This window comes from Nocardia neocaledoniensis (assembly GCF_029868625.1).
GTDB classification, from domain to species: Bacteria; Actinomycetota; Actinomycetes; order Mycobacteriales; family Mycobacteriaceae; genus Nocardia; species Nocardia neocaledoniensis_A.
In genome coordinates, this window is sequence record NZ_JARWOJ010000418.1 from 1 (window position 1) to 50,961 (window position 50,961).

The following is a 50,961-nucleotide window of genomic DNA, read 5'->3' on the forward strand; positions in this document are numbered from 1 at the left end:
CCCCGCCGCGCGAGTGCGGTCTCAGCAGGACACGTCGGCCGCCGGCATCGTGCCGTCGACCAGGAACGCGGTGGTCGCCGCCCGCCCGCACGCGTTGTCGTGATTGACGTAGGCGCCGTGGCCGCTCTGGTCCACGCTGACCAGCCTGGCTCGGTCACCGAACTTCGCCCGCAGCAGCTCCGCGTTGCGGTGCGGGGTCACCGGATCGCGCCGGTTCTGGACCAGCAGGACATTGCGCGGCCCCTTGTCCTCGACGCGTACCGACGGCTCGGCCGGTGCGCTGGGCCAGAAGGCGCAGGGCAGGACGTTGGCACTGGCCGCGCCGAAGAGCGGGTATTTCGGGCGGTCCTCGGCGACGGCGCGGCGGTAGGGCTCGGCGCCCTTCGGCCAGGCGACATCATTGCAGGTCACCGCGATAAACACCGACCAGTTGTTGTCGGCCGGGTGCGGTCCCTGAGCGGGCGGTACGGCCTCGGGCGTTTCGGCGGTGGGCTCGGCCAGCTCGCGCTGCAGTGCCGCGTCGTCGTTGTCGCGCACGGTCCGCCAGATGTCGCCGATCCAGTCGTACTGGCGGGGGCTGTAGAGCCCGAAGTAGGTGATGAACCGGAACGCGCGGCCGTCGAGGCTGGGCATCGGGGTCTCGTCGAGGCGCCGCGCCAGTGCGAGATAGGTCTCGCGCACCTGCTCGGGAGTCGCGCCGAGATGGTCTTCGCCGTCGCGTTCGGCGAGCCGCCGCGCGAGGTCGGGGAAGGTGTCCTCGGCGCCGAGGCCGAACCGGCGGATGCCGTCCTGGTCCAGGTGGGTGTCGGCGAGATTGCTGTCGAGCACGACCCGGTCGGCCCGGTCCGGGAACATCGACGTGTACGCGGCCCCCAGCGCTGAACCGTAGGACGCCCCGTAGAAGCCGGCCTTGTCCTCGCCGAGCGCGGCGCGGATGCGGTCCAGGTCGCGGGCCATGTTCGCCGTCGACAGATGCGGAATCAGGTCGTCGTTCGCGCAGCGCCGGGCGACGTCCTCGGCGATCGCGGCCTGTGCGGTGACGGCGGCGTCGTCCACCGCGTACGGCGGGATGTTGCCGGTGTAGTTCAGCTCGGTGGTGAAGCCGCAGCTGACCGGCGCCGAGTGGCCGATGCCGCGGGTGTCCATGCCGATCAGGTCGTAGCTCTCGGAGACCGCGGTCGGAAGCCCGTTCGCGACCAGGTCGGAGCCGAAGGTCAAGCCGGACCCGCCCGGGCCGCCTGGATTGAGCAGCAGGATCCCGCGCCGCTTGTCCGGGTTGGTCGCGGTCAGCCGCGACACCATCAGATCGATCGTGGGGCCGTCCGGCGCCGAGTAGTCGACGGGCACCGGCACGGTGGTGCACCGCAGCTCGGGTGCCGCCGCCTCGGCGACATCGGCGGGGCATGCGCCCCATCGAGGGTGCGGCACGTCCGCGGAAACCGGCGCTGCCGCAAGCGAACCCGCGAGCATCGCGGCGGCTAGCAACGCCGCGGCGCCGGTGGGGTGGCCGTTCGTGAGATTCCGGATCATGGGATTCCCTTTCGCCCGATCCGTATCGGATTCGCACGGACCCTCCGTGGGTCGTACCGTTCCAACACGCTGTACTAGAGCCGATGCCGCGAGACTAGCACAGTGTGCTAGTACACTGTGTTGGTGAAGGATGGGAGGATGGTGGAGATGCCGGAACGGGAGCTCGGTTCCAAAGAGAAGATCATCGTCGCGGCCGCCGAGATGCTCGGGGAGAACGCGGGCGCGAACCTGTCGGTGCGCGCGGTCGCGGCGCGGGCGGGGGTGAGCACCGGTTCGCTCCGGCACCACTTCCCGACCCAGCGCGATCTTCAGGACGCGGTGTTCACCACCATCTACGACGTCGTTCTGTCCGACGGCGAACTGATCCGCGATCGTTCGAAGCCGGCCCGTGAGCGGCTGGTGGAATGCCTGCGCCAGGTCCTCGCGCTGACCAGTGTCGGAGCGCAGGCGCGCCAGGCGTGGGGCAAGGTCTATGAATCGTTCATCGCGCCCGAGCCGACCGACGAGCTGCGCGCGTCGTATCTGGCCATCGAGCGGGAGGCGCGCCGCCGCACGGAATACTGGCTCGCGGTTCTCGTCGAGGAGGGCGCCCTGCCCAAGGGCGACAACACCCGGCGCGCCAGATTCCTGTGCACGGTCCTCAACGGCCTCGCGGTCGAACGCGCCCTCCCCGCCGAGGAATCGCTCCTGCACTCCGAAGCGCAGACCCTCGACGCCGCCGTCGACTGGGTCTTCCGCTCGGAAAGTGCTTGAGCGCGAACGCTTCCTGGTCTCGGCTTCGAGTCCCGGGGTCGTCGCTCAGGCGCTCGCGGTGTGCTGGGCGGCCGCGTCGGTGTTGTGGGAGACCCGGCGCAGCAGGTCGGCGAGGGTGCGGCGCTCCTGCTCGTCGAGTCCGTCGAGCAGGCGGTGGTCGCGTTCCGCGCGGCTCGGCAGTTCGACGTCGACGAGTTCGCGCCCGGCCGCGGTCAACCGCAGCAGCACCACTCGGCCGTCCCGCTCGAACGGGAGCCGTTCGATCAGGCCGATCTTCGTCAGCCGGTCGGCGTTCTTGGTGGTGGCGGCGCCGCTGGTCATGGTCCGCTCGGTCACCTCGCTGGCGCGGAGCGGACGGTCGGCGCGGGCCAGGGCGCACAGCACCTCGAACTCGCCGCGGGTGATACCCCGGGGCGCGAGCGCGCGGTCGAGCTGATGCAGCGCCAGCGCGCTGATCCGGTTGATGCGCCCGATCACCTCGACCGTGGAGGTGTCGACCTCGGGATACGCCCGAGCCCATTCGGCCCGAACGCCGTCGACGAAGTCGGGGGAGGTGTCGCCCATGGCTCCATCCTAGCGATCGGTTTCACACTATTTCAGATGTATTTTACTAGTGAAATATATCTAGGATGGAGAGGTGCCCACCGATCTGCTGAACCCACCCCGTGTCGCCACCGCCCGCCTGCGGCACTCCGGTGGCGCCCTGGCGCACTCGGTCTCCGCGTCGACGTGGCGGCGCGCGCTCGAGGTGCGACCCGCCGACGCGACCGTGGCCGCCTCGCTGCGCGTCGGCGCCGCCGCGGCGCTGGTGTTCGTCGGTTGCGGCCTGCTGGATCTACGGCAATACGTCGGCTTCGCGGTGCTCGGCGCGCTGGCCTCGGCGTTCGCCAGACACGAGCCGCTGGTTCGGGTCACGGCCAAGGTGTCGTTGGTCGGCGCGCTCGTCGTCGCCTTCGTCGCCGGTGGTGGCCTGCTCGCGCTCGCGCGGGTGCCGATGTGGGCCGAGGTCGCGCTCATGGCCGTCGGGGCCGCCGTCGCGGCGATGTCGGTGTCGGCGTTCCGGATCACCGGGCCAGGTCCGGTGATCCTCGTCTTCGCGGCGACCGCGGCGGTCGGCTCCGTCGCGGTGCCCGGCGATATCGTCCACGCCTGCGTCGCGGCGGCGATCGGAGCCGGGATCGGCCTGCTCGCGCAGCTGGTGCCCCTGCTGGTGCTGCCGCTCGGCCCGGCCCGCCTCGCCGTCGCGCGAGCGCTGTCGGCCGTCGCCGCGCTCGATGACGGCAGGCCCGTCGAACCGGCCCGCGCCGCCATCGCGCAGGCCCGAGAGAAGCTGGCGCTCAGCGCTGTTCGCGGTGCCGACTCGCACCACCACCGCGACCTCGTCGCCCTGCTCGACGAGGCGGAGGCCGCCGTCGACGACTGGGTGGCGGGCGACCCGGCCAGACTGCTCGACGTGGTCCGCCACGAAGCCGAACTGCGAAAGATCAAGCGGCGCAGCGTCATCTTCGACCGCGTCCCCGAAGTCTCCGCGCTGCCACGCCCCGAGGGCTTCGTGGCGATGGGCCTGTCCGGGCTGCGTTCGCGCCTGGTGCTCGGCAACGCCGCCCGCATCGCCCTCGCCGCGGCGTGCGCGGGCTGGTTCGCCGCGGCGGCCGGCCTGCACCACCCGCTCTGGGCGTCGATGGGCGCACTGGCCGCGATGCAGGGCGTCTCCTACGCGATGACCGTGCAGCGCGGCATCCAGCGACTGCTCGGCAATGTCGGCGGCGCCCTCGTCGGTGCCCTGCTGATCGGCGCGGGCCTCGGCTACTGGGCCACCGCTCTGGTCATCGTGGTCCTCCAGGTGACCGCCGAAATCATGGCCACCCGCAGCTACGCCCTCACCTCACTCGCGGTCACCCCGATGGCGCTGCTCATGGTCGGTCTCGGCACCCCCATCACCCCCGAGATCGGCGTCAGCCGCATCATGGACACCCTCATCGGCGTGGCCATGGGCGTGCTCATCGCGGCCTTGACCATCAGCCACACCGACCGCCACCACCTCCCGGAATCCGCCACGGCGTGAGGCTCACCGCCCGCGTTCGGCCGACCGCCGCATCGCCAGGAGCGTGAGCGCCAGGACGACAGTGGCCACAGTCGCCGCCAGGTAGCAGAGGACGGCCACGCCGCTGATCGTGTGGTAGACCTCGGCCTCCGCATTGGTCAACGTCCCCGAATCGCTGAACAGCGCCACGATCGGAACCCCGTTCTCATCCGCCACATCGGTGAAGTCGGGCATGGTCGCCGCCGCTGTCAACAACGCGGCATACACCGTGGCGAGCGCGACCCCGCACGCCACCCGCACCCGCGCCCCACCCTGCCGCATGACCGGCACCGTGACCGCGACAGCCAGCACCGACGGCGCGAACACCACAAGAAACCCACCGAAGAGAAAGATCACCAGCAGCCATCCGCCCGCCGAGAACCGCAGAGCGGTAACCGCGAGCATCACCAGCAGTTGCGCCCCGAGCGCTGCCCAGGTGATGGCTTTGGCGTCGATCCCGGCCGGATTCCGAGCTGTGATGGTGGATGTCATGCACCCATGCTCGCCGCCTCTGCCGCGCTGGAAATCCGTACGACTACTCAGCGGCACCCGGTAGTTCCGCGAACCGGAACACCGCGCGGTGCCCTGGCCGGCCCGCTGTCAGTTGACGCAGTTTCGTCGATCTGCCGGGTCCGGTTTCGTCGATCTGCCGACACCCCTTCCGTCGATCTGCCGAACCGGTGTCGGCTTCGGGTCGGCTGCTCTGAACGCGACAATCCGCGCAAGCTGGTCACGGTACGGACGTTCGAGTTCGTATCCAGTGCTCGCCTGGTGCGGAAGATCCGCCGAATGCAGCATTAGTATGCGTTAGGTTGGGTACAAGCCAACTGAATGCATAGTTATGGAGGGTACCGATGGCAGAGCATCGCAGCACCGTGCTGCCCAGCGACCTCTGGCGGGCACCGCTCCGAACGCTGCGGCCGAAGGACTTGGCCCACATCTACGCCCAGCCGCGGCCTGAGGTCGCTCGGCTCGTCGATCGAGGCGTGCTGCATCGTGTCGCTCGCGGCTACTACATCATCGTGGCGCCGGACCACATCGGTCGGACCTGGTTGCCCGGCCTGGAGGCGGCGGCCGCAGGTATCGCATCATCCATATTTGGGCCGGACCAGGCCGTAGTCATGGGTATCAGCGCGGCCCGCATGCTGGGAGCCGTACCCCGTGCGCTGGCGACGGCGATTGTCGCGGTTCCCCGTCAGCACCGGCCGATTGCGCTGACCGATCGTTCGGCGCACGTCCTGTTCGTCCGTCGCGACACCGAGGCGCTCGACGCGGAGCGTGTCACGACGCCGCTGGGCCCGGCGCTGGTCACGACGCCGGAGCAGACCGTTCTCGATCTCGCCCGACGCCCGGACCTCGGCAACGCGGAGGCGGAAGTTCGTCCGGCAATCGAAACGCTTTACCGCCGAAGCGATTCGAGCAGACTTGCGCAGCTCGCCGCGGACCAGCGCCTTGGCGCGGCACTTCGACGTGCGGAAGATTGGGTGGGGGCATGAGTATCGGCAACCGGGACAGCGTCGCCGCTCGATTCGGGGTTTCCCCGGAGCAGGTCGAGCGCGATCATCTGATCTCTCACCTGCTGGCGGCGATCGGCCGCGGGTTCCAGGATCGACTGCTGTTCATCGGCGGAACTGCTCTTGCTCGCACCCATCTGACGAGCGGCCGGCTCAGCGAAGACATCGACCTGGTCGCGCTGGGCAACCGGACCGCATTGGCGGCCGACCTCGACACGACATTGCCGCGATCTGTTGCGCGGAGCCACGGGCGGCTCGAGTGGGAAGCGTCGTTGAGCAGTGTCCCGGACACTGGAGCCGCTCTGCTTCGCTCCCCGTCGGGCGTGTCCCTCGAGATCCAGTTGCTGTCGGCCCGGGGCCGACCGGCATGGCCGACAGAACTCCGGAATCTCGATCAGCGCTACAGCGATGTGCCCCCGGCCGAACTTCTGGTGCCCACACTGGCTGCCTTTGTGGCGGGGAAGACAGCGACGTGGCACGACCGCCGCGCATCACGCGACCTGTGGGATCTCTGGGCGCTGAACAACATCGGCGCGATCGACAGCGCCGCTGGAGCGCTGTACCGCAGGTACGGCCCGACCAACCGTCTACCCACACCGCAATTGTTCGATCGCGCGCCGGACGAGGACGACTGGAACGCTCAACTGGCCGGGCAGACCCGATTGGAGATCAGCGCTGAGACCGCAATACGTGAGGTTCGGGATGCGTGGGCACGCATTGCCGAGTGATGACGTCGAAGCGATTCCAGATTCGGTCGCTGACTCTTTCACTGTCGCCACATTCAACGTCAACGGGATCCGCGCGGCACGGCGGCGTGGATTCGACCAGTGGTTGCGGGCGCGGTCGGTCGATGTGCTCGCGTTGCAGGAGCTGCGTTGTGCCGCAGCCGATGTGGGGACCTTTCCGGGCTATTCGGCGGCGATGGATGTCGGTTCCGTGGCCGGCCGTAACGGTGTGGCCGTACTGACGAGGGTTCCCGCCGCGGCCGTGCGGACGTGGGTGACCCACCCACCCAGGGCTCGCGGACTCGGTGAGTTCGCCGCACAGGGACGCTATATCGAGGTCGATCTGGCCGATCGCCCGGTGACGGTGGCCTGCCTCTATCTCCCCAAGGGCGGTCTGCCCGCGCACCTCCAGCGCCCGGGATCGATGCGCGAACAGCCCGACGGTGGGATCAAGTACGAACGGAAGCAGAGGTTCCTCGCGGCGTTCGCCCGCGAAGTGCATCGGAACCGGCTCGCGGCCCTGAGCGCGGGACGCGAGTTCGTCCTCACCGGGGACCTGAACATCGCGCACACCCAGCACGACGTGACCAACTGGCGCGCTGCCCGCACGATGGACGGCTTCCTGCCAACCGACCGCGAGTGGTTCAGTTCGCTACTCGGCACGCGCCGGCTCGTCGATGTGGTGCGACAGGTGCACGGCGAGCGGCCGGGCCCACTCACCTGGTGGAGCTGGGCCGGTCAATCGTTCACCAAGGATGTGGGTTGGCGAGTGGACCACCAACTCACGACACCGGGTCTCGCCCGCCTCGCCACTGCTGCCGTCGTGGACAAGGAACCGTCTCCCGCGGAGCGCCTCTCCGATCACGCCCCGCTCGTAGTGACCTACTCAGCGGGCGCGGTCGTGCTCCAGCCATAGGACCGGTCACGGCGCCTGCGGTACAGAGTTCCACTCGGACCGAGGCCGACACCGAGTCGCGCGGATCAGTATCAAGCGTGTCCATCGCCCTGTTGGAGTACTAGCCGGCGATGGATCGTGGATCCGCGTACGAGATGAGCATGTCGATTGCTCGGTCGAGGTCACGCTTTGCGCGATCGGGATCGGGATTCACCAGGTACTGGATGATGAGACCGTCCATCATGGCCAGACCCAAGCGGCCGAGGGTCGCGAAATCCACCGCGCATCGTTCGTCGGCGGCGCGGGCGGCCTGTTCCCAGAAATCGGCGACCAACGAGGTGTAGCGCTCGTACTGCAACTGCGCGAGTCCGCCGGGGCCCTCGCTGCGGACCGAGTACATGGCCAGTTCGTATTGCATGATCTGCAGTCCTGGCGCGTCTGCCACCAGGCCCCGCCACACACGTTCTACGCCGTGTCGAATCGCGTGTGCCAGGCCTCGGTCGAGTGCCGCGTCGGCCTGGAGGGCCGCCACGACATCGGCGGTCGTCGTGTGGATGACAGCACGGAGCATCGAGTCCTTGGAGGCGAACACGTAATGCAAAGTGCCGAGCGGGATTCCGGCTTCGGCGGCGACGGCGCGCAGGGTGGTCCCGGCGACGCCGACGGAACCGAGCACACGGACGGCGGCAGCGACGATGTCCTGTTCGCGCTGCGCTGCCTTCACGTAGGCCAACGTGCCCCTCCTCCAGCCGCGTTCCTCCCACGGCAAATCGAGTCGTACGTCCGTCCGACAAAAATGGTAGCCCACACGCCGCCGCTGTAGACAGTCAGGCCGCGTCCCTCTAGAAGGCGGCTTCGTCGAGTTCCATGATCGAGGAGTCGATCTCGGAGACGACCGCCCAGTCGGCACTCAGGCGGGGCAGTACCGTCCTGGCGAAGAACGCGGCGACCGCGACCTTGCCCTCGTAGAACGCGTGGTCGGTGCCACTGTCGGCGGAATCCAGTACGGTGACCGCGATTTCGGCGGCGACGAGCAGGCGCCATGCGATGAGCAGGTCGCCGACGGCGAACAGGAAGCGGACCGATTCCACGCCGATCTTGTTCAGCTCGGCGGGGGTCTGCCGGGCGGCGAGCAGGTGGCCGGTGAGTCGACCCGCCATGTCCTGCACGTCCTCCAGCGCGGTGGCCAGCAGGATCTTCTCGGTCTTCAGGCGGCCGTTGTCGACCGTGGTCTGCCTGACCTGTCCGGCGATGTGGGCCAGTGCGACGCCCTGGTCGCGGGCGATCTTGCGGAAGAAGAAGTCCTGCGCCTGGATGGCGGTGGTGCCCTCGTAGAGGGAGTCGATCCTGGCATCGCGGAGGTATTGCTCGACCGGGTAGTCCCGCAGGAAGCCCGAACCGCCGAAGCACTGCAGTGATTCGGTCAGGCATTGATACGCGCGTTCGGAACCGACACCCTTCACGATCGGCAGCAACAGACCGTTGACCCGTGCGGCCAGTTCGGCGTCGGCGCCCGAAACATGCTGGGCGACAATCGGATCCTGGTGGGCGGCGGTGTAGAGGTAGAGCGAACGAAGACCCTCGGCGTACGCCTTCTGCGTCATCAGCGAGCGACGCACATCCGGGTGATGGGCGATGGTGACCTTCGCGGCCGTCTTGTCGAAGACCTCGGTCAGCGCACTGCCCTGCACGCGTTGCTTGGCGTATTCCAGCGCATTGAGGTACCCGGTCGACAGGGTCGCGATCGCTTTGGTGCCGACCATCATCCGGGCTTCCTCGATGACCTGGAACATCTGGGCGATGCCGTCGTGCACGTCGCCGACGAGCCAGCCCTTCGCCGCAACGCCGTGGCCGCCGAAGGTCAGTTCACAGGTGGCCGAAGCGGTGAGGCCCATCTTGTGCTCGACGTTGGTGACGAACACGCCGTTTCGTTCGCCCGGTGCGCCGGTCTCGGCATCGAAGAGATACTTCGGCACCAGGAACAGACTCAGCCCCTTGGTCCCGGGCCGCGCGCCCTCGGGGCGGGCCAGGACCTGGTGGACGATGTTCTCGAACAGGTCGTCGGAGTCGGCGGAGGTGATGAACCGCTTGACACCTTCGATGTGCCAGGAGCCGTCCTGCTGCTCGATCGCCCTGGTTCGCATCGCCCCCACATCCGAACCGGCATCCGGCTCGGTCAGCACCATGGTGGCGCCCCAATCGCGTTGCACCGCAAGCGTTGCCCAGTGCCGCTGCTGCTCGGTGCCGATGCCTGCGACGATGTCGGCCATGGTCGGCCCCGTCAGATACATGTACGCGGCGGGCTGCGCACCGAGGACGAATTCACTGATCGCCCAGCTCAGCATCCGCGGGGCGGGGACACCGCCGATCGCCTCGGCTTTCCCGACCCGCCACCACTGGCCGTCGGACCAGGCACGCACCGAGCGTTTGAACGCCTCGGGCAGCCGCACCGTATGTGTCGCCAGATCGAACTCCGGCGGAGTGCGGTCGGCCTCGGCGAAGGATTCCGCGACCGGCCCCTCGGCCAGTCGCGCGGCCTCGGTCAGCATCGCCCGCACGGTATCGCCATCCAGATCACCGAACGCTCCGGTCCCCAGGATCGCCTCCAGGTCGAAGACCTCGAACAGATTGAACTCGAGATCACGCACATTGCTCTTGTAGTGGCCCACCGGCCGCCCTCCTCGGTGTCGGTCTTGACGATAGAATCTAAGTCGGTCAACCGTACGACAAATTGTAGGCCAGTGGTGACGGCGCTGTGCAAGTAGAAGTGCAGGTCTTGTGTATCGGGCGCACTCTGTGGCCTACTGGATGTCGGACGTACGTCCGACATATTTCCGCACCAGGATCACGCCGGGACAGGGGTCGCGCATGAGGCAGGAATCAGCAGACACAGCAGGGACGCCGGATGCGACCGTGCCGGTGGTGGTGGTCGGCGCCGGATTGTCGGGGCTCGTCGCCGCTCGTGAGCTGCGCCGACATGGTCTCGAAGTGGTGGTGCTCGAGGCGGACGACCGGTTGGGCGGGCGCGCGTTGAGCGAGACGACCGCGCTGGGCTCGCGGGTGGATCTGGGTGGGCAGTGGATCGGTCACGACCACCACCGCGTCACCGCGCTGGCCGCCGAGCTCGGTGCCGAGAAGTTCACGATGCACACCGGGTTGTTGCCCGCCGTGCTCGACGGGTCGCGGAAGCTGCCGCTCTGGTCGCCTTCGCTGCTGTTCACCGGCGTGGTGATCGCCGCCGTCGAGGTACTCGCCCGAGTGGGTGTTCCCCAGCGGTACAACACGATGACGCTCGCCGATGGGCTGGGCAAGCTGCCCGGGCGCACCTCGCGCCGACTGCTGGAGCTGGCCGCGCTCATCTCCTGGACCGCGGATCCGGATCAGTACTCGATCCATGCGATGACGAGGATGATCCGGCACCAAGATGGTCTGCGCACCTGCCTGGCCACCCGCGGCGGCGCCCAGGAAGCACTCCTGGTGGAGGGATTCGGCGCGATCGTCGACGGCCTCGCCGGCGAACTCGGGGACCGGGTGCGGTCGCGCCATCAGGTCACCTCGATCACCCAGGGCGAGGACGGGGTCACCGTGGACACGACCGCGGGGCAGGTGCGGGCCTCGAAGGTCATCGTCACCGTCCCCCCGCCGAACTTGCGACGCATCGACTTCGAACCCCCGCTGCCCGCCCACCGGGCGGCGCTCGCCCGCACCACCCTCATGGGTTCGGTCTACAAGGCGATCGCGGTCTACACCAGCCCGTTCTGGCGCGACCGCGGCAACGGGGAGTTCCTTGTGCTCGACGCGCCGGGCCGGGCGATCTTCGACACCAGCCCGCCGACGGGGCCGGGGCACCTGTGTGTCCTGGTGGGCGGACCGGAAGCGCGCGCACTCGACCACCTCGATCCCGCCGAACGGCGCGCGGCACTGCTCGGCGCACTGGCCGAACACCTCGGCCCCGAGGTGCTCGAACCGGTGAGCTGGCACGAAAAGGCCTGGCATCTGGACGAATACACCGGCGGCGGCTACCTGGCTCTGCCGAGTCCTGGGACCACGGAAGGGATCTTTCCGCTGGATACGACACCGAGCGGCGACATCCACTGGGCAGGCACCGAATCCGCGGGAGACCATGCCGGCTACTTCGAAGGCGCCATCGAATCCGGCACCCGCGCGGCGGCCGAGGTGGTCGCGACGCTGACCCGCCGGAACTGACGGAAGGACATCATGGCAGGCCTGGCGAATACACCGGCACAGACCGTCGACGAACCGCTGCGATCAGCGGTCGGGGCGGTGGTCACCGCGCGCGGAGTCTTCGACTCCGGCGCGACTCGGCCGCTGGATGCCCGCGTCCAGCGGCTGCGGGCGCTGCGCACGCTGCTCACCGACAACGAGGCGGCGTTCGAGGCGGCTCTGTGGGCCGATCTACGCAAGAATCGAGCCGAGGCACAGTTCACCGAGATCAGCGTGGTGATCGCCGAGATCGATCACACGCTGCGCCACCTGCGGCGCTGGGCACGGCCCGAGCGCGGTCCGGTCCCGGCGGCACTGTTGCCGGGGAAGGCGCGGGTGGTCTCCGAGCCGCTGGGCGTGATCCTGGTGATCGCGCCATGGAACTATCCGGTGCAACTCCTCCTCGACCCGCTGGTCGGCGTGCTGGCCGCGGGCAATACCGCGGTCCTCAAGCCGAGTGAGCTCGCCCCGGCCACCTCGTCGCTGATCACCCGGCTGGTGCCGACGTACTTTCCCGACGGCTCGGTGCGCGCGGTCGGCGGTGGTGTCCCCGAGACGACCGCGTTGCTCGAGCAGCGATTCGACCACATCGTGTTCACCGGCAGCGGCACGGTGGGTCGGATCGTGATGCGGGCGGCGGCCGAGCACCTGACGCCGGTCACCTTGGAGCTGGGCGGCAAATCACCGGTCTGGTTCGACGACGACGCCCACCTGCGGGCGGCCGCACGCAGACTGGCATGGGCGAAGTTCACCAACGCCGGCCAGACGTGCGTTGCCCCCGACTATGTGATGACCACCCCCGACCGGGTGCCCGCGCTGGTCGAGGCGCTGCGCGAGGCGATCACCGATATGTGGGGCACCGACCCGCGGGCCGGTCGCGACTACGGGCGCATCGTCAACGAAAGCCACTTCGACCGCCTCGTCGGCAGTCTCGACGGCGCGCGGATCCTCGTCGGCGGCGACCACGATCGCACCGACCGCTACCTCGCACCGACCGTGGTGACCCTGCCCGGGCACCATCCCGGTCTCGGACCGGGCGCCGCGCATCCGCTCATGCGTGCGGAGATCTTCGGCCCGATCCTGCCCATCGTGGCCGTCGACTCGCCGCATCGCGCGGTCGAGCTGATCAACAGCTGGGACAAGCCGCTGGCACTGTATGTGTTCTCCGACTCGGCCGACACCCGCCGCCTGTTCGAACGCCACACGTCCTCCGGCGCGGTGGTCCATGATGCGGGACTGATCCACGTCGCCGCCAACGGCCTGCCCTTCGGCGGAGTAGGAGCCAGCGGCATGGGCGCCTATCACGGCAGTTACTCCTGGCGCACCTTCTCTCACCACAAACCGATCCTGCGCAAGCCCTTGACTCCCGACACCCTGCGCCTGATCCAGCCGCCCTTCACCGGCCTCCGCCAGCGCCTTGCCACGCTGCTGATCCGCCACGGGTGAGTCGGTCGCGCCGCGACTCGACAGCACACCGTCCACTCCCACGAAAAGGACAACGATGACCGAATACGCCGCCGAACTCGCAGGTATGGGCCTGTTCACCGGCATCGCCCAGCACGAGAACTTCTGTCGGATGCACACCGTGGTTCCGTCCGCCCGCATGACCGCCTCGTCCGAACCCCAGCAGTGGCCGGTAGGTGACCCGATGGAACTTCCGGCAAGCTACGAATTCGCCGGCCGGTCGAAATCGTTCGAAGACTTCTTCGTCGAGACCGACACGGCAGCGCTCCTGGTTCTGCAAGGCGGGGTGATCCGGCACGAGCAGTACGCGCTGACCGGCGGTCCCGACGTACCGTGGATCTCGATGTCGGTCGCGAAGAGCGTGGTTTCCGCGCTGGTCGGAATCGCCGTCGCCGAGGGCCACATCCGAAGCATCGACGCACCGATCAGCGATTACGTACCGGTAGCGCCGGGCTCGGCTTACGACGGAGTCTCGATCAAGGATGTCCTCCAGATGTCCTCGGGAGCGCGGTGGAACGAGGACTACAGCGACGTCGACTCGGACGTGTTTCGCCTGAATGCCGCGATGGCCGGGCTCGGCACGCTCGACGAGTTCGTCGCTACCGTGGTGCGCGACAACGAACCTGGCGCGGTCTGCCGGTACAACTCCGGTGACACGCAGGTACTCGGCGCGTTGCTGGTGCGTGCCACCAAGCGGTCGATCACCGAGTACACACAGGAGAAGCTGTTCGAGCCGCTCGGCATGACCTCGCCCGGATACTGGCTGCTCGACAGCACCGGCATGGAGGTCGCGTTCGCCGGGCTGAACATGACGGCACGGGACTTCGCGAAATTCGGTGAACTCTACCGAAATTCGGGCAGGTGGCAGGGCAACCAGATCGTCCCTGAGGATTGGGTCCGTGCCTCCGTCACCCCGGATGCTCGGCACTTGCAGCCGGGTCGGCCGATCGTCGGGACCCACCGGTTCGACGACTACGGCTATGGCTATCAGTGGTGGGTCCCCGCGGGCGACCGGGGTGAGTTCAGCGCGATCGGCGTATACAACCAGTTCGTCTATGTCGATCCGACAGCGGACGCTGTCATCGTCAAGCTCTCCGCCAATCGGGCCTACGGAACCTCCGACGGAGAGTCGACCAACCGCGAGGCCGAGACACTCGCCTTCCTCCGGTCGATCACCAGCATGCTGCGTAGCTGACGGAGACTCCCCGGCCGGCAGGCGGGATACGACGGCACACTGCTGCACCGACACAACGTTCTGACTTGCGGCAACGGGTGTCGCAGGTGGTGCCCTCGGCAGGACACACAAAACATGGGCAACCGGAAAACGCCTGGTCATCGTGGATTCCTACACGGTCTAGCGACCCCGGTCCGCCTGTGCCGATCATATCGCGCGGTGAGTTAAGAGCTGACAACAGTGTGTCGCTCCGGCGCTGTCAGCTGCTCGGCAGCGCTTCGCCTACGGTGAGCGTGTGATCGACTTGCGTGCACGCCGCGACCTGCAGCGTTTGTTGCGGTGGCTACCGTTGATGTTGATCCCGATACTGTTGTTGGCCAGCACGTATCCGGGCCAGTACCGGGTGCCGACCTACTATTGGCTGCTGGCGTTGGCCGCCGCAGTGGTGTTCGTGGCGGTCGCGCGGTGGCCGTTGGTGGTCTCGGTTGTGCTGTCGTCGTTGGCGGTGCCGATGCTGCGTGCACCAGCGTGGGGTGTGTCGGGGCTGGTGCCCTATCTTGGTGCGGTTGCGCTGGTGGTCGTCATCGCCAGGACGCATCGATGGGCGACGGTGGTGGTCGCAGCTGCGGGTTGGGCGGCTGCGATCGTGCTCGGGCGGGTTGGTTTGCATGAGACTTCCATCGGGCGTGCCTATATCGCAGTCGAAGTAGCTGCCTATGCAGGAGTTCCGTTGTTGTTGGGCTTGTATCTGCGTGGTCAACGCGATCTTGCCGACAACTTGCGCAGGCAGGCCGCCGACGCCGAGGCGCGCACGCGCATCGATGAGCGCGCAGCCATGGCCAGAGAACTGCACGACGTGGTCGCTCATCACATGGCTTCGATCATTTTGCGGATCTCGGTCGCCGGACATGTTGTTCGTGGGGCGGATTCGCGCATCGTCGGGGTGCTCGACGATGTACGGGCAACCGCCGCCGACGCGCTGTCCGATATCCGCAGGCTCCTGACCGGGTTACGCGATCCAGCGCTGGGTGTGGTGGCCTTGGTTGACAGCGATGCGGTGGCCACCGAGATCGCCGCGGCCATTACCCGCGTCCGTAGTGCTGGATTCACCGTCGACGCGCAGATCGACGCCGAGCTCGGCGGGCTGGACGCGATCAATCGTCTGACGCTGTTGCGGTTGGTGCAGGAATCGCTCACTAACGTGATGAAGCACGCGGATCGCGACGTTCCGGTGATGTTTCGGATCAGCAGTGATGAGGGCGGTATCGCGATGGTCGTGCTCAACGGTGGGCGTGCCCACGGGGTGCCCCATGGGCACGGCCTCGTCGGAATGCGGGAACGTGCTGAACTCGCGGGTGGCGCACTGACCGTTGGCGCTGAGGACGATCATTGGGCCGTGCGCGCCCGGCTGTCGGTCAGCAAACGCGAAGACACCAACCTGTCGTGATCGCCGTGCTAATCAGCGGCGGCCGACGTTTCGGGTGCGCTTGTGTCGGATCGGATCCGGTGCCGGGTCGGTAGCCACCAGTTCCAGTCTCCGAGCAGTCGCATGAGGGCGGGGACGAGGACGAGGCGGATCAGGGCGGCGTCGAGGAAGACGGCGACGGCGAGGGCTAGTCCGAGTTGTTTGAGTTCGAGGATGTCGGCGGTGAGGAAGCTGGCGAAGATGGCGATCATGATCGCGGCGGCCGCGGTGATCGGGCGGGCGGTGTGGGTGAGCCCGGCGGCGACTGCGTGCTGGTTGTTGCCGGTGGCATCCCAGTATTCGCGCATGCGGCGGATGAGGAAGACCTCGTAGTCCATCGAGAGGCCGAACAGCAGGGCGAACACGACGGTGGGCAGGTAGACCTGGACGAAGCCGGGACTGGTGAAGTCGAGGAGGTTTTCGCCGAGGCCCCATTGGAATACCGCGACGGTGATGCCGAGGGCGGCGCCGGTGGCGAGCAGGTTCATCGCGATGGCCTTGACCGGCAGGGCGATGCTGCGGAACGCGGCGATGAGGAAAATCAGTGAGGCAGTCAGCACGAGGGCGACGACGAGCGGCAGTTTGGTGGTCATTTCGTCGGAGAGGTCGACGAATTCGGCGGTGCTGCCACCGATGCGGACCTCGACTCCGGCCGCGTCAGCCGCTGCGGTGCGAAGGTCGCGAATGAGGTTGGTGGCCTCCATGGAGTCGAACGCGACTGACGGGATCGCCATTGCCAGTACTCGTCCGTCGTTGAGTTGGGTGGGGAGAACGGTGGCGATGCGTTCGTCGCCGGCGATCTCGGTCAGGAATCGGTTGACCCGTTCGGGCGCGTCGCCGCTGAGTGGGGTGTCGCCAGGGCCGGTGGCGATGATTTCGACTGGTGAGAGTGCTCCGGCCGGGAAGTTGGTGGTCAGTGCGGTGGTGGCGCGTCCGGTGGGGGTGTCGTCGAGGGCGCTGGTGCCCATATCGAGGCCGTAGCGGATCCCGAATACCGGGAATGCAGCGATGACGAACACCGCTACTGCGGCCGTGCCGAACAGGACCGGTCGGCGCATGACTAGATACGCCCAGCGCGCCCAGCGACCCGGGCTGGCACCAGGAAGGTCGGTGACGCTGTCGGCGGGGCGCCAGCGGGCCGGGAGTGCGCCGCGGTTGACGGCAGGGCCCAGGACTGCGAGCAGGGCGGGAAGCAGGGTGACGGCGACGATGAGCATGCTGATGACAGCGGTGGCGACGCCGATGGCAATGCCACGGAAGATCGGTGCCTGGATGATGATCAATGCGCAGAGCGAGATCATCACCACCAGGCCCGAGACCAGAATCGTCTTGCCTGCTGTGGCCAGTGAGCGGCCGACCGCGGCCGCGATCGCGGCGTGGTCGGCGACCACGGGATGGGCGAGTTCTTCGCGGAAACGGCTGACGATGAACATCGCGTAGTCGATACCGACGCCCAGGCCGACCATGGTGGCCATGGCCACGGTCAGCGAATCGAACACGGTCACCGTGGTGAGACCGAACAACACCCCGACAGTGGTCAGCAATCCCGCGATGGCTACTCCGATCGGGACCGCCGCGGCGACCAGGGCGCCGAGCGCGAGGACGAGCAGGATGAGCGCGACCGGGATGCCGATCGCCTCGGCGCGAGTCAGATCGGCGTTCTGTAGTTCGGTGGCCGCGTTCTGCACCGCCGAATATCCGGTCAGTCCCACCTCGACGGAGTCGTCGCCCGTGGTGGCGATAGCGCCCTGCAGGTCGCGGGCGACCCTCGCGCGTTCTGCCATGTCGCCGCCGATACCGACCAGCGCGATCGCGACGTGCCCATCAGCCGAGATCTGGGATCCGGGCGGCCCGTCGTAGGGGCCGATGACATCGACCACGCCCGGCACCTCCTTGGCCGCGGTGACTGTGTGAGTCACCGCTGCACGGAAGTCGGAGTCGTCGGCGGTGAGGGCAGAGGATCTCAGCACAATGACCGCCTGCTCGGCGCCGAACTGTGGAAAGTGCTGGGCAACAAGACGATCGACCCCGGTGGACTCGGAGCCTTCGACGCCGAAGTCCATGGCACCGAGCCGGTTTTCGAGTAGTGGGTAGGCCACCGCACACACCGCCAGTAGTAGCGCCCAGATCGCCAAGACCGCGCGTCTGCGTCGGGCCATGAGAACGCCCCACCGATACAGCAGCCCTGGCGAGCCAGGTGGCAGTGGTTTCTGCCGCGACCTCTCGGTGACGGTGATCCGCTGCTGGTTCACGTGTTCTCCCTCCGTAACCGATCATCATTGATCGTCAAATGACGATGTGATCGTTGAAATGAGATTAATCACGCAAGCGGTCGATATCAATACCCTCTGCCGCTATCATCGTCGTATGGCGATTAATGAGGGCGAGGGTTGCCTCGTCGAGACGCAGGGCTTGGATCCGGCGGTGGCGTTGTTCCACAGCCTCTCGGATGGGACGCGGTTGGCGATTGTCCAGCGGTTGGCGTCCGGGGAAGCGCGGGTCGCGGATCTGATGGCCGGGCTCGGTCTGGCGCAGTCGACGGTGTCGGCGCATGTGGCGTGCCTGCGGGACTGTGGGCTGGTGGTGGGTCGTCCGCAGGGCAGGCAGGTGTTCTACAGCCTGGCCCGTCCTGAGCTGATGGATCTGCTCGCCTCGGCGGAGACCCTGCTCGCGGCGACCGGTAACGCGGTGGCGTTGTGCCCGAACTACGGCACCGACGCCACCTCCCCGACGACGGAGACCACTGCGGAGGTGCGAGCGTGAGCGACGCGTGCGGCTGCGGCCACGACGAACCCACCGCAGACGGCGAGACCGAGGAGCGGGAACCCGAAAAGCTCTGGGAGGTCAGTGAACTGCGCGCTGCCGCAGTTGCCGGTGTGCTGCTGGTGGCGGCACTGATCGTTGGCTGGACCGGCGGCCCACGCCCCGTGGAGTTGGGTTTGGAGATCGCCGCACTGCTGGTCGGTGCCTACACCTTTGTCCCGTCGACGTTCAAACGGTTGGCCAAGGGCAAGATCGGGGTCGGCACGCTGATGACGATCGCCGCGATCGGTGCGGTGATCCTGGGCGAGGTCGGCGAAGCCGCGATGCTGGCGTTCCTGTTCTCCATCAGCGAGGGCCTCGAGGAGTACGCGGTCGCCCGCACTCGCCGCGGTCTGCGCGCGCTGCTGAACCTGGTCCCCGACCGGGCCACCGTGCTGCGTGACGGCACTGAAACCGTGATCAGCCCGGCGGAGCTGCGGGTGGGGGACCGGATGCTGGTTCGCCCCGGCGAGCGTGTCGCCACCGACGGCGTGATCGTCGAAGGCCGTAGCGCGCTGGATGTTTCGGCGATCACCGGCGAATCGGTACCGGTGGAGGCAGGGCCGGGTGCGGAGGTGTTCGCGGGGTCTATCAACGGCACCGGCGTGCTGACCGTCGAGGTCACCACGACCGCTGAGGACAACTCTTTGGCGCGGATCGTACGGATCGTGGAGGCCGAGCAGGCCCGCAAGGGTGACGCCCAACGCTTGGCGGACAAGATCGCCAAACCGCTGGTGCCCGGCATCATGATCGCGGCCGCCGCGATCGCGGTGATCGGTGCGCTCTTCGGCGATCCGGTCACCTGGATCGAACGCGCGCTGGTCGTCTTGGTCGCGGCGTCACCGTGTGCGCTCGCGATCTCGGTACCGGTCACCGTGGTGGCCGCGATCGGTGCTGCGAGCAAGTTGGGTGTGCTGGTCAAGGGCGGCGCCGCGCTCGAGGCGATGGGTCGGGTGCGTGAGGTCGCGCTCGATAAGACCGGCACGCTGACCGCGAACAAGCCCGCTGTCGTCGAGATCTCGACGGTCACCGGCGTCGATCAGGAAACTGTGCTCGGTGTCGCCGCGGCGCTGGAATCGCGCAGTGAGCATCCCCTCGCTCGTGCCATCCTCGCCGCCGTCGACACCTTCGCTCCCGCGACCGACGTCGAGGCCGTCACCGGCGCCGGGTTGACCGGTCTGGTCGACGGCCGGGCGGCACGACTGGGCCGCCCGGGCTGGATAGAACCCGGTGCGCTGGCTGCCGATGTGGAGCGGATGCAGCACGCGGGGGCGACTGCGGTGCTGATCGAGCTCGACGGCCAGGTGATCGGTGCGATCGCTGTGCGCGATGAACTGCGTCCAGAGGCGGGTGAGGTCATCGACCGGTTGCATGCCCTGGGTATTCGCGTGTCGATGCTCACCGGCGACAACGCGCGCACTGCCGCCGCGCTGGCCGCCGAGGCCGGGATCGAAGACGTGCACGCGGACCTGCGCCCGGAAGACAAGGCCCGCATCGTGGCCGAACTGCGTACCGACCGGTTCACCGCGATGGTCGGCGACGGCGTCAACGACGCCCCCGCCCTGGCCACCGCCGACCTCGGTGTGGCGATGGGCGCGATGGGCACCGACGTCGCCATCGAGACCGCCGACGTGGCGCTGATGGGGGAGGACCTGCGGCACCTGCCGCGCGCGCTCGAGCACGCCCGCCGGGCCCGGCGGATCATGTTGCAGAACGTCGGCTTGTCGCTGGGGCTGATCACGATCCTGATCCCGCTGGCACTGTTCGGAATCCTCGGATTGGCGGCGGTGGTGCTGGTCCACGAGCTCGCCGAGATCGTCGTGATCGCCAACGGTGTCCGCGCAGGACGCACGAAGTCCCTGGCCTCGCTGCCCGATTCGACGGCAAAGCCCGCCCCGGCGCTGGCCGGAGCCTCCGCGTGATCGCCACCTCGTCGTCTGCTCCCACCGTTTCGCGGTGGGGGCGGCGACTGCGGTGGGCCGCAGCCGCAGCCGTGTTCGCCGGGATCGACCTCGCGCTCAAAGCATGGGCGCAGACCGCGCTGGACGGGTCGCCGATCGAGGCGGGGCCGGTGGATCTGCGGTTGGCGTTCAACCCCGGCGCCGCGTTCTCGATCGCCGCCGACGCACCGACCTGGGTGATGCTGTCGATCACCACGGTGATCACCACGGCGGTCGCGGTGGCCGGATGGGTTGTCGCACCGCGCGCGAACTTGTTCACCCGGGTCGCACTCGCCGCAATTTTGGGTGGTGCCGCTGCCAATGTCATTGACCGAGCCCCCGACGGGCTGGTCACCGACTATCTGCATACCGGCTGGTGGCCCACCTTCAACCTGGCCGACACCTTCATCGTGCTCGGCGCGACCGCCCTGATCATCACCACCCTGATCGGAAACTCCGATGAGCGAGAACAACTCTCACCCGATCGCCACACCGGCAATCGGGACTGAACCGAGCCCATCGCGTCGGTGGGCAGGGTTGGCGGCGCTGGTCGTGGCCCTGCTCACCGTGGGGCTGGACCTGATGGTCCTCAACGTCGCCCTGCCTACCCTGGCGCAAGACCTGGGCGCGAGCACCACCCAGCTGCAGTGGATCGTCAACGCCTACACGCTGGTCTTCGCCGCGCTGATGCTGCCCGCCGGTGGCTTCGGCGACCGCTACGGCCGCAAACGGCTGCTGCTGGTAGGTCTGGTCGCCTTTGTCGCCGCGTCGGCATGGGCCGCCTACAGCGGGTCCACCGGTTCGCTGATCGCCGCCCGCGCGGTCATGGGCATCGGAGCCGCGATCATCGTGCCGCTTTCACTCGGGATCCTGCCGACGCTGTTCGGTCCAGACCAGCGTCGTCGCGCGATCGCGGTGTGGGTGGGCGCACTGGGCGTCGGTTTGCCGCTGGGCCCGATCGTCGGAGGCTGGCTTTTGCAGCACTTCTGGTGGGGCTCGGTGTTTCTCATCAACGTCCCGGTCGGTGTCGCCGCTGTGGTTGCCTGCATGGTGTTGGTGCCCGAGTCGGCCGATCCGGACGCACCGCCGCTGGACTGGCTCGGGATCGTCACCGCCGTGCCCGGTACGGCGGCGGTGGTGTTCGCCGTCATCCAAGCACCCGAGTACGGGTGGGCCGACCCCATCGTGCTCGCCACTCTCACAGCCGGTGTGGTGCTGATCGTGGGATTTGTGATGTGGGAACGGCGGGCCCGCCACCCTCTGGTCGATCTGGCACTGTTCGCCGATCCCGCCTTCACCTGGCCCACCCTGGCCGCTACTGCGGGGACCTTCACCCTTGTCGGAGTGCTGTTCGTGCTGCCGCAATACTTGCAGATCCTGCGCCATCACGACGCCTTCGGCACCGGACTGCGCTTGGTTCCGTTGGTGCTGGCGATCATCGTCGCCGCGGCCGCGGTCGACAAGATCGTCACCCGCGTCGGCGCGAAAGTCCCGATCGTCACCGGAATGGTAATCGCGTCAGCTGGTTTCGTGCTCGCGTCCCGTATCACCGTTGACACCGGCTACGGCTATGTGGCGACGTGCCTCGCGGTTATCGGCTTGGGCGCAGGGCTGGCGTTGGCACCGGCGGTCGACGCGGTCATGGCGAGCTTGCCCGAACACCGCAGCGCCGCGGGAGCCGGTTTGCTGATGGCCATCCGACAGGTCGGGGCCGCGTTCAGCGTCGCCATCCTGGGCACCCTGCTCACCGTCGTCTACACCCGCGACCTCGACCCCCACCTGAACGGGCTACCCGAGGCCGTGGTCGGCGCGGCACGCGACAACATCGCTGGAGCACAACTGGTCGCGACCGGGCTTCCTGACCCAGCTGGTGCCGACCTTACCGCCACCAGCGCCCACGCCTACACCGAAGCTATATCTGCGGTGTTCCTGGCCAGCGCCGCTGTCAGCGCCCTGCTCGCCGCGGCCATCGCCGCCAAGCTCCCCAAACAGACACCCTCGCCGGGGCGAACATCACCGGCGCCCAGCCCGCGATGAGGTAGACAGTCGGTAGCCAGCCGCGAGGGTGCAGCCCGACAACGCACGTCCGCCCAATCACTGTGTGCTCCCCGAGAAAGGCCTCCACGCCAATGGTTACCACGATCTTGCAGGCCATCGGGCTCTTCCTGGTGACCAACATCGACGACATCATCGTGCTGTCCCTGTTCTTCGCCCGCGGCGCGGGGACTCGCGGAACCACCCTCGCCATCGCAACGGGGCAATATCTCGGTTTCGGCGCGATCCTCGCCGCGTCCATCCTCGTCGCGCTCGGTGTGACCGCGTTGCTGCCGGAACACGCTATCGCCTACTTCGGGCTGATACCGCTGCTGCTCGGTTTGCTCGCCGCATGGCGAGCGTGGCGAAACCACGACGACGACGATCGGGTCGAGGGCAAGAAGGTGGCGGTGTGGACGGTTGCCGCGGTGACCTTCGCCAACGGAGGCGACAACATCGGCGTCTATGTCCCTGTCTTCGCCACCGTGGGAACGGCGGCGATTTTCGCCTACTCGGTCGTGTTCCTGCTGTTGGTCGGGGTGTTGGTGCTCGCCGCGAAGTTCCTCACCACCCGCAAGGGCATTGCCGAGATCTTGGAGCGGTGGGAACACATACTCTTTCCGCTCGTTCTGGTCGTTCTCGGAATTGTCATCCTCGTCAGCGGCGGCGCGTTCGGCCTCTGACCGCCCACCACCCTGTTTACACACGAGATCACCAAGAGGGAGGACGCGAGGTGACCTGTCTGTGCCCGTGCTCGTGTTGTCGATTGCTGTCCGGGAACGACCGGACATGGCGCGTGCGGAGGTGAGCGCTCCCGAGCACCGATGGTCCGGCGGGGTTTCGTTGACTCCCGGGCTCATGACATTCACCGGCGAGATCGGCGACGCAGCTGCCCACGCGCACGCCGCCGTGCAGGTGCTCTTCGTCGCACGAGGGAGACTGACCCTCGCCGACGCGGCCGGACACACCACGCCCGCGCTCGCCGCGATTATCCCACCCGGTGTAGTCCACCAGGTCAGTACCGAACCGGGCACCAGCGGATTCCTCGCGTTCCTCGATCCCGACAGCGTGACCGCCCACGCGGCACTGGCCCGACTGGGCGGGCAACCGCGCCACGCAGTCACCAGCTGGGTCAGCGTCGCTGCGCCCCTACCGGCTCCGCCGGGCGGCGGTCCGGTCACCAGATCGGTGCGCCGGGCCTCGCACCCTGTCGTGGCCGAGGCGCTGCGCCGGGCGACCTGCTGGGTGGGAGGTCCACCCTCGCTGGGCGAACTCGCCGCCGACATCGGGATTTCGGCGAGCCGCCTCTCCCATATTTTCACCGCGCAGGTGGGATTGCCGTATGTGGCGTGGCGGCGGTGGGTACGCCTGCAGCTCGGATTCGCTGTCGTGCGTGAAGGCGGTTCCCTCACCGAAGCCGCGCACACAGCGGGGTTCGCCGACAGCGCCCACCTCACTCGCACCTGCCGCGATCTGATCGGCATCTCTCCGACCGAAGCACTCGTCGCCACCGGATGGCGGCCACCACCCCCACGCGAGCGAGTCACCACCGAATCACGCTGATGGCAGCGCGCGAACTACCTCACGGTCCGGCCACCGGCACCTCGCCGGGCCCAACTTCTGGCGTATCAGCCAGCGCCGGAGCCGGAACCTGTGCGGGCTCTGCCGGTAGCGGTGCAGGTGCTGGTGGAGTGTCTGCTGTTGCCGGCGTGGGAGTGGCCGGCGGCCTCGGATGATCGGAACCTGGCTGGGGCAGCCCCAGTGTGGTGACGACACCGGTCGCCTCGTTGAACACCAACGACCCGCGACCGAAATCGACCCGCACGCCACCCGGGACCGGGTACTCGTTGCTGCGCGGCGTGCCCAGCACGCCGTTGTCCCCGCCGAGCTGGGCGAACCGTTGCCCGATGCGCCCGGCGACTTCATAGACCTGACCGTCGGGGGCTTGGAACAGGTAACCGTTGACGAACCTGGCATACTGCCCGCCCTCGGCGGTGGGCACCGGCTCCGAGGCGGCCAACCCCAGCCGCCCCTGCGGTCCACCGGCATCGACCCAACGCCGAGCCAACATATTGTGGTCGACCAGATCCAACAGCTTGCCCGTCAACGCCGCCAGCGCCGACACGTCGGCATCAACATCAGGATCGGGTTGCGCGGGCACCGGCACCGAAGCCTGTCTCGGCCCCGCACCCGAACCCACACCCGCAGCGATCGAACGGATACGGTCCATCAGCGCATAGGCGGCATCCCCGGCGCAGGTGGTGTTACCGACATCGCGATGAGAGAACACCACCGGTAACTGCACCTGTTCACCCTCGCCATACGGAGTGAACTCGGTGCCCTCGGAGATCATCGTGGTGGTCCCCCGCGGATCCAAACCCGCGACGCGAGCACGCCATCCGACGAACTGACCCATCGCGGTGATCGCCGCCTGGGTCGGGTCCTCGGATTCGTGATTGCCCATGAACGCCACTCCAGCGGTGTTTTCGTTGAAACCACCGGTGTGCGCGCCCTGCACTGGCTCGTCCAAACCGCCGAAATGGCCTTCGAAGATTTGGCCGTATTTGTCCACCAGTGCGTGGTAGCCGATATCGCACCAGCCCAACGTTTCGGCGTGGTAGGCGTAGATCCCGCGCACGATCGCCGCGGACTCGGCCTTGCTGTAGTCGTTGCGGCCCGCGGTGTGATGCACCACGATCCCGCCCAGGCCGTCGTCGTAGGTTGGATCCTCACACCGGATCGATTCGTCGGCGCCCCACTGCGCGCGGCTGATCACCCGTGGCCCGCCACCAGCCAGCGGTGCCGCGATCGCCGACAGGTTCTCCTCACTACGGCCGGGATCGAGCAACACCGCGCTCATCTGCGGGACTGCGGGACCGAGATGGTCCGGGCCCGCGACCGGGGCCGGTCCCCGTGATCCGGGCTCCGCTGTGTCGGTTAGCTTGCGCGTGCTCAGGATTTGCACCGCGTCGGTGTCACCGACATAGACCGGTTCACTACCCTGCATGCGGCCCGGACCGGGGCGGCGAGCCGAAACACTGTCGTCGGTCCCGGCCTCGAACCACGGACCCCAGGAACTGTCGAGTTGGCGGGCCCGCACCATCGTGGTGACACCCGCGAGATCCGGCGCGGTCAACCCGACCATGCTGAAACGACTCCCGTTGGTGAGCTCAGTGACCTGGGCGCCGACCCGATCTGCCAAGTGCTCGGGCACCACACCTGGATCCAACGCCGGGGTCCGCGCCGATATCGGCGCAGTCCCCTCGTCGGTGACGAACCCGATCGGCCCGACCCGGGAACCCTCCGGCAGCGGCGGGGCGCCGGGCACGAGCCGAAGATCCGCGACCTTCAGGTCCGGTAACTGCATGCCGGCCAGCTCGCGCAACGGCAACACGACCCTCGGCGCCCCAGCCAACCCGATCTGGGTCGTCGCAGTAGGCCGGAGCCGATCGGTTTCACTGTCGTTGGAGAACCGGTACTGTCCGTCACCACCGAGGAAACCGGCCGCGACCGGCGCCGCGACCACAGCGACCGCGACCAGGGGAAGCACATAGCTTCGTTTGCGGGTGTAGTTCGGCACGAATACTCCTACGTCAGTAGAAACCACGATGGCGGGCCCGGATCATGCGTCCGAACCGGCACCACCGATCACACCAGCCACAGCCACCTCAAAGAATGAAGTGTTACTTGAGACTGTAGCCAGGGTGTAGCCGTACTTCGGTGCGACACCCGGGGCATCCGCTTGATCGATGAGGCGTCACCGGCGCGGAGAGTCAGCTGATTTCTTCAAGCCCGGCCTATTGCCTGGGCGCGAAGCTGAATCCGTGTCCACGCTCATCTTTGCCCTCGTCCGCTTCGGCTATGCGCCGTTGATGCTGCTCGGCATCAACGGTGCCGGTGTCGCCCTGGCCGCCGCCGGTGCCAACAAACTGTGGCTGCTCGCCTTACTCGGGATCGCGGTGGCGGTGTCGTTCACCGCCGAAGCGGTTCTGCCGTACCGGGCGGACTGGAACACCTCCCACGGTGATACCGGCCGCGACACCGCACACGGCTTCGTCAACGAAACCCTCATCCTGGGCAGCGTCGCCGCCATCCCCGCACTGGCCGCGCTGATTCCTGGTGACGGGATCTGGCCTGGCAGTTGGCCTTTCATTGTCCAGGTGCTGATCGCGATACTCGTCGCCGACTTCGGTATCACCCTGGCTCACTACGCCAGCCACAAGATCGCGATCCTGTGGCGATTCCACGCCGTACACCACAGCGTGCAACGGTTCTACGGCCTCAACGGCCTCATGAAACACCCGCTGCACCAAACCGTCGAGATGACCGCCGGAGTCACACCGCTCCTGCTGGTCGGGATCCCGGTCCCGGTCGCGGCGGCATTATCGCTAGCGGTGGCGGTGCAACTGTTGCTCCAACACTCCAACGCCGACTATCGCGTCGGCCCGCTCAGATACGTTCTGGCGCTCAACGAAGGCCACCGTTTCCACCACCTCAAATGGGCAGGTATCGGTGACGTCAACTTCGGGTTGTTCACCCTGATCTGGGATCACCTGCTGCGCACCTACAGCTACGACCCGCACCGACGGTTCTCCAGCGCAGACCTCGGCATGGCAGCCAAACCCGACTACCCCAGTGGCTACCTCGCCCAACTCGCCGAACCCTTCACCCGTCACGGCACCGTCCAGCCCAGCCCGGAGGCGACGGCTGTGCTCGGCGCCGCCGAACAGGCGAAGAAAGCCTAACGCTCACCGCTCAACACGAAGGAGCACCCCAATGGCGAAGATTCCCGACGCTGCCCGTGCCCGCCACCACGAAGAGATGCAGGCCGCGAACACCACCACCGACCCGGCACGACGCTGGAGCCATCTCGAACGAGCCCACATCCTGTCCCAACCCGATCCCTGGCTGCACACCGCCAACCACGTCGCCATGTTCGCCCTCGCGGTACGTCAACGCGACCGGCGCGAAGCCTTCGGGCAGGTCATCCGGATCATCGTCGCCGCACCAGGGTCGCTGGCCGGGCTCGCCCCGGAAGGCAACACCGGCCGTGCCGATGTCGGATTGCGCCAAACCATGACCACTCCGCCTGATCTCGCCGCGTTGCTGGAGTCGAGCTGATCCGGTAGCCACCCGGTCAGGCGGTGTCTCGATACGGGCGACTCGTTTGGCCGCGGTGGGTTGGGCGAGGTGTCAGGTCCGGGTCGAGTCCAGCGCGGCCAGTGCTGCGTGCAGCCGGGTGGTGGCCTCGTCGGCGACGGTGTCGAAGGCGGGTTGGTCGGTCACCTGGACCATCAGTTGAGGGTTCATGGCTTCGACGATGATGGTGTCGGGGTCGGTCCGGTCGCGGCGGACCACCACGTTGCAGGGCAGCAGGAGTCCGATCTGGCGGTTGGTCTCGACCGCGCGGTGGGCCAGGGGCGGGTTGCAGGCGCCGAGGATGCGGTAGTCCTCCATGTCGTGGCCGAGTTTGGCTTTGAGGGTGGCTCGCATGTCGATCTCGGTGAGGATGCCGAATCCTTGCTCGGCCAGCGCGGTTCGGGTGCGTTCGATTGCGTCGTCGAAGGTGGTGTGCAGGCTCGTCGAGAGGGCTAGGTCCATCATGTGCTCCGATCCGAGACGAGTGGTCAGGCGGTAGGGGTTGGGCAGGACGCGTCGGCGAGGCCGAACCGGCGCATCACCAGGGTGGCCGGGCACCAGCCCATCGCGCTGTAGAGCAGCAGATTCGCCCCGACCAAGGCGGTCAGGATCAACCACCAGGGCGACAGGGTCGTGCTCAGCAGTGCGCTGAGCAGGACCAGGGTTCCGGCCAGGGCCGGGACGAGGCGGGTGATGGTCCATTCGCGCGGTCGCGGTGGCAGTGCCATCGGCGGGAGTCCTTTCGGTGAGTGCCAGACCCCGGGCGTGTGTTGGGGGTCAGGCCAGGGCGAGGAAGAGTTTTTCCAGTTCCTCGATGCTGAGGGGTGCGCGCTCACCGTCGGGGGTTTCGGTGAGGCATTCGCGCAGACCGGTGGCGACGATCTTGAATCCGGCGCGGTCGAGGGCTTTGGAGACCGCGGCGAGTTGGGTGACCACGTCCTTGCAGTCGCGCCCGGCCTCGATCATGGCGATCACCCCGGCCAGTTGGCCTTGCGCGCGGCGCAGCCGGTTGAGGACCTGCGCGATTTCGTCGTCGTTGCCGATCATGATGTGTCCCTTTCTCGGATCCTCACCCCACAATACCCCCAGGGGTATCTGAAGTGAGGATCCGGGAGAGGGGTCGGTGTCGCTGGGTCAGTGGTGGGCGAAGCTGATGGCGGGCAGAACCCGGTGCAACCACGCCGGGCTCCACCAGGCCGCGTGCCCGGTCAGGCGCAGGATCACCGGCAGCAATACCAGTCGAACCAGCAGCGCGTCGAGCAGCACCGCCACACCCAGGATGATGCCCATCTCCTTCGGCGGCAGCGGCTCGGCCAGGGCGAAGGTGAAGAACACCGCCACCATCACCGCCGCGGCGGCGAAAATGACCCGCCCGGAATGCGCCAGCCCGTCCAGGTGCGCGGCGTGTGGGTCGCCTGTGCGTTCGTAATGCTCCTTGGCGGTAGCCAACAGGAACACCGTGTAGTCCATGGCTATGGCGAAGATCATCGCGAAGAAGAACACCGGCCCCCACCCGTCCAGGAACCCTTGCGGGGTGAAACCGAGCAGCCCGGCACCGTGCCCGTCCTGGAAGATCAGCTTGGCCACCCCGAACGCGGCCGCGGTCGAGAGCAAGCTGACCAGGGTGCCCAGGGCCGCGATCAGCGGAGCCCGCAACGCGATCAGCAACAGCACGAACCCCAGGATCAGGATGACCGCCACCACGATGGGCAGGTAGTCGTTCAGGGCTTGTTGCAGGTCGAGGTTCTCCGCCGCCGCACCACCAACGACGGCGTTCTCGGGTAGATCGGCGCGCAGACGGTCCAGGATCTGGGCCATCTGCGGTGCGGACGGATCCACCGCGGGCATCGCCTGCATCATCACCAGGTCGGCGCCGTCGGCGGCGGGCTGGGGTGGGGTGAGCATGAGGATGCCGTCGCTGGCGCGCGCGATGGTCGCGGTGGTCTCGGCCTCGGCGGCGGGAGCGATGATCGAGAGCATGCCCGGGGCTCCAGGTCCGAACTGCTGCTGAATCAGTTCATAGCCTTGGCGCACGGGGGCCTCGGCGGGCACCACCGTGATCGAGGGCATCGCGGTCTTGAGCCCGAACATCGGTATCGCCAACCCGATCAGGATGGTCAGCGCCACCGCAGCGAGGGGCCACGGGTGCTTGTGCAGGATCTGACCCCAGCGTGCGAACACCGGGGAGCGGTGCTGCTGACGGCGCGCGTACGGCAACGCCGCAGCGTTGACCTTGCCACCGAGCGCTCCGAGCGCGGCGGGCAGCAGGGTCAGGGTCGCGGCCAGCACGAACACCACCGCGAGCATGATCCCCACGGCCATGGTCCGCACCGCGGGGGCGGGCACGATCAGCACCGCCGACAAGCTCACCAGAACCGTCAACCCCGAGAGCAGGACCGCCTTGCCGGCGGTGTCCATGGTCTCGGCGACCGCGGCGCGGGGATCGCCCGTGCGGGCCAGGGCGTCGCGGAAGCGAGCCACCAGGAACAACGCGTAGTCGATGCCCAGGGCCAGGGCGAACATCATGGCGAAGTTCATCGCCCACACCGAGATCGGGGTGATCTGGTTCAGCAACACCAGCCCACCCGCGGAGGCGACCAGGCCCGCCAGGGTCAGCAGCAACGGCAGCCCGGCAGCGACCAGTGACCCGAACGCGAGCACCATGATCGCCAAAGTGACCGGCCACGAGTACATCTCGGCCTTGATCATCGCGTCGTGGTTGGCGACGTTGAAATCGCTCCACAACGCCGAGGCCCCGGTCGGGTAGACCTCGATCCCGTCCTGGGACAGCGCGCTCAACGCGTCCTTGTGTTCGTCGACGGCCTTGACCATGTCGTCGGTGGAGGCGTTTGCGCCCGCGATCACGATTCCGGTGTGCTCATCAGGGCTGATCGTGAATCCGGGCTGCGGGGCGATCACCTGCGCGATCCGCTCGTCACCGGCGAACACCGCGGTGACCTGCTCGACCGTACGGGTCATCGCCGGATCGCCGATCCTGGCGGCCTCGGAATGGATCACCACCTGCACCGCGGCCGAGGAATTGCCGCCGAAGTGTCGCTGGGCCAGTTCGCGTGCGCGTACCGATTCCGAGCCGTTGGCCTGCCATCCCGCCCCGGCCAGAGAGGTGAACACGCTAGGCGCGGCGGCTCCGAGTGCGATCAGCACCAGCAACCACACCCCGATCACCGCCTTGGTGCGCCCGGCCATGAACGCACCCCACCGGCCCAGCGCACCGGAGTGCCCGGTGCCGTGGTGAGCGGGTTCGGTGACAGCGAGTTTCGTGTCCACCATTCCACCTTTCGTAAATACCCTAGGGGGTATACCTCGTGTCGAGACGAAGATACCCGAGGGGGTATTGGCGGGCGCATCCCGCCCCCTACTCGCGGCAACCAACTGCAGCCTCATGGGCATCGTCGAGTTCATGCGAGCCACCGCCGGGGACTGGGCTGTATCGCTGCCGAAATCGACCTGCATCTTGATCCGGCGTGCCCGTTCGCGTGGGTGCCCTGCTGGTTGCTGCTCGCTGCTGCCTACGACGGCCCGCATACGGTGCGACTGCGGCACTTATGCACGGCCGTGCTCAACGAAAGCGACGACGTGGACGCCGATCATTGAGCGCTCACGCCGCCTGGGCCGAGTGTTCGCCGCAGCCCGACCGACGGACTCGGGTCTGTGACCAGATCAGCCCCACGCCGACCCCGCGGGACCTGGACGCGCTGGCGGCACCAAGCCGCTACCTAGAGAGTTCAGGGGTTTTCCCGATAGTGACTGTTGGAGATGCAGCGCAGACTGGGACTCACCCGACGGACCACCGAACAGAGGCATCATGCAGCAGCCGAGCATCGACCGCATCGCCGCGGTTTTCGACAGAAACGCCACACGTTACGACCGCCAGATCGGCGCGTTCGAGCGATTTATGCTCGGTGACGCGCGTGGTTGGGCCGTGGGTCATGCCAGGGGACGGGTCCTTGAACTTGCCGTAGGCACTGGGTTGAACTTGCCCCGCTATGGCAGCGAGGTGGAACGGGTCATCGGCCTCGACGTCTCCCAAGGTGTCCTCGATATCGCTCGACAGCGCCCGCACCGCCAGGATCTCGCGGTGCAGCTCCGTCTGGGTGACGTGCAGGACCTCGATGTTCCTGACTCGAGCGTCGATACGGTGGTATCGACCTACACTTTCTGCACCATTCCCGACCCGGGACGTGCCTGTGCGCAGGCGTACCGGGCGCTGATCCCGGGTGGGGTTTTCGTGCTCGCTGAGCACGGACCATCCACCTCAGCACCGGCTCGGCTCTTCATGCGGTTGATCGAGCCGATCAGCGTCAGGTTCGGGGCCGACCATCTGCTGCGTGATCCGATTCCCTACCTGGAAGCCGCCGGATTCGTGATTTCCGAATCACGTCGCACCGGCCGCGGTGGGGTCACCTTCCGGGTCCTGGCGCAAAAGCCCGCTGATTGAGCAGTCGTCTGTCGCGAGTAGTCGTCGGCCCGGTCGTCTGGGCGGTTTCGGATCATCTATTACCCTGGCGGCGTGCAGAGCAGGCGTTGCGGTGTAGCTGTGCGAGTGGGACTCGCGCGGTTGACCGCGGTGTTGGCAGCTCTGGTGGGACTGGCGATGATGCAGACTTCACCGTGCGCGGATGAGGTTCGCGCCTTTGGTCATGACATGCGGTGCGCGACCATCAATGTGTCGTCAGCTGCTGTCAGCGATGAGGGCACTTCTGCGCCGTCAGCGTCGGAAGTGGCGGGCGACCTCGACGCTGGCGCTGATCTTCTCGCCGGCGCCGTGTTGGGGCCGGAGTCTCCGGTCGGAGTGCTCGGGCTGTGTGTGATTCTGCTCCTGAGCGTGTTGTTCGCCGTGGCTCGGCAGGCCCGCGCCCGTCCGATCCTTGTTGTACCGGCACGCGCGGGGCCGCGCCCGCGCAACATTCAGCGGCGCTGGCACGCGCCCAGCTTGGCCATGCTCTGCGTGTTGCGCACATAGGAGCAGGCCTTCTCTCGGTGCGTCCGCATGTTGTCGGCATCCGCAGTCGGCACCGCCGACGCACCATTCGAGGCAACTACTTGACGCGGCCGTGTCGTGTTCGACGCACGGCAAACTGCCGATCACCGTCATCCATAGCGAGCGGTCGCCTGTCGTCGGCATCGGATGCGCCCTCTATGGCGGGAAACCGCGCGCACCGAGACCCGTCCGACATTCCCGCTTTCGGAAAACAGTAAGGAACCGACATGCCGCAAAGGCAGAGCAAGGCTGGCGAGGCCCAGCGTATGAACACGTCAACCCCGGACAAACGAGCCTCTCGCCGAACGCGAAACTTGATGATCTCGGCAGTGATCGTTGCCGTCTTCGTCGCGGTGGCCGCCGTGATCGTCGCGATCAACTCCGGCTCCGAGAAGGACCAGCCCGACGCGGGGGCCGACATTCAGAGCGTGCTCGTCCGCGACAACAGTCATCGGGTCGGTCCCGTCGGCGACGGCAAGGTCACGCTGGTGGAATTTCTCGACTTCGAATGCGAGGCCTGCGGCGCAGCGTTTCCCTTCGTCGAGCAACTTCGCGAAACCTACAGCGGGCGAGTGACATTCGTCGTGCGCTACTTCCCGATCCCGTCGCACTTCAACGCCGAACGCGCGGCACGTGCAGTGGAGGCCGCCGCCGGGCAGGGCGCGTTCGAGGCGATGTACAAGAAGATGTATGAAACACAGCCCGAGTGGGCCGAGCAGCGCGTTCCGAAGGACGACGTCTTCCGCGGCTTCGCCAGCGAACTCGGGTTGAACATGACGCAATGGGACACCGCCTACAGCGATCCTGCCACCCTGCAACGAATCAAGGACGACGTCGCCGACGGCCGAACCCTCGGTGTGCAGGGAACGCCCACCTTCTTCCTCGACGGTGTCAAACTCCAACCGCGCTCCGCCGAAGACTTCATCGAGGCCATCGATGCCGCACTCGCCAAGTGAGGCAAGCATCGCCACGCCGACTCGGAGAAGGGACTATCGGGACCCGTTCCCGCGGCTGCTGCCCTGGCTGTTGCTGATCGGTGGTCTCCTCGGCACGGTGGCTGCGAGTGTGCTCACAGTGGAGAAGATGGCGCGACTGCGGGATCCCGCCTATGTGCCGAGCTGCAGTCTGAACCCCATCGTGTCCTGCGGGTCGGTCATGGACAGCCCGCAGGCGGCGGCGTTCGGTCTCCCCAATTCTGTGCTGGGGATCGCCGGGTTCGCGGTGGTCACCACTGTGGGTGCCGGGCTGCTGTCCGGAGCACGGTTCCAGCGCTGGTTCTGGCTGGGACTACAGGCCGGTGTCAGCTTCGGTGTCGTGTTCGTGCACTGGTTGATCTACCACACGCTATACAGCATCGGGGCACTGTGCCCGTACTGCATGGTGGTGTGGGCGGTGACGATCCCGATCTTCGGCTACGTCACCCTGCGCAACCTCGTGGTGGGTGATCTGCCTGTCCCCGCCGCTGGCCGGCGACTGGCCGACGTCACGGCCGATTACCACGGCGTCGTTGTCACCGTCTGGTCTCTCACGATCGTGTCGTTGATCGGCATCCGCTTCTGGAGCTACTGGAGCACGCTGTTGTGAACGTGGGCGCCGGTCCGTGCCACCCACCTGTCTACTACGATGCATAGTAGACAGGTGGTGGTGATGGAGAAGTTGTCGCGCGTGCAGCCGGGTGCTCGTGGGGTGGTCGTTGGCCTGTTGGTAATTGTCGCGTTGATCGTGGCGATCTGGCCGCGATCGACTTCGTCGCAGACCCGATCCGGGCAACCGGGTGTTTCGGCGGATGCAGTCACCGGCTCCGCCGCAAACGCTCCCGAGGTGGGTCACGCGGGCTTGGCACAGCTGCGGCGTTGCCCGACTACCGCCGTAGCGCCGCAGGCCGACGCCGACTTGCGCGGTGTCTCGGCGCGGTGTCTCGGGTCGACCGACACCGTCGACCTCGGCGCCGCGCTGACCGGCGAGCCGACCTTGATCAATCTCTGGGCATCTTGGTGCGGGCCGTGTCGGGAAGAGATTCCCGTGCTCGATGCGTACGCGAACGAGCCCGGTTCGGTTCGCGTCGTGGGGATCAACGTGCAAGACAACCCCGTCGCTGCCCTGGATCTACTGACAGCCCTGGGCACCGACTATCCGTCATTCGTCGATTCCGGCGACGTGCGCGGGGCATTGTCCGCGCCCCCGGTGCTGCCGCTGAGTTTCCTTGTCCAGCAGGATGGTTCGGTCGCGCGCATCACTACACCCGCTGTATTCGACAACCCCGCCCAGATTCGGGCCGCGATCAGTGAGATGACCCGATGATCCAGCGACAAGGCACGCGAACGACCGCACGACCCACCCCAACACACGTTCGGCGATCCCGGTTTATCGCCGTGCTCGCCCTTGGCATCTGCTCGGTGATCGCCGTGACCGGTTGCGCTGCGGGCTCCGATTCGGTCGCGACTGGTGGTGGCACGTTCGACTTCGTTTCACCGGGCGGGCAGACAGACATCTTCTACGATCCGCCGGAGGCTCGCGGGCAGATCGGGGCCCTGTCGGGGCCCGACCTCATGGCCGAAGACAAGGTTGTGTCCGTGGCCGACTACGCCGGGCAGGTGGTGGTGATCAACCTGTGGGGTCAATGGTGTGGGCCGTGCCGTGCTGAAGCCGACGACCTCGAACGCGTATATGCGGCCACCAAGGACATGGGAGTGCAGTTTCTGGGGATAAATGTCCGTGATCCGCAGCGTGACAAAGCCCAGGATTTCGTCATCGACTACAAAGTCGGCTATCCGTCGATTTATGACCCCTCGATGCGGACGCTGATCGCGCTCGGCGGCAGCTATCCCACCAGCGTCATCCCGTCCACTTTGATTCTGGATCGGCAGCACCGGGTAGCGGCCGTGTTCCTGCGTGCCCTGCTGGCAGAGGATCTGCAACCGGTGATCGAGCGTGTGGCGGCGCGACGATGACGGCGCTCGCCCAGGGGATAGGCACCAGTTTTCAGACCGCCGCCGCGACCGGGCCACTGCTGCTCGCGCTCGCCGCCTGCATACTCGCCGGGCTGGTCTCGTTCGCGTCGCCGTGTGTTGTCCCGCTGGTGCCCGGGTATCTGTCTTACCTCGCTGGTGTTTCCGGCGCCAGCACCTCACCCGGCGGTGCCGATGAGCCGGGCTCGGGCGCAGACCGCTGGCGGGTGGCCGGTGCGGCGGCGTTGTTCGTCGCCGGATTCACCGTGGTGTTCGTCCTTGCCACCGCGTCGGTGTTCGGGGTGATCGGAGCGTTGCGGATCAACGAGGATCTGCTCCAGCGCATCGGTGGTGTGGTCACGATAGTGATGGGTCTGACCTTTGTCGGGCTCATCCCGGCGCTGCAGAAGGACACCCGCTTCGCCCCGTTGCGGATATCCTCGCTTGCCGGAGCGCCCTTGCTCGGGGGAGTGTTCGGGTTGGGGTGGACGCCCTGTCTGGGGCCGACTCTTGCGGGAGTCCTCTCGGTCGCCGCCGGAACCGAAGGCACGACCGCCGCGCGCGGCGTGGCGCTGATCGTTGCCTACTGCGTCGGACTCGGATCACCGTTCATCGTTCTCGGCTTCGGCTCCGCGAAGGCCTTGCGCGGTGTCGGTTGGTTGCGCCGACATTCCAGGACTATTCAAATCGCCGGTGGTGTCATGCTGATCCTGGTGGGTGCGGCGCTGGTCAGCGGTGTGTGGGCGGTGTTCATCGGCTGGCTGCGCAACGAATTCGTCACCGCGGTCGTGCTGCCGATATGACGCCGCGGCGACTCAGTGGCGAGCCACCGACTGCCCGCACGCCGTCTGGTGGCCAACTTCGATGAGCGAGAACAACTCACCTGCCAACTCCACCACCTGGAGGAGTTGAGCCCGCTTCGCTCACATGACCGAACGGGTCGGCATCGAGCGGTTGGTCGTTCGACACCGAGACGTTGGATTCGATGATCCAGCAGACTGTGGAGTCGTCGTGGCTGGTGGGCTGGTCGGTACGGGAAGTGTCCAGCAGTGTTTGCAGGTGGGCTTCGAGGGTGATGAGTTCGGCGATTTGGGCCCGGACCTGGTCGAGGCGCTCGCTGAGGATCGCTTGGACATGGCCGCAGGGTTGTTCGCCGCGGTCGTGGACAGACAGGATCTGACCGGCTTCGCGCAGACTCAGCCCCGCCGCTTGCGCCCGGCGGATGAACTGCAACCGGGCCAGGTGCTCGGAGCTGTAGTCGCGGTAGCCGGTAGGAGTGCGGCCCGGTTCAGGCATCAAGCCCTCGCCCTCGTAGAACCGGATCGTTTTTGTCGTGACTCCGCCCGCTGCAGCCAGTTCACCGATCTTCATCGCATACTCCCTCGGATCCGGCCCCTTGACATTCCATCTTACTGGAAGGTTCAGGATGGGATTGCCAAGCGGGACGCGTGTGGATGGATGGAGGTCGGCGTGAACGAGCTCGAGTGTGCAGTATGCGGGATGACGTGCTGGTGCTCGTCGCGGTGCCGGTGATGCCCGCGTCGAGCGGACCCCTACCGGCCGAGGACGCGGCTGCCGCGCCGCGGCGGTTGGAAGTCGCTATCGGCGGGATGACGTGCGCGTCGTGCGCGACCAGAATCGAGCGGCGGCTCAATACGATGGACAGTGTCGTGGCCACCGTCAACTTCGCCACCGAGAAGGCCCGTGTCGAGATCGATTCCGACACCGCAGACGCCGACGTGATCGAGGTGATCGAAGCCACCGGGTACACCGCACGAATTCCACACCCGGTGCGAGGTCCTGATAGCGAAACCTCCTATGAGACCGAGACATACGACACCGACACTCGCTCACTGCGCCAGCGAATGCGAGTGTCGGTGGCGTTGGCGGTGCCGGTGGTAGCGATGGCAATGGTGCCACCGTTGCAGTTCACCAACTGGGCAGTGGCTGCCGCTCACCCTGGCGGCGCCGATAGTCGTGTGGGGCGCCTGGCCGTTCCACCAAGCGGCGTGGACGAACCTGCGTCACGCCGCCGCGACCATGGACACTCTCATCTCGGTGGGCGTGCTGGCCGCGTTCGGTTGGTCGCTGTACGCGCTGTTTCTCGGTGATGCCGGGTGGCGGTAGCGACCGGACTGGTGGTGCTCGGGATGGGGTTCTACACCCTCAACGGTGGACTCGAACTCGCCGGTTCACCGTTGGCCGCTGGGCGTATCGCCGAGGCGTTCGGCGCGAGCCAGCCGGTGGCCGATGCCTCCGCCGCTACCGTCGCAGACGGCGCGCAGGTCGTGACGATCACCGCCCGCACCGGCGCCTACACACCGGACAACGTCGCAGCGAAGCCCGGTGTACCGACCACCCTGGTGGTCAAGACCAACGGCACCCAGGGCTGCATCCGGTCGCTGGTCATACCGAGCCTCGACATCCAGAAAGTCCTGCCGACCACCGGCGAGACCCGTATCGACCTCGGGATTCTTCGACCCGGCCGCCTGGACTACACCTGCGGCATGGGCATGTACTCCGGCACCCTCACCATTGCTTGAGAAGGGATCGAAAACCTATGGGCACACACACCTTCCGGGTCGACGGCATGCACTGCGGCAGCTGCGCATTGCTCATCGACGACACCCTGCAAGACCTGCCTGGTGTGCGCGAGACCCGCACTTCCCGGAGGCGCAACCGCACCACCGTCGACCTCGACTACGCCACCCCCGGCGATGTCATCGCAGCCATCGCCGAACTCGGCTACACCGCAACGGTCGACTCGTGACGACCCTGGCCTCATTACATTCGCCCAATTCCAAGCCAGCACGGCGCAACCGGCGCCGCCCTGGCAAGCACCAATCCGTCGGCACCCAATAGCCCGATCAACCGATCGCCAGCCGCTTGCACGACTTGACCTTCCATCCTAATGGAACGTTTAGCATCGCTGTGGTCCACCGGTCAGCCGAGATTGTCTTGGCAGCTCTGGGAACCACGACGACGGCACCGTATCAATCCACCGATCGCGCGGCCGACGAGTCCGAACACGCAACCCAGGGAGGTGATTTACGTGAACCCGCTGAAGATGATCTGTGACTGGATGTGCAGCATGATGGGCCCTTGCTGTCCCATGTGACAGCAGGACGGCTCCCGCAATCACGGCGGGCCGATCGACTCTGGACGGTTCCGGTGTCGATCGGGCCCGCTCTGTCCGGACAGTTCAGTCGTCACTCGGCAAACAGCGCGCTGAGGTCGGTCTATCGTCGCTGTTGGCCTTGCCCGACCCGGCGGTAGCTGACTACTGCCGACTCGCACAGGACTCGGCGCAAGAAGAGGTTCGGAGCAGTCGCTGGGATACTGCGGCGTGCTAGCAGAACCGAGTCGGCGTGAGTGAAGTCAAGCCAAGCTGAACCCCACTTGCGAAGAACGTTTGCATCGACGCTATCCAGTGCCACACACTGCTCGATCGAATCCATGTTCGACCATCACCACGCCGTGCGGTTAGTGGAACTGCGTCTGGCCCGCCAAGTAGGGAGCCTTAGCGGCGCTGCCCGTGAGCCGCCTGCGGGCTGTCTGTCGTCCTGGTCGCCATGATGCGCCCGGTCGCCGTGGTGCCGAACCGTCCGTCAGTAGAACTTCTGGCGTGAGGCGGTCAGTGTTCGCAGTCGGTGTGCGCGGGCGGACTGTAGGTGGTCGCGCCGCAGGCGAGGCAGGTGTGTGCGCGGTGGTGGCCGCCGACGCGCCGACACGGCATTGCGGCGACGACTGCTCGTCCTGCGCCGAGGCGGTGGCCGTTGGGGCAGAACCGCGGCGAGGGCTCTGTCCAGACACCGAGCCTCACGTATGGTCGCGTGGATTCGCACACATGTTCGACTATAGCCCGGGTGTTGCTGGTAGGCGACACCCGGACGCCTAGCGCTGGGAGGCTTACAGACCGACTTTCGCCGGTGCCCGGTTGATGTGAGCGGCCAGCGCGGTGGTGACGTGTTCGGCGTCGCGGTGGACGCCGCGCAGCGTGTTGGAGGAGAACGTCCGCTGGAACTCGAGCCCGACGTAGGCGAGGCCGGGGTGTGTGGTGGATATACCGGCGTTGTGGAGTGGGTATCCGTCAGCGAGGGCGCCGAGCTCGGTGAGGTAGCCGAGGTTGGGGCGGTAACCGGTGGCGTAGAGCACGGTGTCGACCGCTTCGCGAGTGCCGTCAGCCCAGACGATGGCGTCGGTGTCGAAGCTGGTGAACATGGGTCGGCGGTCCATGCGCCCGGTTGTGAGGGCGTGTTGGTAGTCGCCGGTGTCCATGACGAGGGTGCCGCCGACGTAGCGGATGAGCCATTCGGGTGGGAGTTGGTCGAATCCGGTAGAGACGAGCCAGTGGTGGATGTCGTGTCCGTCGCGGTGTTGGGGCAAGAAGTTGATCGGGTTGTGTGTGGCGAGGGTGACGGTGGCGTGGTCGGTGAGTTCGTAGGCGATTTGCACGGCGGAGTTGCCCGCGCCGACGACGATGACTCGTTGACCCGAGTAGGGCTCGGGGCGCCGGTAGTCGGCGGCGTGCAGGACGGTGCCTTGGAATTTGTCTCCTCCGGGCAGTTCGGGCACAGAGGGGTTACCGAAGGAGCCGGTGGCGGCGACGATTCCGGCGGTGTGGAGTTGTTGGCCGTCGTCGGTGTGGACGACGAATCCTTGGTCGGGGTGGGGCTCGACGGTGGTGACGGTGGTGTGGGTGCGGATGTCGGCGTCGAGGGTTTTCGCGTAGCGGCGCAGGTAGTCGACGACCTCGTCACGATGCGGGTAGTGGTGGGGCTCGGCGGGGAAGTTCAGACCGGGCATGGTGCTGTGTTGGGCGGGTGAGAACAGGGTGAGGCTGTCGTAGTAGTGCGACCAGGATCCGACGGGGTCGGGCCCGGCCTCGAGCACGACTGGGGTCAGGTGGTGGTCGGTGAGGGCGCGTGCGGCGGTGAGTCCGGATTGTCCTGCGCCGATGACGATTGCGTCGATCATGAGTGTTGTTCTTTCGGTGAGTGTTTCGGGATGGTGGTCAGTGACAGTGCCGCGGCGAGGGCGGCGGCTGTGCCCAGGATCAGGAACGTGGCGGGATAGCCGCCGAGGTTCGCGGCCAGGGCCGTGGCCACGAACGGTGCTGAGGCGATGGTGATGGTCATCGGTGCGGAGACGAGCCCAGTGAGTTGCCCGTAGTGGGCCGAACCCCACCGATCGGTGATCGCGGTGGCTTGCAGCAGGGTGAACACCCCGCGTGCCATGCCTGACAGGATCGCGGCGACGGTCAGTGCTGCTGCGGTGGTGAAGATTCCGAGCAGCATGGTGGTGGCGGCGATCGCGATCAGGATGATTGCGGTGCGGGTGCGCACACTGGTTCGGTCGGCGAAGGCGCTGTAGCCGATCCGGCTCACGACCTGCCCGAGTCCGCCCAGTCCGAGAGCGAGTGCTGCGGTGGTGGTGGAGATCCCGCGCTCGGTCATCAACGGCACGAGGGTGACCACGACCGCGAAGGACGCGAATCCGGTGACGCTCAACGCGATCGCCAGGGTGATGAATGCCCGGCTGCGCGCGATGCTGCCGGGGTTGCCCAGGTGGGCGTGTTCGGTGCCTTCTTCGGGTCGGGTCGGCCAGGCCAATCGCAATCCGAACCAGTGGCCGGGGATCGTCACGACCGCGAGGATCGCGGCGAGGATCAGATAGGTTGCGCGCCAGTCGAACCTGGTTGCCAGGGCTGCGGTCAAGGGTGCGAAGACGGTGGAGGCCAGCCCACCTGCGAGGGTCAGCACGGTCAGCGCTTTCACCTGGTCGGGCCCGTACCAGCGGGTCAGCGCAGCGAAGGCCGGGGGATAGAGCACCGCGCCCATCGAGATCCCGGCCAGCGCCCAGCCCAGGAGAAACGCTCTCGGGGTTTGCGCGGTGGCCACGACGATCAGCGCCGTGACCGCGAGCGCCGAGCCTGCGGTCATCACCGTGCGGGGTCCGTGGCGGTCAAGGCGACGGCCGACGAGTATTCCGGTGAGCGCGGTGAGAAGTTGTCCGGCCGAGAACACCCCGGTCAACGCGGTCGCCGACCAACCGGTGTCGGTGGCGATGGATCCCAGCAGGACCGGGAAGGCGTAGAACAGGATTCCCCAGCTGGTGATCTCGGTGACGCACAAGACCACCAGCACCCGCCGCAACCCGGTCGCGGCGGGTGCCGTCGGTGTCGAAACAACCTGCATCGCAGTGGATCAGCGCGCAGGCGAGGAGGTCAGGGGCAGTTCCTGGATCGCGGTCGGGACGCTGAGGGTCAGCTCCTGCACTGCGGTCGGGGCCCCACAGCATCCGCCCGTGGATTCTTCGGCGGGGGCGTCGAACAAGCCGGATCCGCCGCAGACCCCGGTGTCGGGCAGGGTGAGTTCGACTCGTTGCGCGGCTTCGTGGTCTCCGGCGAGGGCGGCGACGATGGAGCGGACCTGCTCGTATCCGGTCATCGCCAAGAACGTCGGCGCGCGGCCGTAGCTCTTCATCCCGGCCAGGAACACGCCGGGTTCGGGGTGGGACAGTTCGGTGGCTTCGTGCGGGTAGACCGTGCCACAGGAATGCGCGTTCGGGTCGATCAACGGCGCCAGCTTCGTCGGAGCCTGCAACGTGGCGTCGAGGTCGAGACGGATTTCCGAGAGCCAGGACAGGTCCGGGCGGAACCCGGTCAGCACGATCACTTCATCGACATCGGTGACAGGGTCGCCTTCGGCGGGGATGAGCGTGAGCTGGCCCTGGTCGGCGTGTTCGACGGTCTCGGTGCGGAAACCGGTGACCACGTTGATGTGTCCGGCCTCGACCGCAGCCTGAGCGCGCAACCCGAGGGCGCCACGAGCGGGCAGTTCGTCGGCTTGCCCGCCACCGAAGGTCGATCCGATCGTGCCCCGACGCAGCAGCCACGTGATGCGAGTCCCCGGGTGCTCGCCGGCCAGTTCGGCGAGCACGATCAACGCGGTGAGCGCAGAGTGCCCACTTCCGGCGACGACCACGTGACGGCCTGCGTGCCGGGCCGCGATATCAGGGTCGGTGAGGTCGGGCACACGGTAGGAAATACGTTGCGCCGCAGCGGCTTCGCCGATGGCGCGCAGCCCGTCACCGCCGAGCGGGTTCGGTGTCGTCCAGGTGCCGGAGGTGTCGATAACCGCGCGGGCGATGATTCGTTCCTCGCGGCCGTCGGCGCTACGCACGTGCACGGTCAACGGTTCGCTGTCGCGTCCGGCGTCCACGACCCGGTCGCGGCCCCGGCGCGCGACACCGGTCACTTCGGTGTCGAACCGGGCCGAATCGCCTAGGGCTTCGCCGAGCGGGCGCAGGTAGTGCTCGACCCACTCCGCGCCGGTCGGGTAGCCCTCGAGGTCGGGTTCGGACCAGCCCGCAGCGTCGAGCAGCGGGCGTGCGGCGGGGGCGATCAGCTCGGCCCAACGCGAGAACACCCGCACGTGATGCCACTGCGCGACAGCAGCACCGGCGTGCTCACCGCGTTCGAGCAGCAGGAACGGCAGCTCACGGCGGGACAGCTCGGCAGCGGCAGCCAGACCGGCCGGCCCAGCTCCGATGACGACGACGGGCAGGGAGTTCATGACGAACCTTCTTTCATCGATGCAGATCGATTAACTACGGCTGAGAGTATCGACTGGCATCGATGAATGCAACCATCGATCTGCGTCGATATACTGGCCGCATGCCCATCGCTCTGCCTCAAGCTCAGGTCCTGCCGACCGGCGAAGCCGCCACCTACGCCGAGTGGTTCGCCTGCCTGGCCGAACCGGTGCGGGTGCGGCTGCTGCACGCGGTGGCCACGACCCCGAAAGGCATCACGGTCGGCGCGTTGACCGAGATCCTGGGCACGAGTCAGTCCACGACCTCCCATCACGTCCGCAAGCTTGCCGACGTGGGATTCGTGCGCCTGCACAAGGAAGGTGCCGCGACCATCGTCACCGTCAACGAAGCGTGCTGCGCCGGACTGCCGCACGCTGCCGACGCGGTGATGGGCCTGCTCGCGCCGCGTCCGTGCTGCCCTGCCGACCTGCCCGCCGACGTCACCATCCGCGCCCTAGAGCCCAGGGATTGGGCTGAGGTGCGGCGCATCTACGGCGAGGGTATCGCCACCGGCATCGCCACCTTCGAGACCGAAGTCCCCACCCGTGCCCACCTCGACAAGCACTGGTTGCCCGCCCACCGATGGGTCGCCGAGGTCGACGGCCGCGTCGTCGGCTGGACCGCCGCCGCCCCGGTGTCGAGCCGCGACTGCTACGTCGGTGTCGCCGAGACCTCGGTCTATGTCGCCGACTCCCACCGTGGACGCGGCGTGGGCAAGGCGCTGCTGCACAAGCAGGTCCTCGCCGCGGACGACGATGGCTTGTGGACGTTGCAGACCTCGATCTTCACCGACAACCGCGCCTCGCTGGCCCTGCACCACAGCGCCGGGTACCGCACCGTCGGTGTGCGCGAACGCATCGCCCAACGCGACGGGGTCTGGCACGACACCGTCCTGCTCGAGCGCCGCTCGCCTATGAGGTAGGGCTCGCCCCGGGCGTTCACCGGCTGTTTGCTTGCCTCGCCGTATTGATATCGGTCAATATTGGCGTATGTCGAAGTCGAAGTTGGTGGTGACGCCTGTGCAGGCGTGCTCCGCCGCGCCACTGGTGCGTGAGCCCCTGTCCGAGCCTCACGCCGTCGAGCTGGCGAGCGTGTTCAAAGCACTGTCGGATCCGGTCCGGCTGCGCCTGCTGAGCACCATCGCCTCCCGTGAAGGCCAGGAAGCCTGCGTGTGCGACCTGTCGGCCGGGATCGAGTTGACCCAGCCCACGATCTCCCATCACCTCAAGGTGCTGCGCGAAGCCGGTCTGCTCGACAGTGAACGCCGCGCCTCCTGGGTGTACTACCGGGTCGTCCCCGAAGCCCTGCAACGACTGTCGGAAGTTCTGCTCGTCGAAAGCGGCACCGCGACGGGAGTCACCGCATGAGCACGACCACCGCCGAGCACCCCGCCGTCGTCGGCGAGCTGTCTACTCTCGACCGGTTCCTGCCGGTCTGGATCGGCGTCGCCATGGTCGCCGGGCTGTTGCTGGGCCGGATGATTCCCGGTCTCGGCGACGCCCTCTCGACGGTGGAGATCGACGGCATCTCGCTACCGATCGCGATCGGCCTGCTCATCATGATGTACCCGGTCCTGGCGAAGGTCCGCTACGACCGACTCGACACCGTCACCGGCGACCGCAAACTCCTGATCAGCTCCCTGGTGCTGAACTGGATTCTCGGCCCGGCCCTGATGTTCGCGTTGGCCTGGCTGTTGTTGCCGGCTCTGCCCGAGTACCGGACGGGACTGATCATCGTCGGTCTGGCCCGTTGCATCGCGATGGTCATCATCTGGAACGACCTCGCCTGCGGTGACCGTGAGGCCGCTGCCGTGCTGGTCGCGTTGAACTCGGTGTTCCAGGTGATCATGTTCGCCGTCCTGGGCTGGTTCTACCTCTCGGTCCTGCCGGGCTGGCTCGGCCTGGAACAGACCACCATCGACACCTCACCGTGGCAGATCGCGAAATCGGTGCTGATCTTTCTCGGCATCCCGCTGCTGGCCGGGTTCCTCACCCGCCGCTTCGGTGAGCGCGCCAAGGGCCGCGAATGGTACGAATCCAGCTTCCTACCCAAGATCGGGCCGTGGGCGCTGTACGGGTTGCTGTTCACCATCGTGATCCTGTTCGCCCTGCAAGGTGAGCAGATCGCCTCCCACCCGCTCGACGTGGTCCGCATCGCGATCCCTCTGTTGGCCTACTTCGCGATCATGTGGGGCGGCGGCTACGCGATGGGCGCGGCCCTGGGCCTGGGCTACGAACGCACCACCACCCTCGCCTTCACCGCAGCGGGCAACAACTTCGAACTCGCCATCGCCGTCGCTATCGCCACCTACGGCGCCACCTCCGGCCAAGCCCTGGCCGGAGTCGTCGGCCCGCTCATCGAGGTCCCCGTGCTCGTGGCGCTGGTCTATGTGTCCCTCGCCCTGCGGAAACGATTCCAGCCAACCCAGCGCACCGGCGCCGCGACAACCGATGAGGTGACACCGCGTTGAGCACCACCCCGTCCGTGCTGTTCGTCTGTGTGAAGAACGGTGGCAAATCGCAAATGGCGGCCGGGCTGATGCGAGCCGTCGCCGGTGATCGCGTCGAGATCCATTCCGCCGGGACCGCACCCGGCACCACCATCAACGCACTCTCCGCCGAAACGCTGCGCGAAGTCGGTGTCGACATCAGCGCCGAGATCCCGAAACCCGTCGATCCGGACCTACTGCGTTCGGTTGACCTGGTCGTCACGCTCGGGTGGGAAGCACACATCGACCCGGTCGACGGGGTGCGGCTCGTCAACTGGGACACCGACGAGCCCTCCCAACGCGGCATCGACGGCATCGAACGTATGCGCTTGGTCCGCGACGACATCGCCGCCCGCGTCAACAACCTGCTCACCGAACTCACCACACCCGCCGAGCAACGGACCACATCATGAGCGACAGCCCACTCGCGCCCACCCACACCCGCCACGACCTGACCATCGATCAGCAGCTCGCCCTGAAAACCGCCGCCACGCACCTGCAGCGCGAGTTCGACGGCACCTTCGGCGTCGAGACCATCGAACGGTTCCTGCACTCCTCCTACGACCAGTTCGCCGGACGCGCGACCGTCATCAACTACCTGCCGCTGCTGGCCGAACGCTTCGCCCGCCAACGCCTGCACGCCCTGGCCCGCGTCGAAGGCAAAGCCCACACCGGCACTCCCACAGTGCTGTTCCTGTGCACCCACAACGCCGGACGCTCCCAAATGGCCCTCGGGTTCTTCACCCACCTCGCCGGTGACCGCGCGGTGGCCTGGTCCGGCGGCAGCGAACCCGGCGACGAGATCAACCCCGCCGCCATCGCCGCGATGGCCGAGGTCGGCATCGACATCACCGCCGAGTTCCCCAAACCGTGGACCGAGGAAATCATCCAAGCCGCCGACGTCGTCATCACTATGGGCTGCGGCGACGCCTGCCCGTTCTACCCCGGACGCCGCTACGAGGAATGGGACCTCGACGACCCCGCCGACCTCGACATCACCGCCATCCGACCCATCCGGGACGAGATCGAAACCCGCGTCCGGCTCCTGCTTACCGAACTCGACCTCCCCGCCAACTGAAAGGCATTGCCCCACATGAGCACCCAGCCCAGCGTGTTGTTCGTCTGCGTCCACAACGCCGGACGCTCCCAGATGGCCGCCGGATTCCTCACCCACCTCGCCGGCGACTCGATCGAAGTCCGCTCCGCCGGGAGCGCCCCTGCCGAGACGATCAACCCGTCCGCAGTGGAGGCGATGGCCGAACTCGGTATCGACATCTCCGACCAGACCCCGAAGATCCTCACCTACGACGCGGTAGAAACCTCCGACGTCGTGATCACAATGGGGTGCGGCGACACCTGCCCGGCCTTCCCGGGCGTCAGCTACCGGGACTGGGTCCTGGAAGACCCCGCAGGCAAGGGAGTCGAGTCCGTGCGGCCGATCCGCGACGAGATCAAGACCCGCGTCGAAGCCCTCGTCGCCGAGCTGCTGCCGACGCGCGCCTGACAAAGCCCCGCACACGGTCAACCTAATCGAGCCTCGCGCCACGACAACCAGGGCGCGAGGCTCGAACTGACGGCGACACCAAACTGGCCGCCGACGAAGTGATCGCATCGATCACGCGCGCCAGCGAGCTCGACGGATCAGCCCACGCTATTTCGACATCGCAGGCGCACTCACCTGCGCAGACGGAGCAGCGCCCGTGCGAGGCGTAGCTGGCCGCTAGGCCGTGTTTCTTGGGTGAGGGGCACGAGCGTCAGGCCACCACCATCGATCCGGCACCGTAACAGCCCAGCGCGAGCGCGACCGCCGTCGCCGAACCACCGAGCAGATCACGCACGTAGACAACGGTATCCACGTGATCGGCTGTTGGTGCCCGGGTAGCGAAATTGGCGGCCCCGCCGGTGGGCCCGGAACCGGAGAAGTCCCAGCACACAAGCATGTCCACGGAATCGCAGGCCCATCGTGACGATGACGCTGACGTCAGGTGATTCGGGCGAGCGTAGTGTCGGCCGACAAGTCGTTCGTCACACTGACTCGGTTCGTATGCGGCCGCTCAGCGAGATCTCAACCGAATCTCGCTTGTCGGTGCGCAGCGAATATGCGGATGTCGGCCAGCGGATTACGGAGATGATGGGCGTTGTGTGGCATGCCATCGCAGGACGTCGAGGAGAGCTTCAGCCTGCTGCCGTGCTAACTGCTCGCTGTCTCGGTCTTTGGCAATCAGTATCTCGCAGACCGCTTCGAGTGGCGGACGCCGCTGTCGGGATTCGTTGGAGGCGTTCGGATCGGGTGGCGCTGTGTTCTCGGTCATTCTCATGTTGTGCCACCGATCTACGCTGCCGTCTGACAAATCGGACCTCCGGCGTGTCGCCGGATTCCGTCGGCGTGTCGTTAGCTGTCAGCTAACCCCCCTAGGGCGCCAACCTGCGACCCGTCACCTGGGGTTTTCCTCGCTCTCTAGCATCTCGATCTCGTCCAAACGGCCCTGACCTGCGCAAATGATGCGCAGGTTGGCGCCCCCGGCAGGACACACAAAACATGGGCAACCGGAAAACGCCTGGTCATCGCGGATTCCTACCCGATCTAGCGATGCTGTCCGGCCGCGACCTATCCTATCGCGCTCCCATCTACGTTGTGCCTGCGGGTGAGGCACAACGAAGATGCAGTCACGCGTGACCCGGGATAGGTTCGGGGCTGCTGCAGGTGTAGGTGACAATCGAGATGGCTTGCCGGGAGGCGGGCCTGAGAGGATGTCACAGTGCCCAAGCCGTATCCGAAAGAGTTCCGCGACGACGTGGTCAGGGTCGCCCGCAACCGCGACGACGGGGTGACCCTCGACCAGATCGCGGCCGATTTCGGCGTCCATCCGATGACGTTGTCGAAGTGGATGCGCCAAGCCGACGTCGACGACGGGAACAAGCCGGGAACCACTCGCAGCGAGTCCGCCGAATTGCGTGATGCCCGCCGCCGGATCCGGTTGCTGGAGCAGGAGAACGAGGTCCTGCGGCGCGCGGCTGCCTATTTGTCCCAGGCTCAGATACCGGGAAAAGGCTCTACCCGCTCGTGAAAGAGCTTGCCGCCGACGGGATCCCCGTGGCGGTGACGTGCCGGGTGCTGCAGCTCGCTCGCCAGCCCTACTATCGGTGGCTGGCCGATCCGGTGACCGCCGCCGAGGTCGCCGAGGCGTATCGAGCCAATGCGTTGTTCGATGCGCACCGCGACGACCCCGAATTCGGCTACCGGTTTCTCGCCGACGAGGCCCACGAAGCCGGTGAGACGATGGCCGAGCGGACCGCGTGGCGGATCTGCTCGAGCAATCGGTGGTGGAGCGCGTTCGGCAAGTCCCGGCGCGGCAAGAACGCCAAACCAGGGCCGCCTGTCCACGATGATCTGGTGCAGCGGAACTTCCGCAGCGACGCACCAAATCGTTTGTGGCTCAGCGACATCACCGAACATCGCACCGGTGAAGGCAAGCTGTATTTGTGTGCGGTCAAAGACGTGTTCTCCAACCGGATCATCGGCTATTCGATCGATTCACGAATGAAGTCCCGGCTGGCGGTGACCGCGGTGAACAATGCTGTCGCCCGGCGAGGTGATGTGGCCGGTTGCATTCTGCACACCGATCGCGGATCTCAGTTCAGGTCAAGGAGATTCGTGCACACGCTCAACCGTCACCGTATGGTCGGATCGATGGGGCGCGTCGGCGCGGCCGGCGACAACGCCGCCATGGAAAGCTTCTTCAGCCTGCTGCAACGCAACGTGTTGGACCGGCAGCGCTGGGGAAACCCACGATCAGCTCCGGATCGCCATCGTCACCTGGATCGAACGCACCTATCACCGTCGGCGCCGACAAGCTCGGCTCGGCCGGTTGACCCCGATCGAATTCGAAACCATCATGTCCCCAGCAGCCCGACAGGCTGCTTAACCACTGTCACCCGATCTTGCAGCAGCCCCGTTCGCGTGAATCGGCGTCCCGCATCTGCAACTTCCGACGGGTTGCCAGCTCAAACGGGAGTGCGCGCGGGCAGCCTTCGTCGGAGCGTCGTGTCGAGGTGTAGACCGGCGTTGGTGATGGTGGTCGCGGTGGCGCGCTATTGCGCATCGCGTGTACTCCGTCTCGTGGTCACCTCGCTACGCACTCCGCGTCGTGTCATTCTTGTCGGCCGAACCTCCAGTGGTGAGCCGGTGATTCTGCGCCCTCCGCGACTGTCCGACGCGTCTACCTGGCGCGCGATCCGAATCGCCGACCGTTCGGCGATCGAGCCGTTCTGGCTGACCGACGAGCGGAGCTGGGAATCGCGCCACCGCGAGCGGGTGTGGATTCACGAGTGGCTATGGTCGAGAGCGGAGGCGAAGGCCGACCGTATCGTGCGCACGGTCATCGAGGTCGGTGGCCGATTCGCGGGACAATGCGACCTGTGGATACAGCCTCACGACAAGCGTGGCGAACTCAGTATCTGGGTCGACTCTCGACTGTCCGGGCGCGGCATCGGTGCGGCGGCGGGGCGTCTGATCGTCGGGTATGCCTTCGATGAACTGGATCTCGCGCGCGTCACTGCGCCGATAGATGTGGACAATGTCAACTCGAGTCGATTGGTTCGCCGGATCGGGTTGGTGCGTGAAGGCACGATGGTCAGCTATCTCAGCGTCGGTGGTAGGCGCCGCGATCACGATCTCTGGGCTGTCTCCGCTCAGTCTTGGGAGCGGTATCCGTCGGCCGAGTTGTGAGACCGGGCAGTCCAGTTTTCGGCGTCTAATACGTAGAGACATAGTAGGTGCATCTTGCGTGCTGCCGGTCCGCGAGCCGTCGGCACGTCGGGCCGGGAGAGCGGCGATGGGGCATCGTTTCGGGGAACTGGGGAGCGGTTGTGATGGACCGTGCCTGGTCGGCCGACGACACCATCACGGTCCGGCAGGTGTACGGCGACTTGCTTCGTGACCGAGAGATCGCCTACACGACCGTCATGACGACGGTGGAGGTTTTTGGCCCGGGGGGGGGGGGGGGGGGGGCACGCCGCCCCAAGGGTGGGGGGGGGGGGGCGGGGCGGGGGGGGGGGGCGGGGGGGGGGCTGGGGAGCTTCGGCGGCCGGAGCGGGAGCCGGGGCAGGCTCAGGTTCCGGAGCGGGAGCAGGCGCGGGAGCGGGCGCCGACGCGGCCGCAGGGGCACCGCTGCCGATCACACCC

Annotated in this window: 47 protein-coding genes and 3 pseudogenes; 35 read left to right on the forward strand and 15 right to left on the reverse strand. The window is 67.0% G+C overall.

The window, feature by feature from the left end:
* Nucleotides 1-21: 21 nt before the first annotated feature.
* Nucleotides 22-1,530, reverse strand: coding sequence for an alpha/beta hydrolase (locus QH270_RS32935; protein ID WP_280348603.1), 1,509 nt, complete (start codon nt 1,528-1,530; stop codon nt 22-24).
* A gap of 138 nt (nt 1,531-1,668) precedes the next feature.
* Here QH270_RS32935 and QH270_RS32940 point away from each other — a divergent pair, with 138 nt between their 5' ends.
* Nucleotides 1,669-2,283, forward strand: coding sequence for a TetR/AcrR family transcriptional regulator (locus tag QH270_RS32940; RefSeq protein WP_280348605.1), 615 nt, complete (start codon nt 1,669-1,671; stop codon nt 2,281-2,283).
* Between the two features lie 45 nt (nt 2,284-2,328).
* Here QH270_RS32940 and QH270_RS32945 read toward each other — a convergent pair whose 3' ends face one another.
* Nucleotides 2,329-2,847: a MarR family winged helix-turn-helix transcriptional regulator gene (locus QH270_RS32945; RefSeq protein WP_280348607.1), complete on the reverse strand. Its 519-nt coding sequence runs from the start codon at nt 2,845-2,847 to the stop codon at nt 2,329-2,331.
* Between the two features lie 73 nt (nt 2,848-2,920).
* Between QH270_RS32945 and QH270_RS32950 the strand changes: the two genes are divergently transcribed.
* Nucleotides 2,921-4,348, forward strand: coding sequence for an FUSC family protein (locus tag QH270_RS32950; protein WP_280348609.1), 1,428 nt, complete (start codon nt 2,921-2,923; stop codon nt 4,346-4,348).
* Nucleotides 4,349-4,351: 3 nt separating this feature from the next.
* Here the strand turns inward: QH270_RS32950 and QH270_RS32955 are convergent, their stop codons facing one another.
* Complete coding sequence (locus QH270_RS32955) at nt 4,352-4,858, reverse strand: hypothetical protein (RefSeq protein WP_280348611.1); 507 nt, start codon at nt 4,856-4,858, stop codon at nt 4,352-4,354.
* A 362-nt stretch (nt 4,859-5,220) separates the two neighbouring features.
* Between QH270_RS32955 and QH270_RS32960 the strand changes: the two genes are divergently transcribed.
* Genes QH270_RS32960 through QH270_RS32970 form a run of 3 tightly spaced genes read left to right on the forward strand, consistent with a single transcriptional unit; the run spans nt 5,221 to nt 7,521 of the window.
* A complete protein-coding gene (locus QH270_RS32960) occupies nt 5,221-5,862 on the forward strand; it encodes a type IV toxin-antitoxin system AbiEi family antitoxin domain-containing protein (protein WP_280348613.1) in 642 nt (213 codons plus the stop codon).
* Nucleotides 5,859-6,608 (forward strand): nucleotidyl transferase AbiEii/AbiGii toxin family protein, encoded by a 750-nt coding sequence (locus QH270_RS32965; protein WP_280348615.1) that lies wholly within the window; start codon nt 5,859-5,861, stop codon nt 6,606-6,608. Before QH270_RS32960 ends, QH270_RS32965 begins: the two co-directional genes overlap by 4 nt.
* Nucleotides 6,583-7,521 (forward strand): exodeoxyribonuclease III, encoded by a 939-nt coding sequence (locus QH270_RS32970; RefSeq protein WP_280348617.1) that lies wholly within the window; start codon nt 6,583-6,585, stop codon nt 7,519-7,521. Before QH270_RS32965 ends, QH270_RS32970 begins: the two co-directional genes overlap by 26 nt.
* A 100-nt stretch (nt 7,522-7,621) precedes the next feature.
* Here the strand turns inward: QH270_RS32970 and QH270_RS32975 are convergent, their stop codons facing one another.
* Nucleotides 7,622-8,224 (reverse strand): TetR/AcrR family transcriptional regulator, encoded by a 603-nt coding sequence (locus QH270_RS32975; protein WP_280348648.1) that lies wholly within the window; start codon nt 8,222-8,224, stop codon nt 7,622-7,624.
* 118 nt (nt 8,225-8,342) lie between these two features.
* On the reverse strand, nt 8,343-10,169 hold the full coding sequence (locus QH270_RS32980) for an acyl-CoA dehydrogenase (protein WP_280348619.1): 1,827 nt from the start codon (nt 10,167-10,169) through the stop codon (nt 8,343-8,345).
* Nucleotides 10,170-10,368: 199 nt separating this feature from the next.
* Between QH270_RS32980 and QH270_RS32985 the strand changes: the two genes are divergently transcribed.
* The 4 genes from QH270_RS32985 to QH270_RS33000 all read left to right on the forward strand — a co-directional run bounded on the left by QH270_RS32985 (nt 10,369) and on the right by QH270_RS33000 (nt 15,809).
* Nucleotides 10,369-11,706, forward strand: coding sequence for a flavin monoamine oxidase family protein (locus tag QH270_RS32985; protein WP_280348621.1), 1,338 nt, complete (start codon nt 10,369-10,371; stop codon nt 11,704-11,706).
* A 12-nt stretch (nt 11,707-11,718) separates the two neighbouring features.
* Nucleotides 11,719-13,170 (forward strand): aldehyde dehydrogenase family protein, encoded by a 1,452-nt coding sequence (locus QH270_RS32990; protein ID WP_280348623.1) that lies wholly within the window; start codon nt 11,719-11,721, stop codon nt 13,168-13,170.
* Nucleotides 13,171-13,225: 55 nt separating this feature from the next.
* The gene (locus tag QH270_RS32995; protein ID WP_280348625.1) at nt 13,226-14,383 is read left to right on the forward strand and encodes a serine hydrolase domain-containing protein; all 1,158 of its coding nucleotides are present in this window, start codon (nt 13,226-13,228) and stop codon (nt 14,381-14,383) included.
* Nucleotides 14,384-14,657: 274 nt separating this feature from the next.
* On the forward strand, nt 14,658-15,809 hold the full coding sequence (locus tag QH270_RS33000; RefSeq protein ID WP_082392796.1) for a sensor histidine kinase: 1,152 nt from the start codon (nt 14,658-14,660) through the stop codon (nt 15,807-15,809).
* A gap of 8 nt (nt 15,810-15,817) precedes the next feature.
* Here QH270_RS33000 and QH270_RS33005 read toward each other — a convergent pair whose 3' ends face one another.
* Entirely contained in the window at nt 15,818-17,986 is a 2,169-nt protein-coding gene (locus QH270_RS33005) for an MMPL family transporter (protein ID WP_082857933.1), read from the reverse strand.
* A 208-nt stretch (nt 17,987-18,194) separates the two neighbouring features.
* On the opposite strand from QH270_RS33005, the gene QH270_RS33010 reads away from it, so the two are divergent.
* From QH270_RS33010 to QH270_RS33035, 6 genes are all read left to right on the forward strand, one after another.
* Complete coding sequence (locus tag QH270_RS33010) at nt 18,195-18,590, forward strand: ArsR/SmtB family transcription factor (RefSeq protein WP_054811719.1); 396 nt, start codon at nt 18,195-18,197, stop codon at nt 18,588-18,590.
* Entirely contained in the window at nt 18,587-20,551 is a 1,965-nt protein-coding gene (locus tag QH270_RS33015; protein WP_054811718.1) for a heavy metal translocating P-type ATPase, read from the forward strand. The genes QH270_RS33010 and QH270_RS33015 overlap by 4 nt, the downstream gene beginning before the upstream one ends.
* Nucleotides 20,548-21,078 (forward strand): signal peptidase II, encoded by a 531-nt coding sequence (gene lspA / locus QH270_RS33020; RefSeq protein ID WP_054811717.1) that lies wholly within the window; start codon nt 20,548-20,550, stop codon nt 21,076-21,078. The genes QH270_RS33015 and lspA overlap by 4 nt, the downstream gene beginning before the upstream one ends.
* 28 nt (nt 21,079-21,106) lie before the next feature.
* The gene (locus QH270_RS33025; RefSeq protein WP_223518920.1) at nt 21,107-22,606 is read left to right on the forward strand and encodes an MFS transporter; all 1,500 of its coding nucleotides are present in this window, start codon (nt 21,107-21,109) and stop codon (nt 22,604-22,606) included.
* Nucleotides 22,607-22,698: 92 nt separating this feature from the next.
* Nucleotides 22,699-23,286 carry a cadmium resistance transporter gene (locus tag QH270_RS33030; protein ID WP_054811715.1) on the forward strand — a complete coding sequence of 196 codons (588 nt, stop codon included), beginning with the start codon at nt 22,699-22,701 and terminating at the stop codon, nt 23,284-23,286.
* Between the two features lie 175 nt (nt 23,287-23,461).
* Nucleotides 23,462-24,166 carry an AraC family transcriptional regulator gene (locus tag QH270_RS33035; RefSeq protein WP_228787576.1) on the forward strand — a complete coding sequence of 235 codons (705 nt, stop codon included), beginning with the start codon at nt 23,462-23,464 and terminating at the stop codon, nt 24,164-24,166.
* 19 nt (nt 24,167-24,185) lie between these two features.
* Here QH270_RS33035 and QH270_RS33040 read toward each other — a convergent pair whose 3' ends face one another.
* Nucleotides 24,186-25,463, reverse strand: coding sequence for an N-acetylmuramoyl-L-alanine amidase (locus tag QH270_RS33040; protein ID WP_054811732.1), 1,278 nt, complete (start codon nt 25,461-25,463; stop codon nt 24,186-24,188).
* 1,012 nt (nt 25,464-26,475) lie between these two features.
* Between QH270_RS33040 and QH270_RS33045 the strand changes: the two genes are divergently transcribed.
* Nucleotides 26,476-27,348 (forward strand): sterol desaturase family protein, encoded by an 873-nt coding sequence (locus tag QH270_RS33045; protein ID WP_054811713.1) that lies wholly within the window; start codon nt 26,476-26,478, stop codon nt 27,346-27,348.
* 31 nt (nt 27,349-27,379) lie between these two features.
* Entirely contained in the window at nt 27,380-27,724 is a 345-nt protein-coding gene (locus tag QH270_RS33050) for a DUF3703 domain-containing protein (protein WP_054811712.1), read from the forward strand.
* 72 nt (nt 27,725-27,796) lie between these two features.
* Here the strand turns inward: QH270_RS33050 and QH270_RS33055 are convergent, their stop codons facing one another.
* The 4 genes from QH270_RS33055 to QH270_RS33070 form a co-directional block, all read right to left on the reverse strand.
* Nucleotides 27,797-28,204, reverse strand: coding sequence for a DUF302 domain-containing protein (locus QH270_RS33055; protein WP_054811731.1), 408 nt, complete (start codon nt 28,202-28,204; stop codon nt 27,797-27,799).
* A gap of 26 nt (nt 28,205-28,230) precedes the next feature.
* Nucleotides 28,231-28,470, reverse strand: coding sequence for a YgaP family membrane protein (locus QH270_RS33060; protein WP_054811711.1), 240 nt, complete (start codon nt 28,468-28,470; stop codon nt 28,231-28,233).
* Between the two features lie 49 nt (nt 28,471-28,519).
* Nucleotides 28,520-28,789, reverse strand: a complete 270-nt coding sequence (locus QH270_RS33065; RefSeq protein ID WP_054811710.1) for a metal-sensitive transcriptional regulator — start codon at nt 28,787-28,789, stop codon at nt 28,520-28,522.
* A gap of 87 nt (nt 28,790-28,876) precedes the next feature.
* Nucleotides 28,877-31,033, reverse strand: a complete 2,157-nt coding sequence (locus QH270_RS33070; protein ID WP_054811709.1) for an MMPL family transporter — start codon at nt 31,031-31,033, stop codon at nt 28,877-28,879.
* A 535-nt stretch (nt 31,034-31,568) separates the two neighbouring features.
* Between QH270_RS33070 and QH270_RS33075 the strand changes: the two genes are divergently transcribed.
* The 6 genes from QH270_RS33075 (at nt 31,569) to QH270_RS33100 (ending at nt 36,495) form a co-directional block, all read left to right on the forward strand.
* Nucleotides 31,569-32,201: a class I SAM-dependent methyltransferase gene (locus tag QH270_RS33075; RefSeq protein ID WP_280348635.1), complete on the forward strand. Its 633-nt coding sequence runs from the start codon at nt 31,569-31,571 to the stop codon at nt 32,199-32,201.
* An 860-nt stretch (nt 32,202-33,061) separates the two neighbouring features.
* Entirely contained in the window at nt 33,062-33,700 is a 639-nt protein-coding gene (locus QH270_RS33080) for a DsbA family protein (RefSeq protein WP_104897740.1), read from the forward strand.
* Nucleotides 33,701-33,770: 70 nt separating this feature from the next.
* Entirely contained in the window at nt 33,771-34,328 is a 558-nt protein-coding gene (locus tag QH270_RS33085; RefSeq protein WP_228787596.1) for a vitamin K epoxide reductase family protein, read from the forward strand.
* A gap of 63 nt (nt 34,329-34,391) precedes the next feature.
* Nucleotides 34,392-35,045 carry a TlpA family protein disulfide reductase gene (locus tag QH270_RS33090; RefSeq protein ID WP_086843848.1) on the forward strand — a complete coding sequence of 218 codons (654 nt, stop codon included), beginning with the start codon at nt 34,392-34,394 and terminating at the stop codon, nt 35,043-35,045.
* Nucleotides 35,042-35,695: a TlpA disulfide reductase family protein gene (locus tag QH270_RS33095; RefSeq protein WP_082392787.1), complete on the forward strand. Its 654-nt coding sequence runs from the start codon at nt 35,042-35,044 to the stop codon at nt 35,693-35,695. Before QH270_RS33090 ends, QH270_RS33095 begins: the two co-directional genes overlap by 4 nt.
* Complete coding sequence (locus QH270_RS33100) at nt 35,692-36,495, forward strand: cytochrome c biogenesis CcdA family protein (RefSeq protein ID WP_067514643.1); 804 nt, start codon at nt 35,692-35,694, stop codon at nt 36,493-36,495. Before QH270_RS33095 ends, QH270_RS33100 begins: the two co-directional genes overlap by 4 nt.
* Nucleotides 36,496-36,571: 76 nt before the next feature.
* Here QH270_RS33100 and QH270_RS33105 read toward each other — a convergent pair whose 3' ends face one another.
* Nucleotides 36,572-37,063 carry a heavy metal-responsive transcriptional regulator gene (locus QH270_RS33105; protein ID WP_054811703.1) on the reverse strand — a complete coding sequence of 164 codons (492 nt, stop codon included), beginning with the start codon at nt 37,061-37,063 and terminating at the stop codon, nt 36,572-36,574.
* Nucleotides 37,064-37,302: 239 nt separating this feature from the next.
* Between QH270_RS33105 and QH270_RS33110 the strand changes: the two are divergent.
* The 3 genes and pseudogenes from QH270_RS33110 to QH270_RS33120 all read left to right on the forward strand — a co-directional run.
* Nucleotides 37,303-37,810, forward strand: a pseudogene (locus QH270_RS33110) (cation transporter); the annotation flags it as partial.
* Complete coding sequence (locus tag QH270_RS33115; RefSeq protein ID WP_054811701.1) at nt 37,810-38,235, forward strand: cupredoxin domain-containing protein; 426 nt, start codon at nt 37,810-37,812, stop codon at nt 38,233-38,235. The pseudogene QH270_RS33110 and the gene QH270_RS33115, both read left to right, overlap by 1 nt.
* A 17-nt stretch (nt 38,236-38,252) precedes the next feature.
* Nucleotides 38,253-38,462, forward strand: coding sequence for a heavy-metal-associated domain-containing protein (locus QH270_RS33120; protein ID WP_054811700.1), 210 nt, complete (start codon nt 38,253-38,255; stop codon nt 38,460-38,462).
* Between the two features lie 1,139 nt (nt 38,463-39,601).
* Here QH270_RS33120 and QH270_RS33125 read toward each other — a convergent pair.
* The 3 genes from QH270_RS33125 to QH270_RS33135 are packed head-to-tail and all read right to left on the reverse strand — an operon-like array spanning nt 39,602 to nt 43,269.
* Nucleotides 39,602-40,669, reverse strand: coding sequence for a flavin-containing monooxygenase (locus QH270_RS33125; RefSeq protein ID WP_054811699.1), 1,068 nt, complete (start codon nt 40,667-40,669; stop codon nt 39,602-39,604).
* Entirely contained in the window at nt 40,666-41,889 is a 1,224-nt protein-coding gene (locus QH270_RS33130) for an MFS transporter (RefSeq protein ID WP_067514641.1), read from the reverse strand. The genes QH270_RS33125 and QH270_RS33130 overlap by 4 nt, the downstream gene beginning before the upstream one ends.
* Before the next feature lie 9 nt (nt 41,890-41,898).
* The gene (locus QH270_RS33135; protein WP_067514639.1) at nt 41,899-43,269 is read right to left on the reverse strand and encodes an FAD-dependent oxidoreductase; all 1,371 of its coding nucleotides are present in this window, start codon (nt 43,267-43,269) and stop codon (nt 41,899-41,901) included.
* Nucleotides 43,270-43,370: 101 nt separating this feature from the next.
* Here QH270_RS33135 and QH270_RS33140 point away from each other — a divergent pair, with 101 nt between their 5' ends.
* From QH270_RS33140 to QH270_RS33180, 9 genes and pseudogenes are all read left to right on the forward strand, one after another.
* Nucleotides 43,371-44,210, forward strand: a complete 840-nt coding sequence (locus QH270_RS33140; protein ID WP_228791109.1) for a helix-turn-helix domain-containing GNAT family N-acetyltransferase — start codon at nt 43,371-43,373, stop codon at nt 44,208-44,210.
* Between the two features lie 67 nt (nt 44,211-44,277).
* On the forward strand, nt 44,278-44,655 hold the full coding sequence (locus QH270_RS33145; protein ID WP_104897738.1) for an ArsR/SmtB family transcription factor: 378 nt from the start codon (nt 44,278-44,280) through the stop codon (nt 44,653-44,655).
* Nucleotides 44,652-45,758, forward strand: a complete 1,107-nt coding sequence (gene arsB, locus QH270_RS33150; RefSeq protein ID WP_104897737.1) for an ACR3 family arsenite efflux transporter — start codon at nt 44,652-44,654, stop codon at nt 45,756-45,758. The genes QH270_RS33145 and arsB overlap by 4 nt, the downstream gene beginning before the upstream one ends.
* Nucleotides 45,755-46,189, forward strand: coding sequence for a low molecular weight phosphatase family protein (locus QH270_RS33155; RefSeq protein ID WP_082392786.1), 435 nt, complete (start codon nt 45,755-45,757; stop codon nt 46,187-46,189). Before arsB ends, QH270_RS33155 begins: the two co-directional genes overlap by 4 nt.
* The gene (locus tag QH270_RS33160) at nt 46,186-46,854 is read left to right on the forward strand and encodes an arsenate reductase ArsC (protein WP_054811693.1); all 669 of its coding nucleotides are present in this window, start codon (nt 46,186-46,188) and stop codon (nt 46,852-46,854) included. Before QH270_RS33155 ends, QH270_RS33160 begins: the two co-directional genes overlap by 4 nt.
* A 15-nt stretch (nt 46,855-46,869) precedes the next feature.
* Nucleotides 46,870-47,280 (forward strand): arsenate reductase ArsC, encoded by a 411-nt coding sequence (locus tag QH270_RS33165; RefSeq protein ID WP_054811692.1) that lies wholly within the window; start codon nt 46,870-46,872, stop codon nt 47,278-47,280.
* 1,255 nt (nt 47,281-48,535) lie between these two features.
* Nucleotides 48,536-49,702 (forward strand): annotated as a pseudogene (locus tag QH270_RS33170) (IS3 family transposase).
* Nucleotides 49,703-49,848: 146 nt separating this feature from the next.
* Nucleotides 49,849-50,505 carry a GNAT family N-acetyltransferase gene (locus QH270_RS33175; RefSeq protein WP_054811690.1) on the forward strand — a complete coding sequence of 219 codons (657 nt, stop codon included), beginning with the start codon at nt 49,849-49,851 and terminating at the stop codon, nt 50,503-50,505.
* Between the two features lie 140 nt (nt 50,506-50,645).
* Nucleotides 50,646-50,961: pseudogene (locus tag QH270_RS33180) on the forward strand (hypothetical protein); the annotation flags it as partial.

Coding starts and splice junctions, on each gene's coding strand:
- QH270_RS33145 (WP_104897738.1), top strand. CDS start 44,278: ATGTCGAAGTCGAAGTTGGTGGTGACGCCTGTGCAGGCGTGCTCCGCC.
- QH270_RS32970 (WP_280348617.1), top strand. CDS start 6,583: ATGCGTGGGCACGCATTGCCGAGTGATGACGTCGAAGCGATTCCAGAT.
- QH270_RS32960 (WP_280348613.1), top strand. CDS start 5,221: ATGGCAGAGCATCGCAGCACCGTGCTGCCCAGCGACCTCTGGCGGGCA.
- QH270_RS32965 (WP_280348615.1), top strand. CDS start 5,859: ATGAGTATCGGCAACCGGGACAGCGTCGCCGCTCGATTCGGGGTTTCC.
- QH270_RS33160 (WP_054811693.1), top strand. CDS start 46,186: ATGAGCGACAGCCCACTCGCGCCCACCCACACCCGCCACGACCTGACC.
- QH270_RS33035 (WP_228787576.1), top strand. CDS start 23,462: ATGACATTCACCGGCGAGATCGGCGACGCAGCTGCCCACGCGCACGCC.
- QH270_RS32955 (WP_280348611.1), bottom strand. CDS start 4,858: ATGACATCCACCATCACAGCTCGGAATCCGGCCGGGATCGACGCCAAA.
- QH270_RS33030 (WP_054811715.1), top strand. CDS start 22,699: ATGGTTACCACGATCTTGCAGGCCATCGGGCTCTTCCTGGTGACCAAC.
- QH270_RS33130 (WP_067514641.1), bottom strand. CDS start 41,889: ATGCAGGTTGTTTCGACACCGACGGCACCCGCCGCGACCGGGTTGCGG.
- QH270_RS33040 (WP_054811732.1), bottom strand. CDS start 25,463: ATGAGCGCGGTGTTGCTCGATCCCGGCCGTAGTGAGGAGAACCTGTCG.
- QH270_RS33055 (WP_054811731.1), bottom strand. CDS start 28,204: ATGGACCTAGCCCTCTCGACGAGCCTGCACACCACCTTCGACGACGCA.
- QH270_RS33105 (WP_054811703.1), bottom strand. CDS start 37,063: ATGAAGATCGGTGAACTGGCTGCAGCGGGCGGAGTCACGACAAAAACG.
- QH270_RS33100 (WP_067514643.1), top strand. CDS start 35,692: ATGACGGCGCTCGCCCAGGGGATAGGCACCAGTTTTCAGACCGCCGCC.
- QH270_RS33075 (WP_280348635.1), top strand. CDS start 31,569: ATGCAGCAGCCGAGCATCGACCGCATCGCCGCGGTTTTCGACAGAAAC.
- QH270_RS32990 (WP_280348623.1), top strand. CDS start 11,719: ATGGCAGGCCTGGCGAATACACCGGCACAGACCGTCGACGAACCGCTG.
- QH270_RS32935 (WP_280348603.1), bottom strand. CDS start 1,530: ATGATCCGGAATCTCACGAACGGCCACCCCACCGGCGCCGCGGCGTTG.
- QH270_RS33005 (WP_082857933.1), bottom strand. CDS start 17,986: ATGGCCCGACGCAGACGCGCGGTCTTGGCGATCTGGGCGCTACTACTG.
- QH270_RS33140 (WP_228791109.1), top strand. CDS start 43,371: ATGCCCATCGCTCTGCCTCAAGCTCAGGTCCTGCCGACCGGCGAAGCC.
- QH270_RS33095 (WP_082392787.1), top strand. CDS start 35,042: ATGATCCAGCGACAAGGCACGCGAACGACCGCACGACCCACCCCAACA.
- QH270_RS32995 (WP_280348625.1), top strand. CDS start 13,226: ATGACCGAATACGCCGCCGAACTCGCAGGTATGGGCCTGTTCACCGGC.
- arsB (WP_104897737.1), top strand. CDS start 44,652: ATGAGCACGACCACCGCCGAGCACCCCGCCGTCGTCGGCGAGCTGTCT.
- QH270_RS33065 (WP_054811710.1), bottom strand. CDS start 28,789: ATGATCGGCAACGACGACGAAATCGCGCAGGTCCTCAACCGGCTGCGC.
- QH270_RS33175 (WP_054811690.1), top strand. CDS start 49,849: ATGGTGGTCGCGGTGGCGCGCTATTGCGCATCGCGTGTACTCCGTCTC.
- QH270_RS32945 (WP_280348607.1), bottom strand. CDS start 2,847: ATGGGCGACACCTCCCCCGACTTCGTCGACGGCGTTCGGGCCGAATGG.
- QH270_RS33090 (WP_086843848.1), top strand. CDS start 34,392: ATGGAGAAGTTGTCGCGCGTGCAGCCGGGTGCTCGTGGGGTGGTCGTT.
- QH270_RS32985 (WP_280348621.1), top strand. CDS start 10,369: ATGAGGCAGGAATCAGCAGACACAGCAGGGACGCCGGATGCGACCGTG.
- QH270_RS33045 (WP_054811713.1), top strand. CDS start 26,476: ATGCTGCTCGGCATCAACGGTGCCGGTGTCGCCCTGGCCGCCGCCGGT.
- QH270_RS33135 (WP_067514639.1), bottom strand. CDS start 43,269: ATGAACTCCCTGCCCGTCGTCGTCATCGGAGCTGGGCCGGCCGGTCTG.
- QH270_RS33120 (WP_054811700.1), top strand. CDS start 38,253: ATGGGCACACACACCTTCCGGGTCGACGGCATGCACTGCGGCAGCTGC.
- QH270_RS33165 (WP_054811692.1), top strand. CDS start 46,870: ATGAGCACCCAGCCCAGCGTGTTGTTCGTCTGCGTCCACAACGCCGGA.
- QH270_RS33010 (WP_054811719.1), top strand. CDS start 18,195: ATGGCGATTAATGAGGGCGAGGGTTGCCTCGTCGAGACGCAGGGCTTG.
- QH270_RS33080 (WP_104897740.1), top strand. CDS start 33,062: ATGATCTCGGCAGTGATCGTTGCCGTCTTCGTCGCGGTGGCCGCCGTG.
- QH270_RS33125 (WP_054811699.1), bottom strand. CDS start 40,669: ATGATCGACGCAATCGTCATCGGCGCAGGACAATCCGGACTCACCGCC.
- QH270_RS33050 (WP_054811712.1), top strand. CDS start 27,380: ATGGCGAAGATTCCCGACGCTGCCCGTGCCCGCCACCACGAAGAGATG.
- QH270_RS33070 (WP_054811709.1), bottom strand. CDS start 31,033: ATGGTGGACACGAAACTCGCTGTCACCGAACCCGCTCACCACGGCACC.
- QH270_RS33060 (WP_054811711.1), bottom strand. CDS start 28,470: ATGGCACTGCCACCGCGACCGCGCGAATGGACCATCACCCGCCTCGTC.
- QH270_RS32940 (WP_280348605.1), top strand. CDS start 1,669: ATGGTGGAGATGCCGGAACGGGAGCTCGGTTCCAAAGAGAAGATCATC.